This is a genomic window from Frankia sp. AiPa1 (genome assembly GCF_023243075.1).
Taxonomy (GTDB): domain Bacteria; phylum Actinomycetota; class Actinomycetes; order Frankiales; family Frankiaceae; genus Frankia.
The window spans coordinates 1-53,243 of sequence record NZ_JALKFZ020000123.1 but is presented as its reverse complement, the minus strand read 5'-3'; the positions used below and the strand labels follow the sequence as shown (position 1 = coordinate 53,243).

The following is a 53,243-nucleotide window of genomic DNA, read 5'->3' as shown; positions in this document are numbered from 1 at the left end:
CCCGCCCCCCCCGCCGCCCCCCGCGGCGGGCCCCCCCGGCGCCGGGCCACATCCGCCGTCGGGTGCGCAGGCGGTGCCCGGGATCCGGGTCTATCCGGCGACCGGCACCTACCCGGGCTCGTCCGTCGCGGGCCGTGGCGCCGGCCAGGCCACGGGCGTCGGCGGTACCGGCACGGCCGACGGTGCCGGCATCGGCCGGACGGGCTTCGATGGGACGGGCTTCGACGGGACCGGACTGAGCGGGGCGGGCCTGCGTGCCGCGATGTCCGCCAGCGCGGGTGCCGGCACCGCAGCGGGTCCGGGCGGGGGGGGCGCGGCGGGTCCAGGCAGGGCGGCTGCGACCCGGCCGGGCGGCGGCACGCGCAGGCACCGGTCGCGGGCTCACGCGCCGTCGTCGTCAGGGCCGGCGACAGTGCGACGCGGGCCGATCCTGGGGCTGGTCGGCATCGTCGGCGGTGGGCTGGTGTTCGCCCCCTGGCTGCCGAACTTCTTCAACCAGCTCGCGCACACCGGCACCCCCTGGGGGGAGCCGGCGAGCTACGCCGCGATCTCCCACGCCTACGGCCAGTGGGCCGGCGGGCCGACCACCCTCGGTCGGCTGCTGCTGTTCCTCGTGACCGGTCTTGCCGCCGCGGGCCTTGCCGGGCAGGCGACCGGCGGCCGGTTCCTGCTCATCGACCTGCGGGGACGCGAACCAGGACGGACGCTGTTCTTCCTCGCCACCGGGACGCTGTTCGTCGCCGTCACCGCCGGCAAGCTCGTCGGCAACGCCTGGGCCGACCGCTACACCGCCACCGCGTTCGTCCCGTTCGTGCTGGTTCTGGGCCTGGGCGCCACGATCATCGGAGACCGGCGGATCTTCCAGGGCGTCATCGCCGTCGCCGCGCTCATCGGCCTGATCGCCGGCACCAGCGACGTCCACCGGGAACGCACCCAGGCCAGCGAGGCCGCGCAGATCCTGCAACGCCTCGCCCGCCCCGGCGACGTGATGCTCATCTGCCCCGACCAGATCGGTCCGGGCCTCGCCCGCACCGTCCCGCCGTGGCTCAAGGTGTACGTCGTCCCGACCTACGCCCCGCCGGACCGGGTCAACTGGGTCGACTACGAGGACCGCAACGAGCACGCTGACGGGCGCGCGCTCGCGGGGCGCGCGCTGGCCGAGGCCGGCCCGCAGCACACCGTGTTCCTCGCCGGCTCCGGGGCCTACCGCACCTACGAGAACCTGTGTACCGAGGTGCAGACCACCCTGGCACAGGCCCGCCCGCACGCCGACCAGGTCATGAAGCAGGGCCTGCCCGCGAAGGTGTACGAGAACTACGCCCTGCTGCGCTTCCGGGCGTCCTGATGGCGCAGGCTCCCACCGCATGACCGCCGCGCGCGGCGCCTCCGCCGACCCGGTCCCTCCCGTCGACGGCTGGCAGCCCCCGCCACCCTCCGCCCCCGGGACCCATCCCGCTGACGCCGAGTCCGCCGCGGTCAGCGTCCGGTCGGCGATGGGCGGACGCCACGCCGGGACGCGCCACCCGCGCCACCCCGATCGGGCCCGCCGCCCACGTCGGCGGGCGGACCCGTGGCGCTGTCGCGAGGTGGTACTCGCCTGGCTGGCCGCCCGGGTCGTCGTCGGGGCGGCGCTGGCGATGACCCATTTCCTCGCCGACCAGGCCAGCGGTAAGCAGAACGTCACCCTGAAGACCACCGGCCTGCTCGGCTGGGACGCCGGCTGGTACCGCACCATCGCCGAGACCGGCTACAGCGGCGCCGGCGCGGACAGCCGCCGTTTCTTCCCCCTGCTCCCGACCCTGGTCCGGGCCCTCGCGCAGCTTCCAGGCGCGGGCGGGCACGCGGGCGACATCCTGCTGCTGATCGTCAACGGGTGCGCCCTGGGCCTGGCTCTCGCGCTGGTCCGCCTGGCCCGCGTCGAGGGCCTCGGCGAGGACACGACGTTTCGCCTGATCTGGTTCACCGCGCTCGCGCCGCCGGCGTTCGTGCTGGTCATGGGGTACGCCGAGGCGCTGGCCGGGTTGCTCGCGGTCGTGGTGTTCCTCGGTGCCCGCACCCGGCGTTTCGAGCTCGCCGCCGCCGCGGGCCTGCTCGGCGGCCTGTGCCGGCCGCTGGGCGTCCTGCTCGCCGTGCCGATCGCCATCGAGGCCGCCCGCGGCCTGCCCGTGCCGTTGGCGCGCCGCCTTGGCCCACCGCCCGGCGCCTTGCCCGCCGCCGCGGCTGGCTCCCCGCCGTCGGCGAGCCAGCGATCGGCCGCCACGCTGCCGGCCGCCACGCCCTCAGGCGCCACGCCATCGGACGCCACGCCCCTGGACGGCGGACCGTCGGACGGCGCAACGTCGGAGGCCACGCCATCGGACGGCCGACCGCACGGGGAGTCCCTGGGATGGCGGATGGCGGCGATCCTCGCGCCGCTGGCCGGCGCCGGGATCTACGTCGTCTGGTCGGCACACACCTACGGCGACGGGTTCGCGCCCTTCACCATCCAGCGCGACGCCGCCCGCCACGGCGCCGCCAGCAACCCGGTCTCGGTGCTGTGGCATGCCGCCCGCGGCGCCTTCCACGGCGAGCTCGGCACCGGCCTGCACGTCCCGTGGATCCTGCTGGCGATCACCGGCCTCGTCGTCATGTACCGCCGGCTGCCCGTCTCGTACGCGCTGTGGAGCACGCTGGTGCTCGCCGCCGTCCTCACCGGCAGCAACCTCGACTCCGCCGAGCGCTACCTCTACGGCGCCTTCCCGTTCCTGCTCGTCGCCGCCCTCGTCACCGCCCGCCGTGAGATCTTCACCGCCGCGCTGGTCGCCTGCACCGCCGCGATGACCCTCTACGCCACCCTCGCCTTCACCCTCGCCTACGTCCCCTGACACCGGGAACACGCCGCGATCACTTGCGACAGGTAGCGGGACGGTTAACGTGGTAGGACCGCGCGGTGGTCGGCTGCGTCGCCCATGACCGGTCGGCCCAGGCACGCCCATCCCGTCGCCCGCTCGTCCCGTCGCCCGCTCGTCGCACAAGGTCAGGTCGCATTGGCTGGAGTCGAGCTCGAATACCAGAAGCTGTACCTGCCGCCCGGCACGGACCGCCGGGCCGCGGTGCAGATCCTCACGATGCACGCCGAGTTCGGGGACTGGGAGCTGGAGCGGCTGCGGCTGTTCCCGGACGGTTCCCGCCGCGCCGTCCTGCGCCGTAGGCGCCGACCCGGCGGCCTGCCCGGCTACCTGCCCACCTGACCCGCCTCGCGCCACCCGGGTGGGGCGGCACCATCCTCAGCCGTCGATCTCATGGCGCACCTGGGCAGGAGTGCGGATCTCGACCGTGTCCGGCGGGACACCTCGGGACTGCAGGTGCCGGCCGGACAGCGCGATCGTCTCCAGATCATCGGCCCTGACGGGCGGGCCGCCCTGGCCGCTGCTGCCGCCGTTCGCGTGGGCGCCGTTCCCGTTCGCGTGGTCGCCGACGGTGGCGGTGGTGAGAGTCCAGACGTCCACGCGGAACCACATGCGATGCCGGTGCTGATCGCCGTCCGCCCTGACCTGCAGGAAACGGCGACGCAGCACCCGGCACGCGACCTCGGTCGCGTCGGGCGCGTCGTGTTCGAAGCCGCCGGAGGGCTCCGTCCAGTCGGCGCCCCAGCGGGTTCCGTCGCCGCTGACCTGCACCAGGTAGGCGTAGATGAGCGGCGGCCCGGCCCGCGCGGCCTCGGCCGGTCGGCCCAGGCCGAGGGCGGCTAGTGCGTCGTCGGTCACATCCCCATTTTGTCACACCGCGCCGAACAGCACCTTACGAAACGTGACCAGATGCGATGCGCCTGCCACGCAGGATGCCTCAAATAGTGCACATGGTTACCAAATGACATGCGCCGGGTCGTCGCGGTCTTCAGCAGGCGTGGAGGAAGCGGTCCAGGACGCGGACGCCGAAGCGCAGCGACTCCAGCGGGACCCGCTCGTCCACGCCGTGGAACATGCCGGAGAAATCGAGGTCCGCGGGCAGCAGCAGCGGCGAGAAGCCGAAGCAGCGGATACCCAGCCGGGAGAACGACTTCGCGTCGGTGCCGCCGGAGAGCATGTAGGGGACGGGACGGGCGATCGGGTCCTCGGCCCGCAGGGCACCGGCCATCGCGTCGACGAGCGGGCCGTCGAAGCCGGTCTCGACCGCGTCGTCGAACACGACCCATTCGCGGCGGATGTTCGGGCCGAGGATCTCGTCGAGCTGGCGCAGGAACTCGTCCTGCTGGCCGGGCAGGAAACGCCCGTCGACGTAGGCGGTGGCCTCCCCAGGGATGACGTTGACCTTCTCCCCCGCGGCGAGCTGGGTGGGGTTGACGGTGTTGCGCAGCGTCGCGCCGATCATCCGGGCGACCGGGCCGAGCTTGGCGACGGTCGCGTCCAGGTCGTTCAGGTCGAACTCGATGCCGAGCGCGTCGCCGAGCTCGCGCAGGAACACCCGCACCGTCGGCGTGAGCACGAGCGGGAACTCGTGGCGGCCGAGCCGGGCCACCGCCTCGCACAGCGCCGTGACCGCGTTGTCGTCACTGATCATCGAGCCGTGCCCGGCGCGGCCGGTGGCGGTGAGCTTCATCCACGCCAGGCCCTTCTCCGCCGTCTCGATGAGATAGAGCCGCAGGTCGTCGGAGACGGTGTAGGAGAAGCCGCCGACCTCCCCGATCGCCTCCGTGCAGTCGGCGAAGTGCTCCGGCTGGTTGCGTACCAGCCAGTTGGCACCGAGCACTCCGCCGGCCTCCTCGTCGGCGAGGAACGCCACCACCAGGTCCCGGGACGGCTTACGCCCGCTGCGCGCCAGGTCGCGGACGGTGGCCAGCGTCATCGCGACCATGTCCTTCATGTCGACGGCGCCGCGCCCCCACAGGCAGCCATCCAACTCCTCGCCGGAGAACGGCCCGGCCCGCCACTGGCTGGCATCGGCCGGCACGACGTCCAGATGCGAGTGGACGAGCAGCGGCGGCCGGGACGGGTCGGCCCCCTCGACCCGCGCGATGACACTGGTCCGTCCTGGTTCGGACTCGACGATGGTCGGCTCTATCCCCACCTCGGCGAGCTTGGCCGCCACATACTCGGCGGCCGGCCGCTCCCGCCCGTCCCCGTTGCCCCAGTTCACCGACTCGAAGCGCAGCAGCTCCGCGCAGAGCTCCACCACCTCGGCCTCGGCGTTCGGCGCCGTCACCGGCAGGGACAGTCCCCCGGGGCCAGGGATCGCGGACGATGGGGTGGGTGTGGACGACTCGCTCGACATGGCTCCAGTCTGCCCCGCACGCACCCGCATGGCCGACGACGCCACGATCCCGGCAACATCTCGCGAACCCACCAGCAACATTTCCCGCCCCGTCCCGCCGCAGCGAGGAGAACCACCCCCGGCCGACGACCCCGGATCCCGACCGTCACGACACCGTGGTCGTCGCACCGTGCGACAGCCCGCCGGGCATGATCCGCCCAAGCAGGTCGTCGTGGGGGGTAAATAGGACACGAACGCGCCCGAAGCGACCTGTTTGGATCTTGATCCGGGCTGACTCCAGGAATTTCGTTGCGGAACGTGACGCTGGCCGGGTGGTCGCGGCGCGCCGACCGTCCGCCGGACACCGTTTCGGTTCAGCGGGCGGAGCGGGCGTGTCGGGATCGGCGCCGGTGGTGGATGGCGGCTGCCGCTCGGGCCGCGGAGGGGCGCAGCCCGGCGAGGACGCCTGCCTCCGGCCCCGCCACCCCCGGCCGCCGCGGACCGCTGCCGGGGCCGCGGGCTCCGCCGACGCCGCCAGGGCGGCCGGTGCCGGAGGCGGCAGCAGAACCCCCATCGTTTGCGCCGGTGTGGCCATGATCGGCGCCGCCGCCCCTTCCAACGCCACCCGGACGGCCACGGCGACGGCCACGGGTGGCGAGTTCGCGGTCAGCACGTTGCTCCGCCAGGGTAGGCGTGCCGGGGCCCTCAAGCAGGCCGTCAGGAACGTGGCGTTCGGGCCGGCCGCCGATCGGGACGGGTGGGCGCAGACTGGTCCAGACGCGATAGAGGCGCCGGTAACCGTGGGCCATCCGGAAGTGCCAGTCGAGGTCGCCGGGGCCGGTGAAGACCGCGGCACAGCCTAGGTCGGCGCGCGGGCACTGGTAGCTGGTCACGTCGGTCTCCCCTCCGCCCCGGATGGGCCGTCACCCTCCGACAGGCATCGCCCCCGTTGGCATACCCGCAGGTCATAGGGGCATCCGCTGGCACCTGGGTGACCCAGACCGGCAAGCCCGCCGGACGTCCGTCGATCTTCCGATCATCGGTCTCGTGGGTGCCGATCTCGCCGTGGTGGCGCGGCCGGCCCGGTCCAGGCGGGGCTCGACCTCATCCAGCCGGTGGTGTGCCGCCCGCCGGGCCTGCGGGCAGGGTGCCAGGCGGGCGGAAGCGGTCTATCTCACCGCCGAGGACCGATCACTACCATCTGGAGGCCAGGACCGTCAGGATGTACGGAATCCGTCCGTGCGGCCGGGCCGGCCTCCGCGGCCCCTGGGTCGTGCGTGACCCGAAGTCCGCGGTCCCACGACCGCGACCCGAAGGGTGGGCAGCCCGAGATGTCAGCGCTTTCCGCATCCTCCTCGCCGATCGGCACCCCGCGCAGCGGTTTCACGACACTGGGCACGACCGGCGCGGCGGGAACACCGGCCGGCGCCGGCACATCGCAGCCACAGCCGGAGGTGCTGGTGCGCCGGGAAGGGGTCCGCGGGCAGGTCGGCCGGCTCAGCCTGAACCGGCCGAAGGCCATCAACGCCCTGACCACCGCCATGGTGGGTCTGCTCGACGAGGCGCTGGCGGACTGGGCGAACGATCCGGGCGTCACCGTCGTCCTGCTGGACGGCGCCGGGGAACGCGGCCTGTGCGCCGGCGGCGACATGCGAGCGGTACGCGCCGCCGTGCTCGCCGGCAGCCCCGAGGACGCGCTCGCGTTCTGGTCGGCGGAATATCGGCTCAACGCCCGCATCCGCCGGTTCCCCAAGCCATACATCGCGATCATGGACGGGGTCGTCATGGGTGGCGGGCTCGGCCTGTCCGCCCACGGGGATGTGCGCATCGTCACCGAACGCTCCGTGCTCGCGATGCCGGAGGTCGGGATCGGGTTCGTGCCCGACGTGGGCGGCACCTGGCTGCTCTCGCACGCCCCCGGCGAGCTCGGCACCCATCTCGCCCTCACCGGCCGGCACATCGGCGCCGCCGACGCCCTCGCCGCCGGCCTCGCCGACCACTACCTGCCCGCGGCCGAGCTGCCCGCGCTGCTGGAGGTGCTGCGCACGGCGGCGGATCCGGCCGAGGCGATCGCCGCCTACGACTTCTCCGCCCACACCCCGCCGCCCGGCGAGCTCGCCGGGGCGCGCGAGTGGATCGACGACCTGTACCGCGGGGACGACATCACCCGCATCGTCAGCCGGCTCACCCACAGCGTGAAGCCGGCCGCCCGCCACGCCGGCGCCGAGGTCGCCACCAAGTCGCCGACCGCGATCGCGGCCACGCTGCGGGCACTGCGCGCCGCGGCGACGATGCAGTGTCTCGAGGACGCGCTCGACCAGGAGTTCCGGATGGCCAGCGCCGCGCTGTCCACCCCCGACCTGGTCGAGGGGGTGCGCGCCGCCCTCGTCGACAAGGACCGCTCCCCCCGCTGGTCGCCGTCCAGCCTGGCCGACGTCAGCACCGCCGAGATCGACCGCTTCTTCGCCCCCACCACCGCCGATCTCGGTCTCGGTCTCGCCGCAGCCCTCGGCGAGGTCCACGACCTGTAAGAATCCCCGCGGCGTCCCCTTTCCCTCCTACCAGCGCCCGCCCCCACCACCCGCGCCCTGTCTCGCCGCGCCAGCCGCCCACGCGAACCTGACCGGCGATTCCCGGCAGAGCCACAGTGGCCGCCGCTTCCGTGACCCTGCTGGCCAACGGGGGCCAGGCGCGCCGCCACCGTCCGCCCAGCCCAACCCGGGACCCAACCCAGCCAACCCCCAGCCCGGGACCCAACCCAGCCCGGGGCCCAGCCCAACCCGGCCCGGGACCCAGCCCAACCGGGCCCGCCCGAGTCACGTTCCGTGACGGGATTCCCAGAGCCAAACCGTCCCAAGATCCAAGCAGGTCCTCGTGGGGGTGTTCGTGTCCGATTTGCCCCCCACGACGACCTATGTAGCCGAATCTTGCTCTGCCGCCCACCGCGGACGGTGACGATCCAGGAGGCCGGAAGCTCTCCCGGGGTGCCAGGGTGTGGGCGTGGGCGGATGGTGGCATCGGAACATCGCGGAGCCGGGAAAGGAGCCGCTGCTGCTGTGCCTGGTGGCCTTTCTGGTGACGTTCCTGGTGGTGCGGACGATCGTGCGCCTGATCCGGGCGGGGCACGGCCCCTTTCGTAACGTGTCCGCCGGTGGGGTGCATGTGCACCATGTCGTGCCGGGCACGATCCTGCTGATCAGCGGTGGGCTGCTGGCGGTCGGGGCGCCGTCGCACGCGCCGTGGCGGGAGGCCGCCGGGGTGGTGGTCGGGATCGGCTCGGCGCTGGTCCTCGACGAGTTCGCCCTGATCCTGCATCTGGAGGACGTCTACTGGCAGCAGGCCGGGCGGGCGTCGGTCAACGCGGTGCTGCTCGTCGCCGGGATCATGGGCTGCGTCCTGCTGGGTTTCTCCCCGTTCGGCGTCAACGACATCCGGCACCAGGAATGGGCGGTGCGGATGGTCGTGGTGGCGGACATCGTCGCCGCGGCACTGCTGGTGGCCGTCTCGCTGCTGAAGGGCAAGTACGGCATGGCGCTGCTGGGCGTCTTCGTGATTCCGCTGGCCGCGGTCGGCAGTGTCCGCCTCGCCCGGCCGAACTCGCCCTGGGACCACTGGTTCTACGGCCGCCGCCCGGGCAAGGCCGTCCGGGCGGCTCGGCGGGAGGCCACGGCGCCGCCGCTGGTCGTGCGCATCCGCACCAGAGCCGAGAACCTCCTCGCCGGCGCGCCCAGCCCCGAGCGGAACCAGACGAGCACGCGCGACGAGCACGACGACTCGGCACCGCGCTGCTGACCGCCACGGTCGCGCTGTTCGCCGTCAGCGTCGCCGCGATCGTGCGGCGCTCCTCGATCGCGATCCCGCTGGTGGTCGCCCTCGTGGTCGGCCTCGTACTCGCGGTGCGGCGCGACACCTGGAGACCGCCCGCGCCGCCCGGCCGGGCGGCGTCAGTCGAGGCCGGACTCGCGGGCCCAGGCGAGCAGCTGCGGGACGAGCAGCGGCCAGCGGACGAACAGGCCCCTGGCGGCCTCGGCGGGTGAGCGCCGGTCGTTCCACTCGGTGTCCGGCCACGGCGGTTCGACCAGCCGCCCGTGCGGCAGGGCCTCGGCGACCCGCTCGGTGGTCTCCCGCCGGTGATGGCGGTCGCTGGCGCCGCTACGGAACACCAGGGTGGGAAGGTCGAGCGCGCGGGCGTCGGCGGCGGACAGGCCGGGCACGGGCTCGTCGTCGCGCGGGCAGTACACCGCGAGCCAGCGTTCCATCGTGGCGAGGAACTCGTCCCGGTCCTGGCGCAGGATCCGCTGCCGGTTGCCGGGGTTGCGTTCCAGCGACTCGGACCACTCGGGCAGCGCGGCCACCGCGGCCATCCCGCCCGTCCAGGCCGCCTCGAACGAGCCGCCGCAGTAGTGCACACCGATACTCATCAGGCCGTGCACCCCGCCGCTGATCCACCACAGGGCGAGCCCGGCGGCGACCTTGCGATGGCGGGCGGCGGTCAGTAGCGACACCCGGGACCCGCCAGAACCACCGATGATCACGGCGGGGGCCAGATCGAGCTCGGTGAGCAGGCCGGCGAGGGCGTCGGCCTGCATCGCCGACTCGGACTCGCCGGTGAAGCAGACGTCCGAGGCACCGGTGTTCGGCCGGTCCCAGATGACGACCTGGTTGCCGGCGGCGGCCAGCTCCTCGGCCAACGGGCGGATCCCGGGGACGTCCTTGCTGAACCGGCCGCCCGGAGTGATCACCCAGGGCCGGCCCGACGACCCGATGACCTCATACGCGATCGATAAACCGTTCACCGTCGCCACGGCCACAGCGCACCATCCTCACATCGACATCGGCATCGGGATCACGTCAGCCGGCCTGCGGGTCGCGGACCACCGGCAGGTCAGTTGGCAGTGGACAGAACAGCGGTCAGCGGTCAGCGGTTCACGGGGAAGCCCAGGTCGATCGCCTCGGACGTGGGGTCGGGCCACCGGGAGGTGACCACCTGGGGCCGGGTGTAGAAGCGGATGCCCTCCGGGCCGTAGATCGGCGAGTCGCCGAACAGGGAGGCCTTCCAGCCCCCGAACGAGTGCCAGGCGACGGGCACCGGAATCGGCACGTTGATCCCGACCATGCCCACCTGGACGTCCCGCTGGAACTGGCGCGCCGCGCCGCCGTCCCGGGTGAACAGGGCGACCCCGTTGCCGTACTGGTTGGCGTTGATGAGCGCGACGGCCTGTTCGTAGGTGTCGACCCGCACGACGGACAGCACCGGCCCGAAGATCTCGTCGTCGTACACGCGCATGCCCGGGCGGACCTGGTCGACCAGCGAGCAGCCGAGGAAGAAGCCGTCGGTGCCCGCGGTGGAGTCCGGCGCCCGGGAACCGTCGACCACCACGGTGGCGCCCTCGTCCGCGGCGCCGGTGACGTAGGAACTCACCTTGTCGCGGTGCTGGGCGGTGATCAGTGGGCCCATCATGGACGCCTCGTCGTCCCCCGGGCCGATGACCACGTCCGGGATCCTCGCGGCGATCGCCTCGACCAGCGGGTCCGCGACGGTCCCGACCGCGACGACGACGGAGATCGCCATGCACCGCTCACCCGCCGAGCCGTACCCGGCGTTGATCGCGGCGTTCGCGGCGGCGTCGAGGTCCGCGTCGGGCAGCACGACCATGTGGTTCTTCGCGCCGCCGAGGGCCTGCACCCGTTTGCCGGCGCGGGTGCCGGCCTCGTAGATGTGCCGGGCGACCGGCGTGCTGCCCACGAACGACACGGCGGCGATGTCCGGATGTTCCAGCAGGCCGGTCACGGCGGGGACGTCCCCCTGCAGGACGTTCACGACGCCGTCCGGGAAGCCGGCGCGCGCGACGAGCTCGGCCAGCAGCAGCGAGGCCGAGGGGTCCTTCTCCGAGGGTTTGAGGATGAACGTGTTGCCGCAGGCGATGGCGTTGGCCAGCATCCACAGCGGCACCATGACGGGAAAGTTGAAAGGGGTGATGCCCGCGACCACGCCGAGCGGGCGGGCCACCGTGTGCACGTCGATACCGCGGGAGACCTCGGCGCTGAACTCCCCGCGCAGCAGTGCCGGGATCCCGCAGGCGAACTCGACGCACTCCAGGCCCCGGGCCACCTCCCCGAGCGCGTCGGAGTGGACCTTGCCGTGCTCCCGGGTGATGATCCTGGCCAGATCCTCCTGGTGGGCGCTGACCAGCTCCCGCAGGCGGAACAGCAGCCCCGCCCGCCGGGACAACGACGTCCGGGACCAGTCGACGGCGGCGGCCGACGCGGCCCGCACGGCATCGGCGATCTCACCGTCGGTCGCCAGCGTCACCTCCGCGGTGCGCTGGCCGGTGGCCGGGTTGAAGACGGGGCCGAGGCGCCCGCCACCGGTGACCGGCTTGCCGTCGATCCAGTGTCCGATTGTCTGCATGTCGTCCTGTCGGGTCAGAGGTGAACCGGGACTGGTCCGCGTCTGCGTCCGAGTCTGCGGGCCGGCTTGTCAGTCTGGGCCAGAGCGCTGGCCTGGTCCAGAGTGAATGCACACTTATTAATCTGCGACAGACCTGGTGGAGCACGCAACCATTGCGCGCGCCCTGCGCCGAGAGTCATCGGTACCGAGAGTCATCGGTACCGAGGGTGTGATCCTCAGGGCGCTGCGGGGTGGGCGCGCGGACGATCGGGTGCGCCAGGTCCGGGTGGTAGACCACGAGTCGGCCCGCCCGTTCTCGCTTGGCCACGTACATCGCCACGTCCGCCTGGTGCAGCAGAAGATCGGGGCTGGCGGGCAGTGCGTTCTGGTCCACCGTGACCAGACCCAGGCTGGCGCGGGGAGTGTAGGGACGGCCGTCCAGCAGACATGGCCGGCGCACCGCGGCCGCTAGGCGTTCGCCGACCTGGCCGGGGCGCTCGGAGCCACCGCCGTCGAGCAGGACGGCGAACTCGTCGCCGCCCAGCCGGGCGACGGTGTCCACCGCACGGGTCTCCGCCTGCAGCCGCTCGGCACTGATCTTCAGGAGCTCATCGCCGACGGCATGCCCGAACGTGTCGTTCACCTGCTTGAACTCGTCGAGGTCCAGGAACAGGACGGACACGGGTGCGACCCGGCCAGAGCCGTCGGCGGCCCGGACGTCGCGCCGCAGCGCCCGCTGCAACCGCCGGGTGAACAGCGCCCGGTTCGCGAGACCCGTCAGCGGGTCGTGGAAGGCCAGGTAGTGCAGCTGCCGCTCACGCTCACGTACATCGGTCAGCAACTGGGCGTTCTCCCGCAACGTGACCATCTGCCGGACCAGCGCCACCGACAGCAGCCCCACCATGCCGTAGGCCTCGAACCGGTCGAGGGGCTCGCCGCGCAGCAGCTTCCCGACGACCAGCAGACCCGCCGCGCCGAGGAGCAGGTACGGCAGCGCCGCGTGGATCATCATTGTTCTCGGGTCGGGCGGCGCGGGGCTGTCATGCCAGGCGGACGCCCCGACCGGGACGAGCGCGGCCAGGAACATCAGCAGGAAGGTGGTGGCGAACCCGACCAGGTGCGACGGCGGCAGGCCGATATGCCCCAGGGCGATGTGGTAGACGAACACGTTGTTGACGACCCCGTAGCCCAGCAGGCCGGTGCCGAGGAAGACGAGAGTCAGCGGGGAGCGGGGCTGGCGGAAACTCGCGATCAGCGCGACCGCCACCGCCAGGACCAGGCCGGCGATCGAGTGCAGCAACGCGAACACCAGCCGGGCGGAGTCGGAAGTGCCCGACCTGGCCAGCGTGCCCAGCAGCGTCCCCCACTCCAGCAGAGTGATCGAGCCGACGATCAACACACAGTCCAGCACGACGATGGCGGGCCAGCGGAAGGCAGCGAGCTTCCCCGCACCGCCCTCCCGCCCGCGGACCGGCAGGGTGGGCAGCGACAGCAACCCGGCCAGGGCCGTGCCGTAGAGCAGAAAGAAGCCCAACGAGTGGCTGGACAGCGAGCTGGTGGCGGAGGCATCGGGTGGCAGCGTCAACGCGAAGATGACGCCGGCGATCATCGTGCCGCTGGTGGTGACCCCCAGCAGCAGCCGCCACCGGCGCTCCTCGGGTCGCACCCGCCCCGCGGTCCAGAAACAGGCGGTCGCGCAGAGTCCCGCGGCGGCGCTGGAGACGGCATCCGTGCCGAGCACGCCGGACCGGCCCGGTAACCACAGCAGCAGGCCGACGCCCACCCCGAGCAGCAGGACGGATCCGGCGATCGCGCACGGCAGCAGTCGCGGCGTCCAGCCCTCACCGGCCGCACGCCGCGGGGCCGCCGCGGCGTCGCCGACGCGGGGCAGTCGGTACATCGCGCATCCTCGACGAAGCATTCAGGCGTTCAGGTGGCCAAGCGCTCAGGTGGCCAGGTGGTCAGGTGCACAGGTGCACAGGTGCACAGGTGCACAGGCGGTCAGGCGGACCGGGACCGTGAGCGGATCCGCGTGGCATCGCCGGCCCGAGGCGACGCGGTTTCTGACCGCGCGGTCTGCCTGAAAGGATGCCCAGCCGGGCGTCGTTCGACGCAGGGCGGCCCGCCGACGATGCTCGGGGCGGCCCCGGCGGCAGCCCCAGCCCCCGAGGCGGCGGCCACGGAACCGATGCGAACGACGCGGTCGGGCCGCCGGCCGTGGTCACTGCCGGCGGGTACGCCGCAGCAGGTAGATGTCCATGATCCAGCCCTTGCGGCGCCGCGCGTCGGCGCGGGTGCGGGCGATGGTGCCGGCGACGTCGGCGAGGCGCCCGTGGATGAGCAGCTCGTCGTCGGTGCCGAGATAGGCGCCCCAGTAGATGTCGAGATCCGGGCCGCGCTCGGGGTCGGAGCCGGAGTCGGCGAGCGCGCGAAAGGCGGTGGTGCCGTCGAGCATGACGACGACATCGTCGACGTCCGGCGGGAAGCCGTGTTCGGCGAGGCGGCGGCCGGTGGTGATGGTCACCGGGGCGCCGATCCGGTTGAGGACCAGCCGGTGGCGGGCGGCGAGCGCCTGCACGCTGGTGATACCCGGGATCACCTCGTGCTCGAAGGCGACCCGGCCGCGCGCCGCGACCCGCTCGAGGATCCGCAGCGTGCTGTCATACAGCGACGGGTCGCCCCACACCAGGAACGCGCCGCAGCCCTCGTCGGCCAGCTCGCTTGCGATCATCCGTTCGTAGAGCTCGGCGCGCCGCGCGTGCCAGTCGTCGACGGCGGCCGGGTAATCCGCGGCGCCAGGCGTGCCGTCGTCCGCCGGGGCGCGGTCGCGGCGCGGGTCCGGCGCCTCGACGACCCGATAGGCGCCCGCGCCGAGGTGCCGGTCGAGGATCTCCCGGCGAAGTGCCACCAGGTCGGCGGCGGCCGGGCCCTTGTCCAGCACGAAGAACACATCCGCCCGCTCCAGGGCCCGCACCGCCTGCAGGGTCAGCTGGTCGGGATCGCCCGCGCCGATCCCGACGACCAGCAGGGTCCGCACGGCCCCGCCTAGCCCGCCGTCGACCCGGACGGGACAATCTTGCCGGGGTTGAGGTTGTGGCCGGGGTCGACGCCCTCGAACAGGGCCGAGACCAGCGACACCCCGGCCGGCGAGATGTCCTCGCCCAGCCAGGCGGCGTGCTCGGTACCGACGGCATGGTGGTGCGACAGGGTGCCGCCGAGGTCGAGGAAGCCCTGCTGGACCGCGGACTTCACGACGTCGTACCGCTCGAGCGCCTCGAGCGCCACCGGCGAGGTGAACGCGAAGGTGAAGTACAGGCAGGCACCGGAATGGTACGAGTGCGACAGGTGGCACATGATCCAGCCCTTGACGCCGATCTCGTCGAACGCCTTGTGGGCCCGGGCCACCACCCCGGTGTAGAGAGTGGCGAGCTGCGACCAGCTGGTCGACGTCTCCGAGACGTCCGCGAGAGCGCCCTGGCCGAGCAGGAAGTCGCGGATGTAGGGGGTGTCGAACTTCTTCTGGTCGTAGAGCTGGCCGGGGCTGGTGCCCACGCACACCCCGCCATGACGCTTGACGATCTCACCGACGACCTTGCGCTGGATGCGCACATGCCCGGGGCTGCCCTCGAAGCCGATGAACGACAGGCACATCCGTTCCAGGTCGAAGTGCTTCACCCGGGCCAGATACTGCTTGAGGCCGTTGGACACCAGGCGCGACACCGGCGAGCCCTTCTTGCTCGTGGCCAGCGAGAAGCGGGTCTCGCCAGGGTCGGCGACGCGGGTGACGGTCGGCGCGGCCTCACTCTCGGCGATCTCCCGCATGGCGATGAGCGCCTCGTCCCAGGTCGGGAAGAAGTAGCCGAGGATCGTGCGCTCCTCGGGCACCCGGTGGACCTGCACGGTCGCCTCGGTGATGAGGCCGAGCCGCCCTTCGCTGCCGAGGATCATCTCGCGCACGCTGGGCCCGGTGGACTGGCTCGGCACCGCGCGGGTCACGAGCACCCCGGCGGGGGTGACGACCCGCACCGCCCGGGTGATCTCGGAGATGTCACCGTACTTGTCCGACTGCATGCCCGACGAGCGGGTTGCGATCCAGCCGCCCAGCGTCGAGTGGCTGAAGCTGTCCGGGAAGTGGCCGAGCGTCCAGCCCTGGGCGTTGAGCTGTTCCTCGAGGTTCGGCCCGAGCGCCCCAGCCTGGATTCGGGCCAGCCGGGCGTCGGTGTCGATGTCGAGGACCCGGTCCAGCCGGCCAAGGTCGACCGAGAGCACCGGGCGGGTCTCCCCGCGGGGGGCCTCGAGGCTGCCGGAGATGTTCGACCCGCCACCGAACGGGATGACCACGGCGTCCGCGACCAGCGCCGCGGCGAGCACGGCGCGCACCTCGTCCTCGCCGCCCGGGTAGACGACGGCGTCGGGCAGCCGTCCCAGGTCACCCGCCCGGATGCGGACCAGGTCACGCAGGCTCTTGCCGTAGGCGTGCACGACCCGCTCGAGGGCATCGGTGTGGACGTGCTCGGCGCCGACGGCGGCCACCAGCGCGTCGCGTAGCCCGTCCGGCAGCACCGGGCCGTCGACCCTCAGGTCACCGAAGGCCGGTGCCTGCGTGGGCGGGCGGGTGATGTCCAGACCGATGTTCGCGCGGATGAACGGCGCGAGGGCCGGCTTGTCGGCGTGGGAGAACGAGACGCTTTCCCGGCCCCAGCCCCACCACTTCATGTGCTCGACCAACGGTGACTCCTTGACGTGACAGACGGGGTGGGAACGACGGGACGACAGGGACGGGACGACAGGGACGGGACGAGGCCGGACGGCTTGACCGCACGGACGGGGTGGGGCGGGGTGCAGGGACGGGGCGGGGTGCAGGGGTGGGGCCGGGTGCAGGGGTGGGGCCGGGTTGAGGGGTCGGGGTGGCGACGAACGGACCGGTGCGGCGGGGCCCCGGCTCAGGTGCCGGCGAGGCGGGCGACGACGGGGGCGAGATCGTCCAACGCGTCGAGGGCCACGCCGACGGTGCTGAGGCCGAACCGTTCCCGCCGTTCGACGAGATCGTCGCAGATCTCCTCGACCGAGCCGCACAGCGCGTGCGGGGTGACCAGCGCCTGCTCGGAGGTCAGGCCGAAACCGGCGGCAAGCTGGCCGGCGACCGTCTCCCGGTCGTCGGTGATCACCACCAGGTGGACGCGCACCTGCAGGGTCAGCTCGTCCCAGCGGGCGCCGGCGGCGTCCCGGATCCAGCCGACCTTCTCCTGCGTGGCCGCCACGGTGGCGTTCGGGCCGAGGGAGGCGTCGATGACCCCGCCGGCCATGTTCATGTTCAGACCCACGATGTCCGCCTCACGGGCGGCCAGGGTGAGCATCCGTCGGCCGCCGCCGCCGATGACGATCGGCGGATGGGGGCGCTGCACCGGCTTCGGCGTGCCGTTGAGCCCGTCCACCTGGTAGTACGTGCCGGAGTGGGTGAGCGGACCGTCGGCGAACATGCCCTTGAGAACGGCGAGTGCCTCGGCGAGCCGGGCGATGCGCACACCCGGCGGGTCGAGGGTGAGACCGGCGCGGCGGTAGTCCGACGTCATCCAGCCGGCGCCGAGACCGAGTTCGAGCCGTCCGCCCGACAGCGCGTCGAGGGTCGCCGCCTCCTTCGCCAGCACCACCGGATGCCGATAGTCATTGCTGAACAGCATTGACCCAATGCGTAGGGTGGTCGTGGCGTCGGCGGCGGCCATGAGGGAGGCGATCGGCGCCACCTGCTCGTCGAGGTGGTCGGAGACGGTCAGCGTCGCGTAGCCGAGGTCCTCCACCCGCCGGGCGAGCGCCGCCCACGAGCGGGCATCCACCTGCTCCGGCGACGAGCACTGGATGTTGAACCGGAACGGCCGCTTGTACGGCCCACCGGAGATCTCGCCCACCGCGGCCACTCCTGTCTGTCTCATCGATCCCGCCCGTCGAGCCCGCCCGCCGCCAGCCCCCCGAGCGGAGGGTCCGCAACCGGTACCGACGGCCCGTGGGCGGTAAGGATGTCATGCCTCCCAGGGTCGGGTCATCGGCTCGCGCGTCGCAGCGCCCACAACGGATCGTCGCCGGTGGACGCCCCCCGTTCGGCGCCAGGTGCCTGCGGCGAGGACGGCGGCTGTTCCCGCAACGCCCGCACCGCCGCCACCCGTGCCGGCCCGGTGAGCCGGTCCAGGTAGAGCACGCCGTCAAGATGATCGCACTCGTGCTGGAAGCATCGGGCGGCGAGCCCCTGGCCGTCGATCTCGACCGGCGCGCCGGTCGCGTCGACTCCGCGCACCGTCGCCCGCCATGCTCGTGGCGTCGGAAAATACAGCCTCGGGACGGACAGGCAGCCTTCCGCCATCTCCCGTGGTCCCGGCTGTACCTCGGCGCCCCCGTCGTCCCCGACACCGTCGGCGCGCTCGTCGCCGGCACCGTCGGCGCGCTGGCCGCCGTCGTCGCCATCGCCGGGGTCAGCGCCGGAGGCGAGGCCGGGCCCACTGTCCTGGTCGAGGACGAGCGTGGGGTTCACGACGACCCGCGGTAGGCGCGGGATGCCGGGGTCGTGGGGGTTGTAGTCGACGTCGTAGACGAAGACCCGAAGACCCACGCCGACCTGCGGCGCCGCCAGCCCCACGCCGGGAGCGGCGTACATGGTGTCGATCATGTCCTCGATCAGGCGGGCCAGCACCGCATCGAACTCCGTGACGGGCGCGGCCGGGGTGCGCAGCACCGGGTCGCCCACGACGCGGATCGGAAGCACTGCCATGACGGACACTCTGTCACAACAACACTGGGTTACGACACGAAAACGATCCGATGGCCACCGCCTCGGGCTCGCCCCAGCTGGCGTCCCCTCCGCGGGTGCGGGGGCCGCGACGGTTCCCCGTGCGTTCCGCTCCCCGTGCGTTCCGCGGCCGCACGGCACCCGTCAGGTACAGCGATCGCCGGACGGGTCCAGGCCGGGGCCGTAGGGGCCGCAGGGTCCGTAGGGTCCGTAGGGTCCGTAGGGTGATGGGAGTGGATGCGCGCAGCGAGGGTCGTGCCGCACTGCCGATGGATCCCGCGGCGGTCACGGTGGATCCCGCGGCGGCTGGGCGAGATCCCTCGGCCGTCACGGTGGATCCGGCGGCGGCCGGGGTGGCACGGCTGCGGGCACTGGGCGAGCGGGTCACTCCGGCACGCCGAGCGGTGTTGCGGGTGCTGGCGGAGACCACCGAGCATCTGTGCGTCGAGGATGTGCTGGCCCGCGCGGACGTGATCGTCCCCGGGCTGCACCGGACCACCGTCTACCGGGCGGTGGAGACCCTCGGGGATCTGGGCCTGGTCACCCACGTGCACCCCGCGCACGGGCCGGTCGTCTATCACCTGGCGGCGGGGCTCACCGGCGGCGGGCACCTGCACGTGCGCTGCCGGCGCTGCGGCGCGATCCAGGACGTCCCCGCCGACCTGCTCGACGGCGTCGCCGAGCGGCTTGCCCATACTGTCGGCTTCCGCCTGCAGCCCGACCATGCCGCGCTCACGGGAGTCTGCCGCGCCTGCCTCGACGGCAACGTCGATCCGCCCGCCGCGGACCCGCGGCGGCCCGGCGAACCGGCGTAGGCTGGGACGCTGTCACGCCTGCCCGCGCGGACGTCAGGAGTTCGGGTCCGATCCGGTCGATATCCCTGGATCGATGTCCCTGGGATCGATGTCCGCGGGTCCGGGTCCGGACAGTGTTCGGGCGCACAGCAGTACAGGCATACAGCAGTACGGGTTCGGTCAGTTCGGGTGCGGTTCGGCGCGGGTCGCCGAGCGAGGAGGCCGCGGGACATGCGGGCGCAGCAGAGCCCGGTGCGGAGGAACCGGTCGTGACGGGCCCGTCCGCCCCATGCCCGGTCTCCACGGACCCCGACGGGGCGAGGCCGCCGGCGCCCGAGGCCGGCCCGGTTGTCATGGGTCCGGTCGTCCTGGGTATCGAGACGTCGTGTGACGAGACCGGGGTCGGTCTTGTGCGCGAGGGCGTGCTGCTCGGCGAGGCCCTGTCGACCAGCATGGACGAGCACGCCCGCTACGGTGGGGTGGTGCCCGAGATCGCGGCGCGGGCCCATGTGCAGGCGATCGTGCCGTGCGTGCGGGCCGCGTTGACGTCCGCGGGACTGCGCGCGTCCGACATCGGGGCGGTGGCGGTCACCGCCGGGCCAGGGCTGGCGACCGCGCTGCACGTCGGGGTGTCCGCGGCGAAGGCCTACGCGACCGCGCTCGGCGTGCCGCTGTACGGGGTGCATCATCTGGCCGGGCATTTGGCCGCCGACGTCGTCGACGGCGCGCCGCTGCCGAATCCGTTGATCGCGCTGATCGTCTCCGGCGGCCACACGTCGCTGCTGCAGGTCGCCGACCTCGCCCGTGACCCGATCGTCCATCTCGGCGACACTCTCGACGACGCCGCCGGCGAGTGCTTCGACAAGGTCGCCCGGGTGCTGGGCCTGCCCTACCCGGGTGGTCCCGCGGTCGACCGGGGTGCGGTCGGGCACGATCCGACGGCGCTGGCCTTCCCCCGTCCGCTGACTGGGCGCAGCGACGCGCCGTACACGTTCTCCTTCTCCGGGCTGAAGACGGCGGTGGCCCGCTGGGCCGAGTCGCATCCGGACTCAGGAGTGCCGCCCGGTGACGTGATCGCCTCGTTCCAGGAGGCGGTCGTCGATGTGCTCACCGCCAAGGCGATCCGGGCCTGCCGCGACCAGGGCATCGACGATCTGCTGATCGTCGGCGGGGTCGCGGCGAACAGCCGGTTGCGTGAGCTCGCCGCGTCCCGCTGCGCCGAGGCCGGGATCCGCCTGCGGGTGCCCGCCCGGCGCCGCTGCACCGACAACGGTGTGATGATCGCCGCCCTCGGTGACCTGCTCGTCCGTGCCGGCGCGCCGCCGTCGCCGCCCGACCTCGCGGCCATGCCCGGTGCGTTCCTGGACCGCGCCCACCTCGGCGCGCAGGCCAGCCCCACCGCCCTTGCCACCTCCCTTGCCACCTCCGCCGCCTGAACCCCGCACCGCACTCGCCCGTATGCGTACCCGTACCATCCGCGCGTCCCTCCGCGTCGCGCGCCATCGGACCCTGACGAGCGTCACCGGCCCCTGCCGCGCGTCACCGCAGCCTCGGGAGAACGAGCAGGATGCATCTCGGTCACGATCACACTGACGCCCTCCCCGCCGGCGGCGGGACCGGCCGTGGCCACACTGACGCCCTCCCCGCCGGCGGCGGGACCGGCCGCGGCCACACTGACGCCCTCCCCGCCGGGGGGCCAGGCCCGGGTGCGGGCCCGCAGGACCGGGCGCCACGGATCGGCATCGGCGGGCCGGTCGGCAGCGGCAAGACGGCACTGGTCGCGGCCCTGTGCCGGGCCCTGTCGTCCACCCTGCGCCTCGGCGTGGTGACCAACGACATCTACACCACCGAGGACGCCGACTTCCTACGCCGTGCGGGGGTGCTCGACCCGGGGCGGATCCGCGCGGTCGAGACCGGCTGCTGCCCACACACCGCGATCCGCGATGACATCAGCGCCAACCTGGACACCGTCGAGGATCTCGAGGCCGAACTCGGCCCACTGGACCTGGTCCTCGTCGAGTCCGGCGGCGACAACCTGACCGCCACGTTCAGCTACGGACTGATCGACCGGCAGATCTTCGTCGTGGACGTCGCCGGCGGCGACAAGGTGCCGCGCAAGGGCGGCCCGGGGGTGACCAGCAGCGATCTGCTCGTCATCAACAAGACCGATCTCGCCCCGTTCGTCGGCGCCGACCTCTCGGTGATGGCCCGCGACGCCGCCGCTTCCCGCGGCACCCGCCCGGTGTTGTTCACCTCTCTTGCCACCGACCCGACGGCCACCGAGGTGACGGCCTGGGTCCGGGCTCAGATCGCCACGCTCGCCTCCCCCGCCGCCTAACGGCCGCGCGCGGCGAGAAGGGTCTGCGCGGGGGGCAGGCGTTCGTCGGCCGGCGGCCCGGCGGCGGCGCGCAGTGCGCGGTGCTCGCGCGCGACCAGCACGCCGGCGAGGACCGCGGTGACGCTCTGGCTGACGAGCAGGGCGAGGGCGGTGGGCATAGGCCGGCCGTCGGCGAGCGCCACCATCACGGTGGCGAGCGGGGTGCAGCCGGCCAGCAGCCAGACGATCTGCCGGTTGCCGGCGCCCAGCAGATAGTTCGCGAACAGCAGGGTGACGGACAGGCAGGTCGTCGCGAGCGCGAGCACCCCCAGGGCGTCGGCCGACCCGGTCAGGCCCGGCCCGAACAGCAACGACAGCAGCGGACGGCCCGCGACGGCACCCACCGCCGCCAGCAGCAGTCCCGGAGTGACGACGATGCCGATCGCCATCGCCAGGGCGGCGGATGCCGACCGGCCCTCGCGGCGTTGCCTGGCCGCCTCGGCCAGCAGGTAGTTCGCCACCGCGAGCCCGACGAACACCGGGATCTTGCATGCCGTGGAGATCGCCGCGTAGCTGCCCGCCCCGCTCGGGTTGCGCCAGCCCACGATGACGACATCCACGTACTGCAGCAGCGCCAGGGGAATCAGGGTTGCCAGCGCCACCGAGGTGTCCGCGACCAGCGCTGTGCGGGTGCGACGAGGTGCCGCGACGAGCTGGACCGGAGCGGAACCCACGCCGACCGGCGTGACCTCGCGGATTGGCGCGACCTCGCGGACGGTCAGGGCGGCGCCGGCAGGCGGGGCGGCGCCGGCGGGAGCTGGTGGCAGGGCGGGGGTGCGGGCGACCGCCGCCCTGGCTGCCGCGGTGGCAGTCACCGCGCCGACCAGCAGGCCCAGTCCCGCGCCGTCCACACCGAGCCCGGCACAGGCGGCGGCGATGATGCAGGACACCCGGAGCACCGTCTCGAACACCATGTTCCGGGCAAGCCCCGGGTAGTTGCCGCGGGCCTGCAACAGTCCCCGTTCGACGCACACGGCAAGCCAGAGTCCGGCGGCCACCCCGGCCTCGGCGATCGCGACCGGGTGCGGGTAGGACAGCAGCGTCGCGACCGGCCGGCACAGCGCCGCCGCGAGCAGCGCCGCGACCAGCGCCAGGTACCAGGACGCCCGGCGCAGCTGTTCGATCCAGGCGGTGCGCGCGGGTCCGGTGGCCTGGGTCGGGGCCAGATCGCGGTGCACGACGGCGGTGAGCACGGCCGTGCCCACCACGGCCAGCACCAGATAGATGTTCGTCTGCATGACCACGGCGCCGTACCCGTGCTCGTCGAGCACCCGGGCGAGTACCAGGTTCATCACGAGGTTCAGGCCGTTGGCGACGCTGCCGGCCACGGCGAGCAGCATCGGCCCGCGCAGCAGCTCGACGACGAGGTTCCGGCCCCTCATCGCGCCGACGTCCCGCCGCCTGCCAGGTCCAAGTCGCTGCCCGCCGGGCCCGGGCCGGGCCGAAACCGCCCGGACCGGTTGCGCTCAGGCCTGTTCCGGCTCCGCCCAATCACAAAGGCCACTATGGCATCTCACAGCCAGACGTGCGCGGATCATGTGGCCCTCTCACCCCTCGGAGAGGGGTTGAGAACGATGTTCGGCGGCGGGATCCGGCGCGCTTTCCCGCGAGGGCGAGAATCACCGGACGGCAGGATAAGCGGGACCCGGGAATCACCCCTCACGTGACATTCACCGTCGAGGAATCGATCCACAAAACGCGGAAGAACGAACCCGTTACCTCGCGCAGCGGAAGCGGCCCGTGGTCGACCGCGAGCACGGCCCTGTGGACCGCCGGCGCAGCCCCGGTCAGCCCGACGTGCCCGGCTCGGCGGCGGCGGCGCGAGCGGCGATCAGCGTGTTGCGCAGCAGCATGGCGATCGTCATCGGCCCCACGCCACCCGGGACGGGCGTGAGCAGACCTGCCACCTCGCGGACCGCGTCGAACGCGACGTCGCCGCGCAGCCCGGCGTCGGTGCGGTGCATGCCGACGTCGATGACGGTCGCCCCGGGCTTCACCGCGTCCGCGCCGATGATCGCCTGCTTGCCGGCCGCCACCACCAGCACATCCGCCTCCCGGCAGACCGCGGCCAGGTCCCGCGTACGGGAATGACAGATGGTGACGGTGGCGTTGCGGCTGATCAGCAGCTGGGCGACGGGGCGACCCACCAGCTCCGAGCGACCCACGACGACCACCGAGGCGCCCTCAAGCGGCACGGCGTAGGAGTCGAGCAGCTCGAGGATGCCCGACGGCGTACACGGGCGTAGCCCTGGCAGACCGCGGGAGAGCAGGCCGACGCTCGCGGTGGTGAGCCCGTCGACGTCCTTGCCCGGCGGGATCCGCCCGACGAGCGCCGCGCCGTCCAGGCCCGCGGGCACCGGCAGCTGCAGCAGGATCCCCGAGACGGCCGGATCCGCGGCGAGCGTGTCGAGCAGGGCCGCGACCTCGCCCTGCGCGGTGTCGGCGGGCAGGTGCTGGTGCAGGTCGGCCATGCCGGCCTCGACGCAGGCCTTGCGCTTGCCGCCGATGTAGACGGCCGACGCCGGGTCGTCGCCGACCAGAACGGTCGCCAGACCCGGCTGGATCCCCGTCGCCGCGCGGAACTCGGCGACGTCCCGGGCAACGTCCGCCCGGACCCGCGCCGCCACGGCCTTACCGTCAATAATCACTGCGCTCATATCGGCCCTTCGCCGTCGTTGGCTCCCGGGCGCGGACGCCCGGCTTCCCCGGCTGCTCCTGCCCGGCTGACGGTGTCGCCCCTGGTCCGCCGGCATAGCCTGGCGGATGTGGCGACCTCCGTGAACTTTGACCGTATCGCCGACCGTTACGACGCGACCCGCGGCGGAGCGGAGCGGGGCCGCCACGTCGCCGCCGCGTTGTCCCCTCGGCTACCCGGCGCGCGGCTGCTGGAGATCGGGGTCGGCACGGGTCTGATCGCGGCCGGCCTCGCCGGGCAGGGGCGGCAGGTGCTCGGCGTCGACCTGTCCAGCGAGATGCTCGAGCATGCCCGGCTGCGGGTGCCGGGCCGGCTGGCCCGGGCGGACGCGGCGCGGCTGCCGCTACGCCCGGCGAGCATCGACGGCGCCCTGGCGGTGCATGTCCTGCACCTGGTCGGTGACCCGGGCGCGGTCCTCGCCGAGCTCGCCCGGGTGCTGCGCCCCGGCGGGCGCCTCGCCGTCGTCGGCGGTGGGGAGCTCGCGCAGCCCAGCGACGTCGGCGCCGTGCTGGGCGACCTGCGCGCCGCGCTGCGCTCCTTCCAGCTTCGCCAGGACCGTTCCGACGCCGTCCAGGCACTTGCCGCGGAGCGTGGGCTGCGCCTGGCCGAGACGTTCACCTTCCCTCGGGAGGATCGCGGCATCCTCAGCCCGCGCGAGGCCGCCGACCAGGTCGAGTCCCGGGTCTGGTCGCACCTGTGGGACCTCGACGACGCCGAGTGGGCGCGGGCGGTGGCGCCGGCACTCGACCAGCTGCGTGCCCTGCCCGACCAGGACCGGGCCCGCCCGGGCAGCCGCAGCTCCACCGCCAGGATCTTCGAACGGGACTGACCGACCGGATGCCGCACAGCCCGGCGCCGTCTCACGGCAGACCGGGCGCCGCACAGCCCGGCGCCGTCTCGAAACAGGCCGGACGCCGCCGCAGGCGCTCCGGACGCGTCAGGTACCGACCGGGCCGGCGGACAGTGGGCGCATCCTCGGCAGGCCCGGCGCCGCGGCGGCACCAAGCCAGGCCCGCACCTCCCGGGGGCTGCACAGCCGCACCACGCGGGCGGCGGCACCGTGGGCGTCCAACACCCGCAGCAGCCGGTCGCGGCTGTCCCGAGGATAGGTCCACATCCAACGCACGAAGGACACGTCCATCTTCTCGGGGCAGCCTGGCCCCATGTCGGGACGGGTGCGCCCGTGCCAGCGCGCCCAGCGGCGCAGCGCCCGGCTGATCGCGACCCGTCGCGGCAGATCGAGGAACACGATCAGCTCGGCGGCGGGAATCCGCAGGTCCAGCGTGCCGCCGTAGTTGCCGTCCATCACCCAGGCCGGACGGGCGACGAGACCGGCGACGACCGCGCGCCACTCGTCCACCGGGGTGGCCACCCAGCCCGGCCGCCAGAAGTGGCGGTCGAGGTGGATCACCGGCAGGCCCGCGCGGCGCGCGATCTCCCGCGCCAGCGTGCTCTTGCCCGCGCCACCGCTTCCGACGACCAGGACCCGCTGGATGTCAGGGGTCATCGATGGCGGGCCCTCGGGGCACGTCCCGTGCGCATTCACGCCTCCAGTCTCCCACCGCGGCGATCGTCGGGAGAGCGAAAGCCACGCCTCGGCGCGGCACTCCGCGGCCAGCGTCCCGGCGGCACCCAGGACCGCCACTCCGCGTAGCGCCGCAGAGCATGATCCGGCTAACCAGGTCGCCGTGGGGGGCAAATCGGACACAAATTCCCCCACGACGACCTACTTGGATCTTCAGCCGGCCTGACGTCGGGAAACACGCTACGGAACGTGACTCTGGCCGTGCGGCCGGCGCCGCGCCGACCCCCGATCGGTCAGCGGAGGCTCCGGATCGGTCAGCGGAGGCTCCGGATCGGTCAGGGCAGGCAGGGAGCCGGCAGGCCGCCACATCTCGATCCCGGAGCCCGATCCCGGAGCCTCGATCCCGGAGTATTGACCTCGCGGCCCGGGCCCGGGCGGGCCGGTCAGCCGAGGCCGCGGCTGTCCTGCTTGAGCGCCGTGTCGATGGTCAGCGCCGAGGCGACGACCATGCTCAGCAGCGGCTGCGGCAGCGGGCGGTGCAGCTGGACGACGTAGTTGTCGGCCGTGGTGAACATAGCCCGGGCAAGTCCCTCCCAGGTCTTGGTGACCCGGGCTACCTCAGTCTCGGTGTGGTCGACGATGGAGAAGTTCCACGCCCGCCAGTTCTCGGCCTTGATCGCCCCGATGGTCGCGCCGCCGGACTGCAGGTCGAAACGGATCTTGCCGAAGACGTTCTGCTGGGCGATGACACCGAGCTCGGTGCCGTCCGGCGCGGAAACTATGACCTTGGACTTGAATACCTTGGCGGGTCGGTGCAGCAGTAGTTGCGGCACGCCGGCGGCGTCGCGGACCTCCAGCCGGTGGGTGAGGAACTGGTCCCACGAGGACAGAACCCGCACTGCCTTCTTCAGCGCGCTCTGCCCGACCTCGACCACCGAGCCGATCTGCCGGCCCTGCTGGTCGAACACGGCGTATTCGTTCGTCACTTCAATGAGCTTGGTCTTCTGGTTGACGACGAGCACCGGCTCGCTGAACAGCGACCCACCGCCAGGCCCGATGGGGGCTACCCCGGCCAGCTCGCGCACCTGCTGCTGCACCTTGTCAGGGGTGTCTTTGGTCCGTACTGGCTCGGGCACCACGCCCTGCGGCGAACCCCAGCCCGCCCCACCAGGACCACCCGCCTGCCCGGCGTACTGACCCTGACCGGCATACGGGACCCCGCCACCCTGGCCGGCATACGGGCCCTGACCGCTTTCACCGGCGTACTGACCACCCTGGCCGGGATACGGCACCTGCCCGGGGCGTGAGCCGCCCTGGCCGATGTTCTGCGCCTGGCCAGCCTGGGGCGACTTACCGGCACGATGGGGCTGGTCCGTGTGGTGGGACTGGCCGGATGTGGCGGCCGGGGTGGGCGGGGTCGGCGGCGGACCGGGCTGGGTGTGGTCGGTCCACTGGTTGCCATCCCACCACCGGGAGCCGTACTGCCCGCTCGGGTCGGCATACCAGCCGGGCGGGACGTTCTGTGTCATGTCGTCACTGTTGCACCCCAACCTGGCCGGCCGCCAGAGTGGGTGCTCGTCAGGCACGCGACGCTCAGGCGGACTCCTCGGTGACCCGGCCTCCGGCGACGCGTAGCCGGCGGTTGACCGCCACGGCGTCGAGCATGCGCCGGTCGTGGGTGACGAGCAGCAGGGTCCCGGCGTAGCCGGCGAGCGCCTGTTCGAGCTGGTCGATGGCGGGCAGGTCGAGGTGGTTGGTCGGCTCGTCGAGGACGAGGCAGTTGACCCCCACGGCCTGCAGCAGCGCGAGCCCGGCCCGGGTACGCTCGCCCGGGGACAGCGACGCCGCCGGGCGGGTCGCCTGGTCGGCGGCGAGGCCGAACTTGGCGAACAGGGTCCGTACCTGCCCGGCCGGCCACCCGGTGACCGCCTCGGCGACCGCGATGCAGGTCTGCTCGCCGCGGAAGCGTTCGCGGGCCTGGTCGATCTCGCCGAGACGTACCCCGGAACCGAGCGACTGCCCGCCACCGTCCAGGGCGATCCGGCCGAGCAGAGCGCCGAGCAGCGTCGACTTGCCGCCCCCGTTGGGCCCGGTGATGACGATCCGGTCCGCCCACGCGATGGTGAGATCAACCGGGCCGAGGGTGAATCCACCACGCCGCACGGTGGCACCGTGCAGGGCGGCGACCACGTCACCGGAGCGCGGCGCGACGGCGATCTCCATGCGCAGCTGCCATTCCTTGCGCGGCTCCTCGACCGCATCGAGCCGGCCGAGGCGGGTCTCCAGGGAACGCACCCGCGCGGCGCTTTTCGTCGCCGCCTCGATCCGCGCGCCCCGGGCGGATCGGTCGCCGTCGGGCGCCCGCCGCTTGGCCCGCACCGCTCCTCGCACGGACTGCTCGCGCTGCCGCTGCGCCTGGGCGACAAGGTCGGCGCGTTCCCCGGCGTAGTCCTCGTAATGTTCACGGGCCTGTCGGCGGGCGACCTCACGTGCCTCCAGGTACGCCGCCCAGCCGCCGGCGAACAGGGTAAGGCCATGCTGATACGGGTCGATCTCGGCGACCGTATCGATCGTGCGGTCGAGGAACTCCCGGTCGTGGCTGACGACGACGAGCGCGCCGGCGACCTGGTGGACAAAGCGTTCGAGCCGGTCGAGACCGTCGAAGTCAAGGTCGTTCGTGGGCTCGTCGAGCAGCGTGATGTCGAACCGGGAGAGCAGGACGCTGGCGAGCGACCCGCGGGCCGCCTGACCGCCGGAGAGCACCGTGGTCTGGCTGTCGAGCGCGTCTGCGGGCAGCCCAAGGTCGGCGCAGACCTCTTCGGCGCGGGCGTCGAGGTCGGCGGCGCCGAGCGCGAGCCAGCGTTCGAGCGCCACGCTGTACCGGTCGCCCGCGCCTGGGCCACCGGTGGCGAGCGCCTCGGCCGCCGCGTCGAGTTCCTGCTGGGCGGCGCCGACTCCGGTACGCCGGTGCAGGAACGCCCGCAGGGTCTCCCCAGGTGACCGGTCGGGCTCCTGGGGCAGCAGGCCGACGCCGGCCGTGGGCGGTGCCAGATCGAGGCGGCCGGAATCGAGGGGCAGCAGCCCGGCGAGCGCGCGCAGCAGCGTCGACTTGCCGACACCGTTGGGCCCCACCACGCCGATCCGGTCGCCGGGCGCCACTGTGAGGGAGATCCCCTCGAGAACGGTCGCCCCACCGCGGTTGACGGTGAGGCCGGAGGCGATGAGCGTGGCGGACATCCCGCCAGTCTCGCGCACACCCGGCAGGCAGCGCGTACGTACCCACCCGCGGGCACCGGCATCCCCGCCGCCACCAGCACCGCCCCCGCAGGCAGAACCGCCGCTGCCGCCACGACGACGACCACCCCCGCGAGCAGCACACCGAGCACGCCCACCCCCGTGCACACGGCGGACGCGGTCATCCGGCCAGCCCGGGCAGGGCGAGCTGGCCCTGGCGAGGCGCCGCCAGGGTCGCCGCGCCGGCGACGCCCGCCGCTTGCTCGACACCCACTGAGCTCGCGGCACCTGCGGCCACACCGCCACCCGGTCCGGGCCGTGGCGCGCCTCGACCGATGCCGGCCCGCTCAGCCAGCGCGCGGACCTGCCCGGTGATCCGCTGCTGATAGGAGCGGGCCGCGTAGGCGCCGTCGCCGTAGAGGCGACGGTAGGGCCCGACCAGCGCCGGATGGTGCTCGGCGAGCCAGGCCAGGTACCACTCACGGGCGCCAGGGCGCAGGTGCAGGACGATCGGCGTGACCGAGGCGGCGCCGGCGTCGGCGATGGCGTCGACCGTCGCGGCGAGCGCGGCCGGCGAGTCGGTGAGGTAGGGCAGGATCGGCGCCATGAGCACGCCGACCCGCAGGCCACGTTCCCGCAGCGCCGCGCACATGGCGAGCCGCCGCCGCGGGGCCGGGGTTCCGGGTTCGACTCCGCGCCACAGATCCTCGTCGACGAACCCGACCGACACCGCCACGCCGACGTCAGTCATCTCGGCGGCTTCGGCGAACAGGTCCGCGTCGCGCAGCAGCAGCGTGCCCTTCGTCAGCAGCGAGAAAGGGGTCCGCGCGTCGCGCAGGGCGCCGATCACCCCCGGCATGAGCCGGTATCGGCCTTCGCCGCGCTGGTAGGGATCGACATTGGTACCCATCGCCACGTGCTCCCCGCGCCAACGAGGCGCGGCAAGCTCGGTGCGCAACCGTTCGGCGATGTTGACCTTGACTACGATTCTTGTGTCGAAATCCTCCCCGGCGTTGAGATCGAGCCAGCGATGGGTGGAGCGGGCGAAGCAGTACCGGCAGGCATGGGTGCAGCCCCGATAGGGATTCACTGTCCAGCGGAAGGTCATCCGCGACGCGGGCGGCACACGGTTGAGCGCCGATCGGGCGTGGATCTCGTAGAACGTGACGCCCGCGAACTCGGGGGTGTCGAAGGTGCGGGCTACCGCGCCGCGGTGCAGCAGCGCCGCCGGCTGCTCCGCACCGGACTGCCCGTCGTCCCCGATTGCCAGGTGGCTCCATCGCATGAAAGTATGAGAACATATGTTCGACAGCGGGTCCAGTGGGCACGCCCGGAGCGGACGACACGGCGGGTCGGAGCACAGCGGGTCGCAGCACGGCGGGTCGCAGCACAGCGGGTCGCTGCAGGCCAGGTGGAGCAGGTCGAACCACGGCCGGTGCGGTCCGAGCAGGCAGGCCCGAATGCCCGCACGACGCTGGCCGGCGCGGTCGGCGGATCCCGGCGTCAGCGTACGGGCGAGATCCCGGCGTCGGCGTACCGGCCAAGGAGCGAGGTGAGGTCGTGCGGTTCAACAGTGAGCAGGCGATGCGATGGTTCGCGCGGGCCCGGGTGGCCCGACTGGCGACCAGTGGGCTGGGCGGGCCACCGCTGGTGGTGCCGGTCACCTTCGCGGTCACGCGGGCCCGCCTCGACGCGGTGGATCACAGCGGCGGCGCATCGATCGTGACCGCGGTCGATCACAAGCCCAAGCGAACCCGGACGGGTCTGCGCCGACTGCGGGACATCCTGGCCAATCCCGCCGTGAGCCTGCTCGCCGACCATTACGACGATGACTGGGCACAGCTGTGGTGGGCCCGCGCCGACGGCCTCGCCCGCATCGTGCTGGCCGGCGAACGGGAGCACACGCAGGCCGTCGGGGCGCTCGCCGCCCGCTACCCGCAGTACCAGATCCTCCCCCCGAGCGGGCCGGCGATCATCGTGTCCCACCTGCGCTGGTCAGGATGGGCCGCCGCCGCGCCTGATGAAGATCCATAGGTTCTCGGTGCTGCCGGCCCAGGCCCGCGTGCGTTCGGTGCGGATGGACGCGACGCCCGCGGCATGGCGGACCGGGGCTCAGGCGCGTGGGCGATCCCAGCCCGGTGGCAGGCTCGCGGGGGTCTCCCAGGACGGGTCGGGGCGGAAGTCCGTCCACGTCCCGTCGAAGGGGAAGGCGCCGGCCTCGACCAGGCGCAGCAGCCGCTCTCCCTCGGCGCGCACCGCGTGCGGGTCCGGCACCCAGTAGTGCTCCGGGAACGCGAGTCGCTCGGCGAGCTCGTGTTCGTCCTTCCATTCCCAGGTGCGGGCGGGGGTGACCCAGAGATCGAGATCGTGGTCGGTGGTGTCGACACCGACCAGCCCGTCGCGGCGCCAGGCGACCGCGGGCTCCTCCAGGTTGATGTACCAGCGCACGAAACGCCCCTGCCAGTCCCAGAACCACCAGACCGAGTGGGCGCCCTGCGAGGGAACCAGCATGAAGATGTTCGGGCCACGCCAGACCGTGGTCGTCATCACCGTCGGCTGGCGGATCCACTCGGCGAACGACATGTCCCGCAGCCCCCGGCCGTCGGCGCTGAGCTCGACCGCCATCGGGCAGCCGTGCGGGATCCACAGCCGCAGGCCGCGCTCGTCGTGGCCGACGACGTGGCCTGTGCGGACGAACACGAGCCGTTTGGTCGTGAACGACCGGTGCACGACGACCTCGCCGGGCGTGTAGGGCGCACCCGCACCCGGCCCGCGCTCACCCCCCGTGAAGGTCGTCGACGGGGACGACGCGGGGCCGGGTTCACCGCGTGCAGGACTGTCCGGCATCGTCACGGCCTGACTGTACGGCGCCGTGCGAGGCACGCCACAACCCGGGGAGTCGGGAGAACGACCGCCTCCGGCCGGAGCAGCCCAGAAACCCCGCCGGCCACCGGGTCAGTGGACGTGGTCAAAGCTGGCGGCCTCGGGGTGGGCGCGCAGCCAGGCCAGGCGGGTCCGGGTGACCTCGTCGGCGGGGGTGTTGACGGACAGCCGGATGCCATGGTGGCCGGTGAGGTCGAGGTGGGTGATCCGCATGTCGAGATCACCTACGGCCGGGTAGTGGTAGAGCTTGGCGCACGGCCGGGGCGGGGAGACGTTCTGGGTCGCCCACAGGCGGGCGAACAGGTCGCTGACCTCGCTCAGCCTCCGCACGAACGCGTGCCATCCGGGCTCGCCCAGATGCTGGCTGTAGCGGTAGCGCAGGACCGCCACCTGCTCGGCGGCCTGTTCCTCCAGGTTGCGCAGCGGGTTACAGCACGTCGGCGTGGTGAAGGCGAACCAGATGGAGTTGCGCCGCTCAGGCGGCAGGGCGACGATCATGGGGAGCAGCGCGGCGTAGGCGTCGTTCCAGCACAGCAGGTCGGAGCGGGCGTTCGTCACCGCGGCGGGCAGCGGGTCGAGGGCCGCGAGGATCTCCAGCACGTCACTTGGCATCTCGGCCGATTCGTCCCCGGTGGACGCCGGCGGCGGGACGTCGGCCAGACGGAACAGATGGGCGCGCTCGGCGGCGTCCAGGCGCAGGGTGCGCGCCACCGCGCCGAGGACCTGGCCGCTGACGTTGATCGGCCGGCCCTGCTCAAGCCAGGTGTACCAGGTGACGCCCACACCGGCGAGCTGGGCGACCTCCTCGCGGCGCAGTCCCGGAGTGCGCCGCCGGGGGCCGGGCGGCATGCCGACATCGTGCGGGGTGATCCGCCCGCGCCGGCTGCGCAGGAACGACGCGAGCTCGCCACGCCTGTCCGGTGCCGATCGACCGCCCTCGGCGGCGCCCGGAGTGGCACCGTCCCTAAGCGCCGATGTCGGCGTGGCAGCGTGACGGCGGCCGCGCGACGCGGCGGTGTCGGGCCGGACGGCGCCGGGCATGGTCGGGGGCGTCGTCGTCATGGATCCAGCGTGACCGGTCGGCGGTGGTTGTGCCAGGTGTTGTCAGTACCAGTATCAACGGGCTCTCGTTACTGGTATCGGGACGCGAGCACGATCAGGCGCATGTTCCGCTTCACCTCGCCGGCTTCGGCGACCTCCCCCACCACCGCCCCGCCCCCGATGTCGCCCCCGGCAGTGCCGTCGTCCGATGCCCCGAGGTCGGCCGTGTCGTCGTCGGTCACCTCAAGTCGTGGTGATCCGCCGGCACGGCGGGTGCCGGTCGGCCTGATGCTGGCGATTGTTCTGGTCGGGCAGTTCATGGCGATCCTCGATGTGAGCATCGTCAACGTGGCCCTGCCCACGCTGCGGGTCGACCTGCACGTTTCCGACGCCGGCCTGCAGATGGTCGCCGCCGGCTACATCCTCAGCTACGCGGTGCTGCTGATCACCGGGGCGCGACTGGGCAGCATCCTCGGGCACCGCCGAGCGTTTCTCGCCGGGCTCGCCGCGTTCACCCTCACCTCCGCGGCCTGCGGTCTCGCGCCGCAGACCGGATCGCTCATCGGCTTCCGGTTCGCCCAGGGAGCGGCCGCGGCGCTGATGACGCCGCAGGTGATGAGCCTCATCCAGCGGAACTTCTCCGGCGCGGCGCGCAACCGGGCACTCGGCTACTTCGCGGCGGTCGTCGCCGGCGGGGTCGTCGTCGGGCAGGCCGTCGGCGGCCTGCTGGTCAGCGCCGACCTGTTCGGCAGCGGCTGGCGGGCGGTGTTCCTGGTCAACGTGCCGATCGGCCTTGCCCTGCTGCTTGTCGCGCCCCTGGTGCTGCCCGCCGACCGAGGGCACGGCGGCCCCGCGCTCGACCTGCCGGGCCTGGTCGTGGTCAGCGCGGCGGTGCTGCTGTTTGTCCTGCCCCTGGTGCTCGGGCACGACCTGGGCTGGCCCGCGTGGACGTTCGCCTCGCTCGCCGCGTCGGGCGTGTTCGGTGGCATGTTCGTCCTGGTGGAGCGGCGGGTCGCCGCCGGCGGGGGACGGCCGCTGATCTCCCCGCGGGTGTTGCGCGCGCCGGGGCTGCCCGCCGCTGGCGGGGCGCTGCTGCTCGCGCCGTCCACGTGGGGGGCGTTCCTGTTCACCACCACCCTGCACCTTCAAGGGGAGCTGCATATGAGCCCCTTGCGTTCGGGGCTCGCGTTCGTTCCCTGTGTTGGGGCGTTCGCGCTGGTCAGCCTGACCGTCCCGCGGTTGTCGCCCCGACTGCGCCGCCCGGCGATCCCGGTCGGGCTGACGTTCGCCGCCCTCTCCTACCTGTTTATCGGCCCGACCGCTGGTGGCGGCGTCGCCTACGAGATCGTCACCGCTCTGATCGGCCTCGGCCTCGGCGTCATGCCACTGATCATGTCGGTGGCGTTGGAACATGTCCCGGTCGAGGACGCCCCCGACGCAAGCGGCCTGCTGCTCACTCTCATGCAGCTCGGTCAGGTCATCGGCGTGGCCACGGTCGGCACCCTGTTCCTCACCCTGGCCGGCAGCGACGGCGCGACCCGGCACGCCGAGAACGGCGTCGGCTGGGCCCTGGCGGCGCTCGCCCTGCTCGCCGCGGCCAGCGCCTCTCTGCTCATCCGCGGTCGCCGCGACCGCCCCGCCGTCGTGGTCGGCGCGGCCGTCACCGGAACCGGGATCGGCGCGACCGCCACCAGCGCGGATGGTTCCGGCGACCAGGCGCCGCCGGTCCGCGACGTGCCGGCGCAGACGATCGACGGCGGCCGGCCCGCCGGCGAGATCCCAGGCAGCGCACCCGCCCCGGTGGCCTAGCGGCGCCCAGCTCCAGCCGGAATCCGCGGCTGGCATCGCCAGCCAGCGTCGGGACGACCCTGGCTGAACCGGCAGTGAACCCCATCCTTCTACCATGGTGATGTGGCCGCGACAACCGGTTACGACCACGGCATACAGGGACGGGAACGGAGGAAGATCTCATGACAGCGCAGTACGAAGCACCGGCTCTGCGCGCGCAGGGCTCGTTCCAGGCCGTGACCCACGGGTTCTTCGTCGCCGGTTTCGGCGGTGGTGGCGGCGGCTGGGGCTGGGGCCGCCACTGGGGCGGCTACGGAGGCTGGGGCGGTTACGGATGTGACGGTTACGGCGGCTATGGCGGTTACGGCGGCTATGGCGGCGGCTGGTAGCCATCGGCCACAGAGCACTGCCCGCCCGGGCGGACCGGCGACGGCCGCCTGGGCCCGTACGCGTGGAGCCGCCGCGGGAGATGGCCGACTCAGGGACCGAAGATGCCGGCGAGCTGCTCGCTGGCCACCGTGAGATGGTGGATAGTGCCGTATCTCAGCCACATCTCCGGATTTCCACCACTGGCCCCACTCGCAACGTCCGTGATCCACTCATCGGCGCCGCAGTGCTGGCGGCCGGCGAAATACTCGGATTCACACAGCAGGTCGGCAACCAGGTTCATCGCTGCCGACTTCAGACCGTTTTTACGCAGATACTGACCACCCTTAGCCATAATCCAGTCATTGGCACTCGCGTAGCGCAACGCAGCACTTACGGATGGCCGGGAATCGAACCGTCGGTCGTACGTATCTGGGCTGACAATAGCATAGTCGCCGAACACCGGCCTCCGGCCTGACGAGCTCTCGGCGAGCGCTCGGAAATTCGTCCACTCCGCCCGCCGGATGGGTGAGAGCCCAGGATAGATGCCTTCCATGTCGCGGGGAACAGCAGTTCCCGCAACAGCGATACTTCGCCATTCCCGAGCGTAGGAGAGATGAGCGAGGGCAATGCCCGAGGCTTGCAGGGCCTCGCTCGGGCCGTCTCGGATCGCGACGCCCAGATCCAGCACAAGATCGGTCTCGGCCGGGCTGACACCCAAAAACCGCAGGAGCTCCTCGACCGCGGCGCTTCGATGGCTTCGATGGCCCATCGGCCAGTCGAACGGGCCGAGACGGAGACATACACCGCACGCGCGCACGCGATGCAGTGCGGCCACAGCCGCGTTGTACACAACCGCCCGAGTCGGCGAAGTCACGGGAACAGCAGCAATCCCGAACTGCGCCAGATCGTCGGTGAACGACGCCAGCGGATGCACCGCATAGTCGGGAATCCCTTCCTGAAAGTAGCCAAGATCGACAAACATCCGGCCATTCCAGCCGTGACCGAGCTCCATAGCAACGTCGATCAGGTGCGAACCGGGGCGCCGTCCCCCATCCATGGGCGGTGGCGGAATCACAAGGAGAGGAACCAGGCCCTGTCGCGCGGCGGCGGACAGGAGCCCGAGGGCCGCCCGCTCACCGCGCCGGGCCAGCAGGATCGGCATATATCGATGCCCCTCGGTCAAGATGATCTCTCCCGCCGCCGCCACGGATCCGACGTCTCCTGACAGCACGGTACATACCTTCAGCAATCGATTGACTACTTTCTCGACCTCGAAGGTCTTTGTCCTTCCAAAAAAACAGCCCACCGGCACACTCAATTTCCGCCTTAATCCATCTAAGACAGACATACTTCTCGGTTTGCCCAGCCCTGCGATGACGCCTGGCCGGCCGCCACGCCCTCCCTCGCAACCATCGGCTCGCCCGGCCCCCGTCACCTTCCGGACCGTGGCCACCGTTGCCGTTCTGAACCGCACCAGCGGCCCGGCCAGCCCTCGGCGCAAGGGGATCAGGCCGGCTGCTGGTGTTCCTCGGCGACGCGGGCTCGACCGGACGTTCGCCTGGTCGCGTGGCGGCGCAGGGCGGGCAAAGAGGCCGCGAGGGCGCCGAGGGCGAAGGCGGTGGTATGCCCGATGCCGTCCACGTCGGCGTGGATGAGGTCGAACAGCATGGCGGGGGCGACGGCGACCAGGACCACGGCGGTGATCAGACGCAGCCGGCGACGGGCGGGCAGGACCACGACGGCGGCCAGCGCCGTGGCGACGACGTAGCTGGGACCGACGTCGAGGATGTGCAGGGCACTGGACGGCAGGTTTCCCGAGGCGACCCGCAGGCCGAGGATCCCCTCGGAGATCACCGTGGCGACGGTGTGCCCGCCGAACACGACGGCGAACGCCGCCACGCTGCCCACCGTCGCCTCCAGGCCGCCAACCGCAAGCCCCGCCAGCACGAGCCACGGCGCGACCGGTCCCCCGGTCACCCAGGGGATGCTGCCGATCAGGACGCCGAGCGGGCGGTGCGCGAGCTGGCTCAGGGTGGTGCTGGTCGCCCACCACCAGTGGTGCACCAGCTCCGGCGTGACGCCCCGCAGGATCCGTCCGGTCAGCAGCGCCGCCAGCAGCATCGCCGTCACGGGATACCGGCGCGGCAGCGCCGCCAGCCACGCGGCACGCTTGCCCACCGCGGCGCGGCGGTCACGTGGAGACCCCGCCCACGCCCCCCACACCGGCCGGCCTGTCGGCCTGGTGGGCGCCGGTCGCACTGTCACCCTCGACGATCCGGAGCCGCCGGGCAGGGCGGACACCGCGGGCATCGACGACGCCGGGGGCTGGGCCGTCCGCAGCGGCACGCAACCCGGGGCCAGCGCGACCCGGACCGGACGCGGCGAGGCAGACGTGGGGCCGCCGAGAGCCCGGAACCCGGACATCGACGCCCCGCAGGACAGGTCGGACTTGCGCCACGGTCGTTTCACCCAGGTACCCCCGCCCGAAAAGGACAGCAGCCACGGCAGGCACGGCGCACCGCGGCACACGGCACCGCCGCAGTCGGCGCCGGGCCCGGAGCACACTGACTCGAACGAACGCCCCGCCGCGCACTGACATTCCCCGCGCCGGTCCGCTCATCCCCCCGTCGGGTCAGGCGCGGACGGCGCGGGACCTGGTGTGATGGGCGGTCGTCGCAGGCCGCAGGGGCAGGCGAACAGTGACCGTTGTGCGGACCTCCAGCGCCCAGGCAAGGCCGTCGCGCAGCGCCGGACGCCACACGCCGAAGTCGTGGCCGCCGGGACGCAGCCGCAGTTCCACCTGGAATCCGGGGCGGGCACCGAGGGTCGCCGCCATGTACCGGGTGTCCGAGTAGGACTCGCGGTCGCCGCGACCGCAGTCCAGCCACACCCGCATCGGCGGGGTCGCGGGCAGGTGCGCCGCGTACACCGCGGGAGTGTTGGCCGCCACCACGTGGGACAGGTCCGGTCGATGGCCGAACAGACCGATCATCCCACCGTCGTGGGTCGGGCGGTCCATCCCGGACATGTCGATGATCGTGCCGACGAGGTCGCGGTGGCGCAGGCCGAGGTTGAGCGCGCAGAATCCGCCGGCGGACATGCCGGCGAAGATCCGGTCGGCGCGGTCGGGCCGGGACCGCAGCCGGGCGTCGACGGTGGGAATCACGTCGTCGACGACGTAGGTCTCGATGTGCTCGCTGGGCCGGTCGACGCACTCGCTGTCGTCGAGCCACCCGTTGCTCAGCCTGGGCGCGACGAGAATCACCGGTCGGCCGTGGCCCGCGAGCCAGGCCCCGGTCTGCGCGGCCCGGTTCGCCCGGTACCAGTCGACGGGCACTCCCGGCGAGCCGTGCATCAGGTACACGACGGGGAAGCGGACGCGCGGCTCGGTGAAGTACTGCGGCGGCAGGTACACCAGTGCCTGCTGGGTGCCGAAGCCGCTGTGGACGCCGGGGACGGCGAGACTCACCACGCTCCCCTGAGGATGGGTGCGTATCGGTGTCGCGGCCACCGCCTCCCGCGACGACGCGGTGGGCCACGAGTGCACCCCGAGGACGTCGTCGAGCCGCGGGAGATAGCTGTAGTGCGCGTTGACCAGGTCGGCGGCGGTGGCGAGCGTGAGCGTCACGGCCAGGCCGCCTGCCCCGGCGAGCAGCAGCCGGCCCGACCACGACCGGTCACGCCCGGCATACCGGCGCCCTGCCCGCCGCGGCGTTGGCTGTCGTGCCAACGGCCGTCGCGGCGCTGACGACCGCAGCGCTGACGACAGCGGCGCGGGTTCGATCGGCTGCGCCTCCCGGCCGTTTTTCACCGGTAAGGGCCGCCCCCGCCGCAGCCGGCGGACGGCTAGGGCGCAGCCCAGCCAGGCGGCGGCCGTGAGCGCGCCGAGCGTGAGCAGGAACCATTTTCCGATGATGACCAGCGATCCCACCGGCTCACCCCCAGGCCTCGCGTGTCAGCGGTTGCGCCCGGCGGCGATCACCCGGACCCGACGCGGGTCCGGCGGACGGACCCGGCGAGCCGACCGACCGGACGGGTGAGCCGCAGCCGCCACTGGGGCCAGACCAGGAAGGCCTCGGCCTCGAGCATCGCGAGCGCGATCCGCGGCAGCTCCGCGGTCGCCGGGTAACAGACGAACCGCGGCGCCCACTGGGGGGCGAACTTGGCGTTGAACCGGTACAGACTATCGATCTGGAACCATCGCGACAGGAACATCAGCAGACCCCGCCAGCCACGGATCACCGGGCCCGCGCCGAGCCGCTCCCCGCGTTCGAGCGCGGAGCGGAAGAACGCGAAGTTCAGCGACACCCGGCGTATCCCGAGCTCGCCAGCCTGGCGCAGCGTGCTGACGATGAGGAACTCGTTGAGACCGTTGTCCGCCTCCCGGTCGCGCACCATCGCGTCGAGGGAGAGCCCCTCCTGCCCCCACGGGACGAAGTGCAGTAACGCCCGCAGCCGCCGCGGCTCGCCCTCGGCGCCATCGTAGGCGAGCACGAGGACGCAGTCGGCGTCGGCGGGGTCACCGAGCCGGCCGAGTGCCATGGAGAACCCACGCTCGGTCTGTGCTCCGCGCCAGGCCCTGGCCTGTGCCTTCACCGCGGCGATGTCGGCGGGGTCGACGTCGCGCACACGGCGGGCGCACACGGTGTAGCCGGCACGTTCCACCCGATTGACGGCCTGGCGGACATTGCGCATCGACCGGCCTTCCAGGGAGAAGGTCCCGGTGTCGACGACGGCCTCGTCGCCGAACTCCAGCGCGCTGAGCCCAGCGCGGGTCCACGCCATGCCACCGGGCTCGGAACAGCCGATGACGGCAGGGGTCCAGGCGTGGTCGGCGGCCTCGCGCAGGAACTCCCGGATCGCACCGGGCCAGGCCTCCCGGTCGCCGAGCGGGTCGCCGCTGGCGAGCATGACGCCGTTGACCACCCGGTAGGCCACACACGCCTTGCCTGACGCCGACCAGATCACCGACTTGTCCGAGCGCAGGACGAAGTATCCCAGTGAGTCCGCGCTGCCGTACCGCTCGAGCAGGGCGCGTACCCGGGCCTGGTCGTCCTCGGTGAGTCTTGGCATCGGGCACGGCGGACGCAGCGCCAGGTAGCCGGTGGTCCCGATGGTCAGCACGCCGAGGGTGAGCAGCACCCTGGTCGCCAGGTCGGCGAACCGGTCGGAACCGAAGTGCAGCGGTCCGGGGATGCCGACCAGGCCCAGCATGATCTGCTCGAGCTGCGCCGGCCAGGAGTGCGGCCCGACGATGCGGTGCTCGCGCAGGTGGAACAGCAGGAAACCGCAGCCGATCGACAGCGCGGTGAGCAGCAGGCCGACGCCGAGCGCCCGCCAGCGGGTCGACGGGTCGCCCTTGGCCCGGAACTCGCCGCGGGCGAGCACCAGCCCGCCTAGCAGCGCCGCCGACACCGCGGCCTCGTCATAGTCAAGACCCTTGGCGAAGTGCAGCACGACCCCCAGGCCGAGCAGGGTCACCACCGCTCGCCACGCCCGCCGCTTGCGCCGACGCAGCCCGGCCGCGAGCAGGATGAGCAGCAGGCCGACGACGACGGTGAACGCCGCCGCCTGGCGAGAGGCCGCCGCGGGCAGCAGTGCCCGCAGGTCGGCGAGACGGGTGCGCCACTCGGGGGTGAGCGCTGAGACGACGTCCAGCAGCCCCACGAGGAAGGTCAGCAGTGCCGCGACCCGCGGCACCCAGGGACGCCCCCAGGCGGGCAGCGCCGGGTTTCCACGCCGCCGCCCGGGTCCGTCCGACCGCTTCTGCTCGGCGTCCCTGTTCGCCCCGCGCCGATCCTGGGTGGACTGGTCACCCGCGGACCGGTCACCCGGGTGCGGGGTGGACGGGCCGCCCGCGTCCTTCGTTCCTTTCCGCGGCCCCACCGCCGCACCGCCGGGCGCCGGGCGGCCCGGGCCGGCGGGTCGGGACGGCGCGCCCACCGCGGGCCCGGTGTCCCGGGTGAACGCCGCGAGCGGACCCGTGCCCGCGTCGTCCGGGCGGGCACGGCCGGTCCGGGGGGTTCCCGGGCCGTCGCGCGGACCGCGCGCGGCGCCCACGCGGGAACGGACCTTACGTGGGAGGGAGGCTCCTCGGCCGGCGGCCGCCTTGGCCCCCGCGCTCCGGGGTCCGGTCGGGCCACCGGCGTCCGCGACGCGCGCGCCCCCGCTGGACGTACTCATGCAGGCATCGTCCCCCCGACAGGTGACCGGGTCAGCACAGGGTCCGCCAGACGATATTCCCCTGCGTTCTGGCCGCGGCCGAAACCACCCCGAAGGAGGTGGCCGCCGGTGTCGGACTGCTACCACGCCGCCCGGTTCACCCCAGTCCACGCGGTACGGCCTTGGCACCGGGCCTGCCCGCGCCCCCGCGCCGGCTCAGCCGGCGTGGACCGGCGCTCCTTCGGGGGCCGCCGCCGTGTCGCGTCCGGCGTTGACGAGCACGATGGTCACCACCGCGGCGATCCCGATCATGACGGCGGACCAGGTGAACGCCGTCGTGTACCCCTCGATCTGGGACTGGGCCACGGCGTGCGACGAGTGGCCGTGGTCAGCCAGGTAGCCCGAGACCGCCGTCGTGAACACCGTGTTGAGTAGCGCGGTGCCCAGCGAGCCACCGACCTGCTGGGTGGTGTTGACCAGGGCGCTGGCCACGCCCGCGTCGTGCGGGTTGACGCCGACGAGCGCCACGCTCGACAGGGGCACGAAGGCGAAGCCCATCCCGAAGCTGATCAGGAGCTCGGACGGCAGCACGTGCGAGGCGAAGCCGGTGTCCAGGCCGATCCCCAGCAGCAGCGCCATGCCGACGGCCGCGAGGGTCGCGCCCCCGCCAGCCAGGATCCGCGGACCGACCCGGGGCAGCAGCTGGCTGGCCAGACCCGCGGAGACGATGATCCCCCCGCTGAACGGCAGGAACGCAAGCCCCGTCTTGAGCGCGCTGTAGCCCAGCGTCTGCTGGAAGTAGTAGGTGAGGAACAGGAACATCGCGAACAGCCCGGCACCGGTGAACAACGAGGCGAGGAACGAGCCACCCCGGTTACGTTCCCAGGCCACCCGCAGCGGCAGCAGCGGCGCCGCGGTGCGCGCCTCGATCACGACGAACGCCACGAGCAGCACCACGGACCCGGCCAGCAACCCGAGGGTGCGCGCGTCGGCCCACCCGTCATCGGCGGCCACCGTGAAGCCGTACACCAGGGCGACCAGTCCGCCGGTCACGGTCAGCGCGCCGGGCAGGTCGTAGCTGGGCGCCCCCTCGGCACGGCTCTCGCGCACCACTGGCGCCGCCGCGAGCGCGGTGACCAGCGCGATCGGCACGTTCACCAGCAGGCACCACCGCCAGGACGCGTACTCGGTGAGCAGACCACCGATGATGAGCCCGATCGCCGCACCGCCGCCGGAGATCGCGCCGTACACGCCGAACGCGCGCGCCCGCTCCTTGCTCTCGGTGAACGTGACGGTGATCAGGGACAGGGTGGCGGGCGCCAGCAGGGCGGCGAATGCTCCCTGGAGTGCGCGGGCGCCGAACAGCAGGCCCGCGTTGGGCGCGAGGCCGCCGAGCGCCGACGCCAGCGCGAAGCCGATCAGGCCCCAGATGAAGGCACGCTTGCGCCCGAGGTAGTCGGCGATGCGGCCGCCGAGCAGCAGCAGACCGCCGAAGGCGAGGGTGTAGGCGGTCACCATCCACTGCCGGTTGGCATCGGAGATGTGCAGCGCGCCCTGCGCGTGCGGCAGGGCGATGGTCACGATGGACGCGTCCAGCACGACCATGAGCTGCGCGACGGCGATGATCCACAGCGCCAGCCAGCGCCGTGGATCGGGGCCTTCGTCACTCTGGTTCACCGGATCGCGCTCGGTCCGGGAAGCGAGGGTATCGGTCACGGTGGGCTCCAAGCCGCAGGTTCGGGTAGGCGGAGATCAGGTGGTGGGAGCTGGGACCGGAGTTCGGGCAGGCTGGAACGTCGGGAGAACCGAACCCAGGAGAACGGGGTCCTGGTGGCGGCCGGCCCGCGGGACCGAGGCGTCCGGTGGCCGGCAGGCCCATCTCAGGTGACGGACCCCCGGGCGCACGGATCCCCAGGCACACGGACCCGAGACTCCGGGACCCCAAACCAGCAGAAATATGAATATTAAGGACACACAGGGTCAGACGGCGAGAAACGGACAACGGGACGCGGGAGACTGCGGTCGGTCGGGACGCGCCAGACAGAGACGGAACGCCGCGCACCGGTGTGACACGGCAGGCGCGCCGCCCACCCTCTGCCGCGCGACCAGATCTCGATCAGACGTTCGGGATAATACTAGCTCAGATGTTCGATTCCATGGCGCAGCGGCGCGCCATGCCCACGATGAGCGGCATCGCGACGTCATCGACGACGTGGACGACGAACGCCTCGTCGAGTAGCCCACCACCGAGCATCTGGCGAGTGAGAATCATCGACAGCATCGCCTCGACCAACGGCACCGGGTTCAGACCGGCGGGCACCTCACCTCGGTCTGCCGCACGCTGCAGCGTGCAGCCGCACAGCGCGGACTTGTGCCGCACCATGCTTTCCTGGATCACCTCGGCCAGGCGCGGCGACTCGGAGGCCGCTCGCAGCACTCCCATGAGCAACGCGCCACCCGGGCCGTCGGCGGTGCAGACCATGAGCCGGACCTCGGCCAGCAGGTCGTCCCGCAGACTGCCGGTGTCGGCGGGAACATGAGCGGCCGGCGACCGCCGACGCAGCGCTTCCACGACCATTGCATCCTTGCAGGTCCAGCGCCGGTAGATCGTCGCCTTGCTGGCGCGGGCGCGATTGGCGACCGCCACCATGCTCATGCGCTCGTAGCCGACCTCGACGAGCAGCTCCAACGCGGCGTCGAGGATCGCCTGCTCCCGCGAGTCGTCCCGGGGACGGCCTCGCCCCGAACCCTCCGGAGGCGACACCGCGCCCTCCCTCCGTCACCCGAACATCCCTCGACAGCACAGCGGCCTCACGTCACACAGTCAGGTCAGGGACCGCGAAGCGCCAAACGAAACAGTACCGGACTGTACCGGAAAGATGGTGTCCTCACATCCCGTGACCTGCGCCATACCACCACCCATCCTCGCGCCTCATCCGCGGCGGTCGGCGGGCGGCGGACCGCGACGAGCACGCGAGGGGGCCCCATCGAGCCCACCAGACCCACCCGACCGGCACCCGACACCCTGGTGAACAGTCAGCCATATCGCTCGCCCCATAGATCTGAAACAGATATGCTCTGTAGCAGACGTAAAGAGAGTGTGCGCGGGAGAAGGGGGTGGAACCGATGAGCCCGTTGGCGGAGATCACCGTCATCACGGCCGTGTGTGTTGCGTCCGGCGCCCTGGGCAGCCTGCTGGGACTGGGCGGCGGGACGTTCATCGTGCCCATCCTGACCCTCGCCTTCGGGCTGGACGTGCGGCTCGCGATCGGCGCCTCGCTGATCTCCGTGGTCGCCGGCAGTGCCGCCGCCTCCCCCCGGTACCTGGACGAAGGCTTCGCGAACCTGCGGGTCGCGGTGACCCTCGAGGTCGCGACCGTCGTCGGCGCGGTGGCCGGGGCGCTGATCGCCGGCCATCTGGGCACGCACGTCCTTTTCACCGTGTTCGGCATCGTGCTCGCGTTCAGCGCGGCGCAGATGCTGCGCAACCGGCAGGACCGGTCCGGTGCCACCGCCCCGGTTCCGGGGGACCGGCTTGCCGACATCCTCATGCTGCATGGCAGCGTCACCGACGGCGGTCGGCGCCGGGCCTACCAGGTCACCAGGACGGCGACCGGGCTGACGATGATGACCGCCGCGGGCACTGTCAGCGGCCTGCTCGGGATCGGCTCGGGCGCGATGAAGGTCCCCGCGATGGACCTCGCGATGCGCCTTCCCCTGAAGGTGTCCACCGCCACGAGCAACCTCATGATCGGGGTGACCGGCGCGGCGAGCGCCGTCGTCTACCTGCAACGGGGGGACGTGGTGCCGACCCTGGCCGGTGCGGTGGCCATCGGCACGGTCCTCGGGGCGCGGCTCGGTTCCCGTCTGCTCGCCGTGGTGCCCACCGGCACCCTGCGGGCCATCTTCCTGGTGGTGCTCCTTGTGATCAGTGTCCAGATGCTGTTGCGGGGCCTGGCGTGATCCCCCGGTCCTCCCCCCGTGAGGATGGGGACGTCGGGGAGACGGGAGCGCGTCCGGTGGCACTGGTGTTGCGACTCGGCGGCATGGCGGGGGTGATTCTCGTCGTCGTCGGGCTTGTCGCCGCGTTCAGCCAGGACAGCGCGGCCTGGACCGACGGATCCCAGGGAGACCTCCTGGGGTCGGCGGCGGCGCTGCGCCTGTCCGATATGGCGGCGGGTCTGCGGCATGGCCGGGCGGACGCGGTCACACTGCTGGGCATGGTCGTGCTGGCGGCGACGCCGGCTGCCGGCGTCGCCGCGGCCGGATGGTGCTGGCTGCGCGGGCGACGGCCGTGGCTGGCAGGGGTGGCCGCGCTCGTCCTGGCGCTGCTCGCCCTCGCGGGGGGTCTCGGCGCCTCCGGCTGACGGGCGGCAGGCGGCAGGCGGCAGGCGGCAGGCGAGGCTCAGCCTTCGTCCGAGCGCGGCACGCGCGGGCAGTGTCGGCCTGGACGCCCGGCGAGTACGGTAAATGCACACCGTCGCGCGCCCATCACCCGTCTGCAGTGGGTTCACCTGGAGGATCAGGGCAGACCTCGCGGGTCCGGTCAGCAGGCCCGTTCCCGCGATCCTTCCGGGCCGAGCTGCGCGTCGGAACGCCGATTCGGAGGTGTTCATCGTGGCTGTCGCACTGCACCACACCATCGTCCATGCGCCAAACCGGCGGGTATCCGCCGAGTTCGTCGCGGACATCCTGGGGCTGGCCGTGGGCGCCGAGGTCGGGCCGTTTCTTCCGGTGCCCCTGGCGAACGGCGTCACCCTCGACTTCGCGACCGACCAGTCCGGGTCGTTCGCCCCGCAGCACTATGCCTTCCATCTCTCCGAGGAGGAGTTCGACGCGGCCTTCACCAGGATCCGGGCGACCGGGCGGACCTACTGGGCCGATCCGAGCCAGGAACATCCCGGCGAGATCAATCACCGCAACGGGGGCCGCGGGGTGTACTTCCTCGACCCGGCCGGACATTTCCTGGAGATCCTCACCCAGCCGTAACCGCGCACCGCAACCGTCGGTGTCCCGGAACCCCGGGAACTCGTCCGGGTTGGCCATGTCGACTCGGCCGGCCGACAAAGGCGGCAAGGATAGACGGGCTTTGCTAAGGTTCCGGTCAATGTCCTGAGTGCCAGCGTTCAAGCCCCGGCTAGCTGGCCGGCAACCCTCCTTCCGCAGCGGGGTGCCCCGGGTGACGACAGGGCCGCGGCAACCAGCCGACGGCAAGTGCCGACCCGTCCACGGGTCCTCCTGGGAGCATCGATGACCTCCTTGAGTTCTGCCGTGCCCTTCCGGTCCGCCAGGGTGGGCGGCGGCCCGAGCCCGTCCGGCGCTGGGACGCCCTCTTCCTCCGACGGCTCCCCGGTCCCGGCGTTGCTGCCCGTGGAGGGCGCGGGGCTACAGATACCGCTGGTCGGCGGCAACCAGGCGGAGTACGCCAACCTCGACTATGCGGCGAGCGCGCCATGCCTCACCGCCGTGGCCGATCACGTCCGCCGGGTGCTGCCCTACTCGGCAAGCGTGCACCGGGGCGCCGGATTCGCCTCGGCGATCTGCACCTCACTGTACGAGGGGGCACGCGGGGACGTCGCCCGGTTCGTCGGCGCCCGCGCGGATGACCTCGTGCTGTTCACCCGCAACACCACCGACTCGGTGAACCTGCTCGCTCACGCCGTGGCCTCCACCGCGGGGAGCACAGCGGACCAGGCCCGCGGGGACGACCAGGCCCGCGGGGACGTGGTGGTGTTCGACCTGGAGCACCACGCGAACCTGCTGCCCTGGCGACGCACCGGAGCGCGGTGCGTCGCCGTCCGCGGGACGCTGGTTGAGAGCCTCGACGACCTTGCCGCCGAGCTGCGCGCCGCGCCGGTCCGGCTGCTCGCCGTAACGGGAGCGTCGAACGTCACCGGGGAGACACCGCCGCTGGCTCGACTGGCCCGCATGGCCCGCGACGCCGGCGCCCGGCTGTTCGTCGACGCGGCGCAACTCGCCCCGCATCGCCCGATCAACATGGCCGCCCTTGGCATCGACTACCTGGCGTTCTCCGGGCACAAGCTATACGCGCCATTCGGCGCCGGGGTGCTGGTCGGTCGCGCCGACTGGCTGGACACGGCCCCGCCGTACCTGGCCGGCGGTGGCGCGGTGCGCGAGGTGGGCATCGCCACCGTCGAATGGGCCAGCGGTGCCGCGCGGCATGAGGCCGGCACGCCGAACCTGGCCGGCGCCACCGCGATCGCCGCCGCCTGCCGCACGCTCGCGGGGCTTGCTCCCGACGCGTGGAACCAGCACGAGTCGGCGCTGCGCGAGCGACTCGTGCGTGGTCTTGGCGCGCTGAACTCCACGGGCTCGGGCGCCCTCGGGCCGCAGCGCGTCGTCGTTCACCGCATCTGGTCCGAGGGCCCGACCGGCGCCGACGATACCGGCAGCGCCGATGACGCCGGCGGCGCGGGGGGCGTCGGGGTGGTGGCGTTCTCCCTGACCGGACACGATCCCGGGTTGGTCTCGGCGTACCTGTCGGCGGAGCGCGGGATCGGGGTGCGGGCAGGACGCTTCTGCGCGCATCCGTTGCTGGCCCGGCTCGGTGCCACCGGAGGTGCCCTGCGGGCGAGCATCGGGGTCGGCACGACCTCAGCGCACGTCGACCGGCTCCTGACTGCCCTGCGTGACTTCCTGCGCGACGGCCCACGCCTGCGCTATGTCCTGCGCGACGGCGGATGGCAGCCAGCGGTGGACGACCGTCCCCTCCCGCAGTGGGCGGAACCGTTCGTCGGACCTCGCGGCGCCCAGTCGGCGGCGCTCGCCAGTACCTGCGGTACCTGACCGGCCGCCGAGGTCGGACCGCGCCCCGTCACCGGGCGGTGCCCCGACGCCAGGCAGTGGGCTGGCGTCGGGGCGCCGGCTGGTGATCGTCGCGGATCCGCCGGCGGCGGCGTTGTCGGTGGACAGCCTCCAAACCGGCAACCGTTAACAGAGCCGGCGGCCGTTTTACAGAACCTCCATCGACGCGAAACCCCTTGTCGATGAGCAAGCCACACAGTGTTGGCGTGATGAACATGGCACGTTCGACCAGGCCACGACCCGTGGTGCGACTGCCCGGCGCACCACCCTTGCGAGCATGACGTCATGAGCTGGCTACGAGAGGCGACCACGGCGGACGGGGACGTGGTCGACGTCGAGATCGCGGACGGCGTCATCCGGCGGGTCATCCGGCATCCGAGCATCACCCGTCCCGCACCCGGGACCGCGTCCCCCGGCGGTGCGTCCGACCACACCGCGGCCGAGGACGTGGACCTGCGCGGGCAGGTGCTGCTGCCGTCGTTCGTGGAGCCGCACGCACATCTGGACAAGGCACTGACCGCCGCGCTGGCCCCCAACGGCACCGGCGATCTGCTCGGCGCGATCGCGGCGATCCAGACGCTGATGCCACACGCGACGGTCGCCGACATCGCCGCGCGGGCACAGGCGGCGTTGCGAATCGGGCTGGCGCTGGGCACCACGCATGTGCGCACCCACGTCAACGTCGGCGGCCCGGCTGGAATGCGGGCGCTCGAGGCACTCATCGACGTGCGGGAACGCTGGCGCGGCCTGGTCGAGCTGCAGCTCGTCGCACTGGTGTCGAACCCGCTGTCCGGCCAGCCGGGCCGGGACCTGCGCCGGGCGCTGGCCGAGGGGGCAGACGTCGCCGGCGGCTGCCCGCATCTCGATCCTGAACCCGAAAGAGCCGTCGCGATCTGCCTGGATGCCGCGGGCGACGCCGGATGCCCGATCGATCTGCACACCGACGAGACCCTCGACCCACGGCTGTTGACGCTGGCCACCCTCGCCGAGCTGGTCATGCGCACCGGATTCGGGCACGGCGCGGCGGCGAGCCACTGCGTGAGCCTCGGGATGCAGCCCCTGGACGTGCAGGCCCGGATCAGCGAGCAGGTGGCCGCCGCGGGCGTCGGCGTCGTCACCCTGCCGCAGACCAACCTCTATCTGCAGGGCCGTGGTCATCCGGTGGGCACCCCGCGGGGGCTGACGGCGATCGCCGCGTTGCGCCGCGCCGGAGTCACCGTCGCCGCCGGCGGTGACAACCTGCGCGACCCGTTCAACCCCGTCGGTCGGGGAGACGCCCTCGAAACCGCCTCGCTGCTGGTGACCGCGGGCCATCTCGACGCCAGCGACGCGCTGTCCTGCGTGAGCGCCGCGCCCCGCCGCCTGCTCGGCCTGCCCCCGGTCACGCTCACCCCGGGCAGTCCCGCGGATCTCGTCGCCCTGCCGGGATCCGACGCCCTGTCCGCCCTCGCCGCCGCCGACGTGGCCCGCACAGTGTGGCGCGGCGGGCGGATCGTCGCCCGTACCCACCTGCGGCGGGTCCTCGTCGAACCCGGCGGCATCGAACCCGGCGGCATCGAACCTGGCGATGTCGAACCCGGCGATGTCGAACCCGGCCGCGGCGTCGAGCCCCGCGGTCATGCCCGTCTGGTTCCTGCCGCCGCCGTCACCTGCCCGCCACCGCGACCGCGACCGTGGGAGGCCGCTTCATGACGCCCATCGACACGTCTCTCAACGAACCGGCGAACCGTGCTGCCCCGGAGAACGGCAGGGGCCGAGGGAACGGCACCAGGCCAGCGAACGGCACCGAGCCGGCGAACGGCATCAGGCCGGCGCTGCGCTTCGCAGGGGTGAGCAAGCAGTTCCGCGATGGCACGGTCGCGCTCGTCGACACCGATCTGACCGTCCATCCCGGCGAGTTCGTCTCGATCGTGGGACCGTCGGGCTGCGGCAAGAGCACGCTGCTGCGCATCGCCAGCGGGCTGGACCGGGCGAGCGGCGGCACCGTGGACCTCGCGTCGCGCGGCGTCGGCTATGTCTTCCAGGACGCGACGCTGCTGCCTTGGCGCTCGGTGCGCGCCAACGTCGGCCTGCTCGCGGAGCTGGAGCATCTCGACGCCGCCGAGCGCAGGCGTCGGGTCGCCGAGGCGATCAGCCTGGTCGGCCTCGACGGCTTCGAGCGGTATCTGCCGCACGAACTCTCCGGCGGCATGCGGATGCGGGCGTCGCTGGCCCGTTCACTGGTGCTCGACCCGTCGATCTTCCTGTTCGACGAGCCCTTCGGCGCACTGGACGAGATCACCCGCGAGCGGTTGAACGACGAGCTGCTGCGGATGTTCGTCCTGCGCCGCTTCGCCGCCCTGTTCATCACCCATTCGGTCGCGGAGGCGGTGTTCCTGTCCACCCGGGTGATGGTGATGAGCGGCCGCCCGGGCCGGGTGAAGGTCGACGTACCAGTGCCGTTCGGCTACCCGCGGGCACCCGAGCTGCGCTACTCCCCCGAATTCGCGGCGCTGTGTGGCCAGGTGTCGGCCCAGCTGAGGAGCGAGTGATCGCCATGTCGACATCCACGGTCGGCCCGGAAGCGGCACCCGCCACGGGCGGCGGCGCAGGTGACGGCGCCCCAGGTGACAGCGGCGCGGCGCCCCACACTCCTGCGTCCTCGGTCGCCGGCACTCCCGCGGCGTCCGACGCCGGCGCTGGCGGCGCGTCCGGCGCGGCTTCGCGGACGCGCCTGCGGCGGGGACTCCCGCGGGGAAACCTGGTGAGCCTGCTCCTGCTGCCCGCCGCGGTGTTCGCGGTGTTCGTGGGCCTGTGGTACTGGGTGTCGGAGGTGCTGCTCAACGACCAGCAGCGGTTCATGTTGCCGCCGCCACACGAGGTGGTGCGCATCGGCTTCCTGGACTGGTCGAACGTCACCTCGATGCTGAGTGCGCTGAAGCTGACCTGTGAGGTCACCTTCGCCGGGCTCGCGATCGCGATGGCGCTCGGCGTGACCGTCGCGATCGCGATGAGCCAGGCGAGATGGATCGAGCGCTCGCTCTACCCGTGGGCGGTGGTCATCCAGACAGTGCCGGTCCTCGCGCTCACCCCGGTGCTGAGCTTCTTCTTCGGCTTCGCGCTCACCAGCCGGATCATCGTCTGCGTCATCATCGCGTTCTTCCCGATCGTGTCGAACACGCTGTTCGGGCTGCAGTCGGTCGACCAAGGCATGCACGAGCTGTTCAGCCTGCACCGCACCGGCCGGTGGACCCGGCTGTGGAAGCTGCAACTGCCGGCCGCACTGCCGGCGATGTTCACCGGATTCCGCAACGCGGCCGGACTGTCGGTGATCGGCGCGATCGTCGGCGAGTTCTACTTCAAACAGGGCGAGCCCGGGCTCGGCACCAACCTGTCGGTGTTCACCTCCCGACTGGAGGGCGAGCGGCTGTGGGCGACCACGCTCACCGCGAGCCTGCTCGGCGTCGCCGTCTTCGTGTTCTTCGGCTGGCTGTCACGCCGTGTGGTCGGCCGCTGGTACCAGCCCGACCGCGGCTGAACGCCCGCGCCCCACGGGGCACCGCGACACCGCGACACCGCCACGTCACCAGACGCCGGCGTCTGCCCCCACCGTGCTCCGCACCGCCCATCCGCCCCCTTTGCCCGGCCGGACGACGCTCCCGACCAGGACGTTCCGGTGGGCCCATCAGAGATCCCGGGGAGAAACCCGTTGTTCAGATCTCGGCGACGGCCCACGCGGCTCGTCGCACTGACGGCGACCGCCACCGCACTCGCCCTGACGGCCGCCGCCTGCGGCAGCAGTGGCAGTGACAGCTCGACGACCAGCGCCGCCGGCTCGTCCACAGGCACCGTGCCGGCCCAGTACGACCTCAAGGCCGCAGGCTGCCCGTCGACGATCGTGCTGCAGACAGACTGGAACCCGGAGTCCGAGCACGGCGGCCAGTACCAGCTGCTCGGCCCCGACCCGAAAATCAACAGCGGGGCGAAATCGGTCACCAGCGAGCTCGTCGCCCACGGCGGCGTGGACACCGGAGTCAAGCTCGAGATCCGCGCCGGCGGGCCCGCCATCGGCTACCAGACCGTGACCTCACAGCTCTACAAGGACACCGGCATCACCCTGGGCTATCTCGGCACGGACGAACAGATCGCGCTGTCGAAGACGCAGCCGACGGTGGCGGTGCTCGCCGGCCTGGAGAAGAGCCCGCAGATCATCCAGTGGTCGCCGGAGAAGCACCCCGACTGGAAAACCATCGCCGACATCGGGAAGACCGGCACCAAGGTCCTGTACTACCAGGGCGCGGCGTACATGGACTACTTCACCGGCTCGGGGATCCTGAAGAAGAGCCAGGTCGACGGCAGCTATGACGGCTCGCCGACGAACTTCGTCGCTTCCGGGGGCGACGACGCGGTCCAGGGTTTCGCCACCTCCGAGCCCTACACCTGGGCACACGAGGTCCGTTCCTGGGACAAGCCGCTGAAGTACCAGCTCATCGCCGACGCCGGTTTCAACTTCTACCAGCAGGCGATCGGCGTGCGTAAGGACAAGCTCGCCGCGCTGACGCCGTGCCTGACGAAACTGGTCCCGATCATGCAGCAGTCGATCGTCGACTTCGTGGCGAATCCGGACGCGGCGAACAAGCTGATTCTCAATCTCGTCGAAAAGTACAACAACGGCTGGGTGTACTCCGCGGGCGTCGCCTCGTACGCGGTGAGCACGATGAAGTCCCTCGGCATTGTCGGCAACGGGTCGAACCGTACCCTCGGCGACTTCGACGACGCCCGCCTGCAGCACCTCATCGAGATCCTCGACCCGATCTACCAGGCGCAGAACAAACCGATTCTCGCCGGACTGAAGCCGTCGGACCTGGTGAAGGACAGCTTCCTCGATCCGAAGATCGGGCTCGGTTCGTAACCCGGCCCAGGACTTCGTGGGCCCGGACCTTCCTGGGACCGTCTGGGCCCGCTCGGAACTCCCCGGAACTACCCCGGAACCGTCTGGGGCTTCCTGGACCGCCTGGATCGCCTGGACCGCCTCAGGGAAAACGGAGCAGCAGCATGTCGGACTCGACCCTCGCGGCCTCGCGGAGCGGTCTGGACGGCGGGGGGGGGGGGGGGGGGGGGGGGGGGGGGGGGGGGGGGGGGGGGGGGGGGGGGGGGGGGGGGGGGGGGGGGG

At 72.4% G+C, this 53,243-nt stretch carries 44 protein-coding genes, 1 pseudogene and 1 riboswitch; of the genes and pseudogenes, 20 read left to right on the top strand and 25 right to left on the bottom strand.

All coding sequences use genetic code 11. The features are described from left to right. The 3 genes and pseudogenes from MXD95_RS10720 to MXD95_RS10710 all read left to right on the top strand — a co-directional run. A pseudogene (locus MXD95_RS10720) lies at positions 1–1,345 on the top strand (hypothetical protein); the annotation flags it as partial. Between the two features lie 19 nt (positions 1,346–1,364). After that, positions 1,365–2,864, top strand: a complete 1,500-nt coding sequence (locus MXD95_RS10715; protein WP_250640421.1) for a putative hexosyltransferase — start codon at positions 1,365–1,367, stop codon at positions 2,862–2,864. 162 nt (positions 2,865–3,026) lie between these two features. After that, on the top strand, positions 3,027–3,230 hold the full coding sequence (locus tag MXD95_RS10710; RefSeq protein ID WP_101829696.1) for a DUF5703 family protein: 204 nt from the start codon (positions 3,027–3,029) through the stop codon (positions 3,228–3,230). Positions 3,231–3,266: 36 nt separating this feature from the next. Here the strand turns inward: MXD95_RS10710 and MXD95_RS10705 are convergent, their stop codons facing one another. The 3 genes from MXD95_RS10705 to MXD95_RS10695 all read right to left on the bottom strand — a co-directional run bounded on the left by MXD95_RS10705 (position 3,267) and on the right by MXD95_RS10695 (position 6,122). Continuing rightward, positions 3,267–3,746, bottom strand: a complete 480-nt coding sequence (locus MXD95_RS10705) for a hypothetical protein (RefSeq protein ID WP_250640420.1) — start codon at positions 3,744–3,746, stop codon at positions 3,267–3,269. Positions 3,747–3,876: 130 nt separating this feature from the next. After that, on the bottom strand, positions 3,877–5,250 hold the full coding sequence (locus MXD95_RS10700) for a M20/M25/M40 family metallo-hydrolase (RefSeq protein WP_250640419.1): 1,374 nt from the start codon (positions 5,248–5,250) through the stop codon (positions 3,877–3,879). 353 nt (positions 5,251–5,603) lie between these two features. Then, a complete protein-coding gene (locus tag MXD95_RS10695) occupies positions 5,604–6,122 on the bottom strand; it encodes a hypothetical protein (RefSeq protein ID WP_250640418.1) in 519 nt (172 codons plus the stop codon). 438 nt (positions 6,123–6,560) lie between these two features. On the opposite strand from MXD95_RS10695, the gene MXD95_RS10690 reads away from it, so the two are divergent. Both MXD95_RS10690 and MXD95_RS10685 read left to right on the top strand, forming a co-directional pair. Continuing rightward, complete coding sequence (locus MXD95_RS10690) at positions 6,561–7,760, top strand: 3-hydroxyisobutyryl-CoA hydrolase (RefSeq protein WP_250640417.1); 1,200 nt, start codon at positions 6,561–6,563, stop codon at positions 7,758–7,760. Between the two features lie 469 nt (positions 7,761–8,229). Then, positions 8,230–9,021, top strand: a complete 792-nt coding sequence (locus MXD95_RS10685) for a hypothetical protein (RefSeq protein ID WP_250640416.1) — start codon at positions 8,230–8,232, stop codon at positions 9,019–9,021. Positions 9,022–9,173: 152 nt separating this feature from the next. Here the strand turns inward: MXD95_RS10685 and MXD95_RS10680 are convergent, their stop codons facing one another. The 7 genes from MXD95_RS10680 to MXD95_RS10650 all read right to left on the bottom strand — a co-directional run bounded on the left by MXD95_RS10680 (position 9,174) and on the right by MXD95_RS10650 (position 18,380). Beyond that, positions 9,174–10,040, bottom strand: coding sequence for an alpha/beta fold hydrolase (locus tag MXD95_RS10680; protein WP_250640415.1), 867 nt, complete (start codon positions 10,038–10,040; stop codon positions 9,174–9,176). A 107-nt stretch (positions 10,041–10,147) separates the two neighbouring features. After that, on the bottom strand, positions 10,148–11,641 hold the full coding sequence (locus MXD95_RS10675; RefSeq protein ID WP_250640414.1) for a CoA-acylating methylmalonate-semialdehyde dehydrogenase: 1,494 nt from the start codon (positions 11,639–11,641) through the stop codon (positions 10,148–10,150). A gap of 175 nt (positions 11,642–11,816) precedes the next feature. Further along, positions 11,817–13,520, bottom strand: coding sequence for a GGDEF domain-containing protein (locus tag MXD95_RS10670; protein WP_250640413.1), 1,704 nt, complete (start codon positions 13,518–13,520; stop codon positions 11,817–11,819). Positions 13,521–13,841: 321 nt separating this feature from the next. Beyond that, positions 13,842–14,657, bottom strand: coding sequence for a precorrin-6A synthase (deacetylating) (cobF, locus tag MXD95_RS10665; RefSeq protein ID WP_250640412.1), 816 nt, complete (start codon positions 14,655–14,657; stop codon positions 13,842–13,844). An 8-nt stretch (positions 14,658–14,665) separates the two neighbouring features. Continuing rightward, positions 14,666–16,348, bottom strand: coding sequence for an FAD-binding oxidoreductase (locus MXD95_RS10660; protein ID WP_250640411.1), 1,683 nt, complete (start codon positions 16,346–16,348; stop codon positions 14,666–14,668). Positions 16,349–16,563: 215 nt separating this feature from the next. After that, entirely contained in the window at positions 16,564–17,550 is a 987-nt protein-coding gene (locus MXD95_RS10655) for an LLM class F420-dependent oxidoreductase (protein WP_250640410.1), read from the bottom strand. 107 nt (positions 17,551–17,657) lie between these two features. After that, positions 17,658–18,380: a peptide deformylase gene (locus MXD95_RS10650; RefSeq protein ID WP_250640409.1), complete on the bottom strand. Its 723-nt coding sequence runs from the start codon at positions 18,378–18,380 to the stop codon at positions 17,658–17,660. A gap of 251 nt (positions 18,381–18,631) precedes the next feature. On the opposite strand from MXD95_RS10650, the gene MXD95_RS10645 reads away from it, so the two are divergent. From MXD95_RS10645 to ureG, 3 genes are all read left to right on the top strand, one after another. Further along, a complete protein-coding gene (locus tag MXD95_RS10645) occupies positions 18,632–19,213 on the top strand; it encodes a Fur family transcriptional regulator (protein ID WP_250640408.1) in 582 nt (193 codons plus the stop codon). 332 nt (positions 19,214–19,545) lie between these two features. Then, entirely contained in the window at positions 19,546–20,628 is a 1,083-nt protein-coding gene (tsaD, locus tag MXD95_RS10640) for a tRNA (adenosine(37)-N6)-threonylcarbamoyltransferase complex transferase subunit TsaD (protein WP_250640424.1), read from the top strand. Between the two features lie 131 nt (positions 20,629–20,759). Further along, entirely contained in the window at positions 20,760–21,530 is a 771-nt protein-coding gene (gene ureG / locus MXD95_RS10635) for an urease accessory protein UreG (RefSeq protein ID WP_250640407.1), read from the top strand. On the opposite strand, the gene MXD95_RS10630 is transcribed toward ureG, so the two are convergent. Beyond that, complete coding sequence (locus MXD95_RS10630) at positions 21,527–22,951, bottom strand: lipopolysaccharide biosynthesis protein (RefSeq protein WP_250640406.1); 1,425 nt, start codon at positions 22,949–22,951, stop codon at positions 21,527–21,529. The genes ureG and MXD95_RS10630 overlap by 4 nt on opposite strands. A gap of 405 nt (positions 22,952–23,356) precedes the next feature. Continuing rightward, positions 23,357–24,226 carry a bifunctional methylenetetrahydrofolate dehydrogenase/methenyltetrahydrofolate cyclohydrolase FolD gene (folD, locus tag MXD95_RS10625; RefSeq protein ID WP_250640405.1) on the bottom strand — a complete coding sequence of 290 codons (870 nt, stop codon included), beginning with the start codon at positions 24,224–24,226 and terminating at the stop codon, positions 23,357–23,359. Positions 24,227–24,346: 120 nt separating this feature from the next. Between folD and MXD95_RS10620 the strand changes: the two genes are divergently transcribed. Then, positions 24,347–25,093 carry a class I SAM-dependent methyltransferase gene (locus tag MXD95_RS10620; protein WP_250640404.1) on the top strand — a complete coding sequence of 249 codons (747 nt, stop codon included), beginning with the start codon at positions 24,347–24,349 and terminating at the stop codon, positions 25,091–25,093. A gap of 108 nt (positions 25,094–25,201) precedes the next feature. On the opposite strand, the gene MXD95_RS10615 is transcribed toward MXD95_RS10620, so the two are convergent. The 4 genes from MXD95_RS10615 to MXD95_RS10600 form a co-directional block, all read right to left on the bottom strand. Beyond that, the gene (locus MXD95_RS10615) at positions 25,202–25,771 is read right to left on the bottom strand and encodes a P-loop NTPase family protein (protein ID WP_250640403.1); all 570 of its coding nucleotides are present in this window, start codon (positions 25,769–25,771) and stop codon (positions 25,202–25,204) included. A gap of 461 nt (positions 25,772–26,232) precedes the next feature. Continuing rightward, entirely contained in the window at positions 26,233–27,318 is a 1,086-nt protein-coding gene (locus tag MXD95_RS10610) for a phospholipid scramblase-related protein (protein WP_250640402.1), read from the bottom strand. A 64-nt stretch (positions 27,319–27,382) separates the two neighbouring features. Beyond that, entirely contained in the window at positions 27,383–29,026 is a 1,644-nt protein-coding gene (locus MXD95_RS10605; protein ID WP_250640401.1) for an ABC-F family ATP-binding cassette domain-containing protein, read from the bottom strand. A gap of 178 nt (positions 29,027–29,204) precedes the next feature. Continuing rightward, positions 29,205–30,308, bottom strand: a complete 1,104-nt coding sequence (locus MXD95_RS10600) for an Rv2578c family radical SAM protein (RefSeq protein ID WP_250640400.1) — start codon at positions 30,306–30,308, stop codon at positions 29,205–29,207. Between the two features lie 275 nt (positions 30,309–30,583). Between MXD95_RS10600 and MXD95_RS10595 the strand changes: the two genes are divergently transcribed. After that, complete coding sequence (locus tag MXD95_RS10595; protein ID WP_250640399.1) at positions 30,584–31,057, top strand: TIGR03668 family PPOX class F420-dependent oxidoreductase; 474 nt, start codon at positions 30,584–30,586, stop codon at positions 31,055–31,057. A gap of 78 nt (positions 31,058–31,135) precedes the next feature. Here MXD95_RS10595 and MXD95_RS10590 read toward each other — a convergent pair whose 3' ends face one another. From MXD95_RS10590 to MXD95_RS10580, 3 genes are all read right to left on the bottom strand, one after another. Then, entirely contained in the window at positions 31,136–31,870 is a 735-nt protein-coding gene (locus MXD95_RS10590) for a ribonuclease FAU-1 family protein (RefSeq protein WP_250640398.1), read from the bottom strand. A gap of 108 nt (positions 31,871–31,978) precedes the next feature. After that, on the bottom strand, positions 31,979–32,968 hold the full coding sequence (locus tag MXD95_RS10585) for a helix-turn-helix transcriptional regulator (RefSeq protein WP_250640397.1): 990 nt from the start codon (positions 32,966–32,968) through the stop codon (positions 31,979–31,981). Positions 32,969–33,036: 68 nt separating this feature from the next. Further along, positions 33,037–33,189, bottom strand: a complete 153-nt coding sequence (locus MXD95_RS10580; protein ID WP_250640396.1) for a hypothetical protein — start codon at positions 33,187–33,189, stop codon at positions 33,037–33,039. A gap of 46 nt (positions 33,190–33,235) precedes the next feature. Between MXD95_RS10580 and MXD95_RS10575 the strand changes: the two genes are divergently transcribed. Together MXD95_RS10575 and MXD95_RS10570 are read left to right on the top strand one after the other, a co-directional pair. Then, positions 33,236–34,756, top strand: coding sequence for an MFS transporter (locus tag MXD95_RS10575; protein WP_250640395.1), 1,521 nt, complete (start codon positions 33,236–33,238; stop codon positions 34,754–34,756). A 161-nt stretch (positions 34,757–34,917) separates the two neighbouring features. Next, the gene (locus MXD95_RS10570; protein ID WP_250640394.1) at positions 34,918–35,124 is read left to right on the top strand and encodes a lasso RiPP family leader peptide-containing protein; all 207 of its coding nucleotides are present in this window, start codon (positions 34,918–34,920) and stop codon (positions 35,122–35,124) included. An 89-nt stretch (positions 35,125–35,213) separates the two neighbouring features. Here the strand turns inward: MXD95_RS10570 and MXD95_RS10565 are convergent, their stop codons facing one another. From MXD95_RS10565 to MXD95_RS10540, 6 genes are all read right to left on the bottom strand, one after another. Then, positions 35,214–36,416, bottom strand: a complete 1,203-nt coding sequence (locus MXD95_RS10565) for a beta family protein (RefSeq protein WP_250640423.1) — start codon at positions 36,414–36,416, stop codon at positions 35,214–35,216. 194 nt (positions 36,417–36,610) lie between these two features. Continuing rightward, positions 36,611–37,573 carry a rhomboid-like protein gene (locus tag MXD95_RS10560; protein WP_250640393.1) on the bottom strand — a complete coding sequence of 321 codons (963 nt, stop codon included), beginning with the start codon at positions 37,571–37,573 and terminating at the stop codon, positions 36,611–36,613. Between the two features lie 163 nt (positions 37,574–37,736). Then, positions 37,737–39,035: an alpha/beta hydrolase gene (locus MXD95_RS10555; RefSeq protein ID WP_250640392.1), complete on the bottom strand. Its 1,299-nt coding sequence runs from the start codon at positions 39,033–39,035 to the stop codon at positions 37,737–37,739. 47 nt (positions 39,036–39,082) lie between these two features. Beyond that, positions 39,083–41,287 (bottom strand): phosphatidylglycerol lysyltransferase domain-containing protein, encoded by a 2,205-nt coding sequence (locus MXD95_RS10550; protein WP_251078145.1) that lies wholly within the window; start codon positions 41,285–41,287, stop codon positions 39,083–39,085. Positions 41,288–41,482: 195 nt separating this feature from the next. Beyond that, positions 41,483–42,943 (bottom strand): MFS transporter, encoded by a 1,461-nt coding sequence (locus MXD95_RS10545; RefSeq protein WP_480024009.1) that lies wholly within the window; start codon positions 42,941–42,943, stop codon positions 41,483–41,485. A 463-nt stretch (positions 42,944–43,406) separates the two neighbouring features. Beyond that, positions 43,407–44,030 carry a TetR/AcrR family transcriptional regulator gene (locus tag MXD95_RS10540; RefSeq protein WP_250640390.1) on the bottom strand — a complete coding sequence of 208 codons (624 nt, stop codon included), beginning with the start codon at positions 44,028–44,030 and terminating at the stop codon, positions 43,407–43,409. A 362-nt stretch (positions 44,031–44,392) separates the two neighbouring features. Between MXD95_RS10540 and MXD95_RS10535 the strand changes: the two genes are divergently transcribed. From MXD95_RS10535 to MXD95_RS10500, 8 genes are all read left to right on the top strand, one after another. Then, positions 44,393–45,229, top strand: a complete 837-nt coding sequence (locus MXD95_RS10535) for a sulfite exporter TauE/SafE family protein (RefSeq protein WP_250640389.1) — start codon at positions 44,393–44,395, stop codon at positions 45,227–45,229. 56 nt (positions 45,230–45,285) lie between these two features. Beyond that, positions 45,286–45,633 carry a DUF1634 domain-containing protein gene (locus MXD95_RS10530; protein WP_250640388.1) on the top strand — a complete coding sequence of 116 codons (348 nt, stop codon included), beginning with the start codon at positions 45,286–45,288 and terminating at the stop codon, positions 45,631–45,633. 250 nt (positions 45,634–45,883) lie between these two features. Next, a complete protein-coding gene (locus MXD95_RS10525; RefSeq protein ID WP_250640387.1) occupies positions 45,884–46,255 on the top strand; it encodes a VOC family protein in 372 nt (123 codons plus the stop codon). A gap of 119 nt (positions 46,256–46,374) precedes the next feature. Further along, positions 46,375–46,489, top strand: a riboswitch (SAM riboswitch). A 27-nt stretch (positions 46,490–46,516) separates the two neighbouring features. Next, positions 46,517–48,073: an aminotransferase class V-fold PLP-dependent enzyme gene (locus MXD95_RS10520; RefSeq protein ID WP_250640386.1), complete on the top strand. Its 1,557-nt coding sequence runs from the start codon at positions 46,517–46,519 to the stop codon at positions 48,071–48,073. A gap of 303 nt (positions 48,074–48,376) precedes the next feature. Next, positions 48,377–49,783 carry an amidohydrolase family protein gene (locus MXD95_RS10515; RefSeq protein ID WP_250640385.1) on the top strand — a complete coding sequence of 469 codons (1,407 nt, stop codon included), beginning with the start codon at positions 48,377–48,379 and terminating at the stop codon, positions 49,781–49,783. Then, positions 49,780–50,622 carry an ABC transporter ATP-binding protein gene (locus tag MXD95_RS10510; protein WP_250640384.1) on the top strand — a complete coding sequence of 281 codons (843 nt, stop codon included), beginning with the start codon at positions 49,780–49,782 and terminating at the stop codon, positions 50,620–50,622. The genes MXD95_RS10515 and MXD95_RS10510 overlap by 4 nt, the downstream gene beginning before the upstream one ends. A gap of 5 nt (positions 50,623–50,627) precedes the next feature. Further along, positions 50,628–51,608 (top strand): ABC transporter permease, encoded by a 981-nt coding sequence (locus tag MXD95_RS10505; protein WP_250640383.1) that lies wholly within the window; start codon positions 50,628–50,630, stop codon positions 51,606–51,608. A 171-nt stretch (positions 51,609–51,779) separates the two neighbouring features. Then, entirely contained in the window at positions 51,780–52,982 is a 1,203-nt protein-coding gene (locus MXD95_RS10500; RefSeq protein WP_250640382.1) for an ABC transporter substrate-binding protein, read from the top strand. Positions 52,983–53,243 lie beyond the last annotated feature (261 nt).

What these genes read in the sequence shown, in the direction of transcription:
- MXD95_RS10650 (WP_250640409.1), bottom strand. Translation starts at nt 18,380, where the DNA reads ATGGCAGTGCTTCCGATCCGCGTCGTGGGCGACCCGGTGCTGCGCACC.
- MXD95_RS10515 (WP_250640385.1), top strand. Translation starts at nt 48,377, where the DNA reads ATGAGCTGGCTACGAGAGGCGACCACGGCGGACGGGGACGTGGTCGAC.
- MXD95_RS10590 (WP_250640398.1), bottom strand. Translation starts at nt 31,870, where the DNA reads ATGCCGGACAGTCCTGCACGCGGTGAACCCGGCCCCGCGTCGTCCCCG.
- MXD95_RS10600 (WP_250640400.1), bottom strand. Translation starts at nt 30,308, where the DNA reads ATGCGATGGAGCCACCTGGCAATCGGGGACGACGGGCAGTCCGGTGCG.
- ureG (WP_250640407.1), top strand. Translation starts at nt 20,760, where the DNA reads ATGCATCTCGGTCACGATCACACTGACGCCCTCCCCGCCGGCGGCGGG.
- MXD95_RS10670 (WP_250640413.1), bottom strand. Translation starts at nt 13,520, where the DNA reads ATGTACCGACTGCCCCGCGTCGGCGACGCCGCGGCGGCCCCGCGGCGT.
- MXD95_RS10700 (WP_250640419.1), bottom strand. Translation starts at nt 5,250, where the DNA reads ATGTCGAGCGAGTCGTCCACACCCACCCCATCGTCCGCGATCCCTGGC.
- MXD95_RS10615 (WP_250640403.1), bottom strand. Translation starts at nt 25,771, where the DNA reads ATGACCCCTGACATCCAGCGGGTCCTGGTCGTCGGAAGCGGTGGCGCG.
- MXD95_RS10575 (WP_250640395.1), top strand. Translation starts at nt 33,236, where the DNA reads ATGCTGGCGATTGTTCTGGTCGGGCAGTTCATGGCGATCCTCGATGTG.
- tsaD (WP_250640424.1), top strand. Translation starts at nt 19,546, where the DNA reads ATGGGTCCGGTCGTCCTGGGTATCGAGACGTCGTGTGACGAGACCGGG.
- MXD95_RS10690 (WP_250640417.1), top strand. Translation starts at nt 6,561, where the DNA reads ATGTCAGCGCTTTCCGCATCCTCCTCGCCGATCGGCACCCCGCGCAGC.
- MXD95_RS10610 (WP_250640402.1), bottom strand. Translation starts at nt 27,318, where the DNA reads ATGACACAGAACGTCCCGCCCGGCTGGTATGCCGACCCGAGCGGGCAG.
- MXD95_RS10570 (WP_250640394.1), top strand. Translation starts at nt 34,918, where the DNA reads ATGACAGCGCAGTACGAAGCACCGGCTCTGCGCGCGCAGGGCTCGTTC.
- MXD95_RS10605 (WP_250640401.1), bottom strand. Translation starts at nt 29,026, where the DNA reads ATGTCCGCCACGCTCATCGCCTCCGGCCTCACCGTCAACCGCGGTGGG.
- MXD95_RS10535 (WP_250640389.1), top strand. Translation starts at nt 44,393, where the DNA reads ATGAGCCCGTTGGCGGAGATCACCGTCATCACGGCCGTGTGTGTTGCG.
- MXD95_RS10505 (WP_250640383.1), top strand. Translation starts at nt 50,628, where the DNA reads ATGTCGACATCCACGGTCGGCCCGGAAGCGGCACCCGCCACGGGCGGC.
- MXD95_RS10715 (WP_250640421.1), top strand. Translation starts at nt 1,365, where the DNA reads ATGACCGCCGCGCGCGGCGCCTCCGCCGACCCGGTCCCTCCCGTCGAC.
- folD (WP_250640405.1), bottom strand. Translation starts at nt 24,226, where the DNA reads ATGAGCGCAGTGATTATTGACGGTAAGGCCGTGGCGGCGCGGGTCCGG.
- MXD95_RS10585 (WP_250640397.1), bottom strand. Translation starts at nt 32,968, where the DNA reads ATGACGACGACGCCCCCGACCATGCCCGGCGCCGTCCGGCCCGACACC.
- MXD95_RS10630 (WP_250640406.1), bottom strand. Translation starts at nt 22,951, where the DNA reads ATGAGGGGCCGGAACCTCGTCGTCGAGCTGCTGCGCGGGCCGATGCTG.
- MXD95_RS10520 (WP_250640386.1), top strand. Translation starts at nt 46,517, where the DNA reads ATGACCTCCTTGAGTTCTGCCGTGCCCTTCCGGTCCGCCAGGGTGGGC.
- MXD95_RS10655 (WP_250640410.1), bottom strand. Translation starts at nt 17,550, where the DNA reads ATGAGACAGACAGGAGTGGCCGCGGTGGGCGAGATCTCCGGTGGGCCG.
- MXD95_RS10510 (WP_250640384.1), top strand. Translation starts at nt 49,780, where the DNA reads ATGACGCCCATCGACACGTCTCTCAACGAACCGGCGAACCGTGCTGCC.
- MXD95_RS10675 (WP_250640414.1), bottom strand. Translation starts at nt 11,641, where the DNA reads ATGCAGACAATCGGACACTGGATCGACGGCAAGCCGGTCACCGGTGGC.
- MXD95_RS10550 (WP_251078145.1), bottom strand. Translation starts at nt 41,287, where the DNA reads ATGAGTACGTCCAGCGGGGGCGCGCGCGTCGCGGACGCCGGTGGCCCG.